Below are 57,544 nucleotides of genomic sequence, written 5' to 3' on the forward strand. Positions count from 1 at the left end.
GGTTCTGATGCCAGGGTCGTATTACCAACTACCAAAGGAAGTAATAAAGATCGGATGAAGAAGGAAGTTGAAGATCTGAAAGCTTCGGGGTTTACGGCAGGTGGTAAAGGAATTAAGCTGGGGTATAGCCTTGTGAAAAAAGGATTTATCCAAAATGGAAACAACCAGGTGTTTGTAATAACGGATGGAGCATTTAACAGGGATTCTGAAGATTATGAGCGATACGTAAAAAGATATACGAAAGAGGGCTATAAGTTATCAGTTGTCGGAATCAAGAATGCTCCGAAAGATGAATCAAAAATGCGTGAAGTTGCCGAACTTGGAAATGGTAGATACGTTCCTGTCTTTAAACTTTCAGATGCACAATGGAATCTGATACATGAAATCAGAGAAGCATCTTTTAAAGGGCAATGATAATTCAGTAGATTGAACTATTTTACGAACTTTTGCGTTAACTTTACTACCATGAAGAAGTTCCTGATCATCGTATTTTTAGCTCTTTTCGCTCAACAAACGTATGCGTCGCAAATTCTGATTCCGATGGATAACCGGCAGACGAATCATCTGAAAGCGTATGGAGTCGCGTTCTGGGTACTGGAGCATGATGTAGTGATTGAGTGGTTATTGAATTATCGGGGAGGAGCATTTTTAATGCCATATCTGAATTCGATTGAAGAACAATTGATCATCAAAGGAGTCTCATACGAGGTGGTTGCTGATTCCCGTGTAAATGCTATTAAAACAGAAATAGCGAATCCGGAGGTGAATATGGAGGTGGTCCAATTGGAAGTAGCACCGAAAATTGCTGTATACACTCCTCAGGGCAAACAACCCTGGGATGATGCAGTGACACTTGTCCTGACGTATGCAGAAATACCTTATACGGAAATCTACGATACAGAGGTGATAAAAGGACAGCTACCCGAGTTTGACTGGCTGCATCTACACCACGAAGATTTCACAGGACAATACGGGAAATTTTACAATGCATACAAAAGTTACCCCTGGTATAAACAGCAGGTTGCTGAACTGGAGGCGCTGGCTTCAGAACTGGGGTATAATAAAGTATCGGAAATGAAACTGGGCGTGGCACAGAACATACGTAACTTTGTAGTGGCAGGAGGTTTTCTTTTTACCATGTGTTCGGGTACGGATAGCTTTGATATAGCCCTTGCTGCTCATGGGACAGATATTTGTGAAGTGATGTACGACGGAGATCCTATGGATCCGAAATGTCAGGAGAAACTGGATTACCAGATGACATTTGCTTTTGAAGATTTTACATTGGTCAAGAATCCACTGGAATATGAGTATTCAAATATTGACGCAACCAATGATCATAATAAGCTTACGGAGAATACAGACAAGTTCATGTTGTTTGAATTTTCAGCAAAATGGGATGTGGTCCCTACCATGTTGACCCAAAACCATACGAATGTTATCAACGGATTTATGGGGCAAACTACCGATTTCAGAACACAGTTTATAAAGCCGAATGTTCTGGTGATGGGGGAAAATAAAACGTTGGGGACAGCTCGCTATATCCATGGAGAACTAGGAAACGGAACCTGGACATTTTACGGTGGTCACGATCCCGAAGATTACCGTCACCTGGTAGGAGACCCTCCGACAGATCTGAACTTGTATCCTAATAGTCCGGGGTATCGACTTATTCTGAATAATATTCTGTTCCCCGCGGCTAAAAAGAAGAAGCAGAAGACCTGATCTTGACTGGAAAGAAAACAAGATCTGAAGTAAAATCAAGAAAATCAGAGAACATTGGATTTTAAAATTGAATCGGAGTTCAAACCGACGGGAGATCAGCCCGAAGCGATTAAACAACTGGTACACGGAATAAAAGAAGGGCAGTTTGCCCAGACGTTATTGGGAGTAACAGGAAGTGGAAAAACATTTACGGTAGCCAATGTTATTCAGGAAATCAATCGTCCTACCTTGATTTTGTCGCATAACAAAACGCTGGCAGCTCAGTTATACGGAGAGTTTAAGCAGTTTTTTCCGAATAATGCAGTAGAGTATTTTGTTTCTTACTACGACTACTATCAGCCGGAGGCTTATTTGCCTGTGACGGATACGTATATAGAAAAAGATCTTGCTATCAATCAGGAAATTGAGAAGCTCAGACTTTCTGCTACATCAGCTTTGCTGTCAGGAAGAAAAGATGTCATTGTAGTTTCATCCGTGTCCTGTATTTATGGTATCGGAAATCCGGATGCTTTTTCTGAGTCCATTATTGAAATAAAAAAGGGAGATCGGATTTCCCGGAATAAGTTTTTGTTACGTCTCGTGGAAAATTTGTATTCCCGGTCGAATGAAACCTTTGAAAGAGGAATGTTTAGGGTAAAGGGCGATATTGTAGATATCTTCCTCGCCTATGCCGATTATGCAATTCGTATTGAATTTTGGGGAGACGATGTAGATCGGATAGCTATGTTGGATCCGGAGGACAATACCGTATTTGAAACACTGGATGAAATTAAAATATATCCGGCGAATATCTTCGTAACAAGTCCGGCGACGATCAATGTTGCATTGAAAGAGATTCAGGACGACATGACAGTTCAGGTGGAGTCGTTTAAACGGGAAAAGAAAGTACTGGAAGCAAAACGCTTGCAGGAACGGGTGGAGTACGACATGGAAATGATCCGGGAATTAGGATATTGCTCAGGTATTGAGAATTATTCCCGTTATTTTGACCGTAGGGAACCGGGAACACGACCGTTCTGCTTGCTGGATTATTTTCCGGATGATTTTCTGATGGTAATTGATGAAAGTCACGTAACGGTTCCCCAGATTCGAGCGATGTACGGAGGAGATCGGGCTCGAAAGATTAACCTGGTAGACTATGGATTTCGTTTGCAAAGTGCAATGGATAATCGACCGTTGAAGTTTGAGGAATTTGAAACCCTTCTGCATCAGGTGGTGTACGTATCGGCTACCCCCGCCAATTATGAATTGGAACAGTCGGAAGGAGTTGTAGTTGAACAAATTATTCGTCCGACAGGACTTTTGGACCCTAGAATTGAAGTGCGCCCAAGTAAAAATCAGATTGACGATTTGATTGAAGAAATTCACTTGCGTATTGAGCGGGAGGAAAGAGTACTGGTAACGACATTGACCAAGCGAATGGCTGAGGAATTGCAGCGTTATCTGGATAAGATAGGGATTAAGTGTCGCTATATCCATTCGGAAGTGGATACATTGGAACGGGTTGAAATTCTTCGTCAGCTGCGTTTGGGTATTTTTGATGTACTGATCGGAGTAAACCTATTACGAGAAGGGTTGGACTTGCCTGAAGTTTCATTAGTGGCGATTATTGACGCAGACAAAGAAGGATTCTTACGTTCCGAAAGATCTTTGGTGCAGACGGTTGGACGTGCTGCAAGAAATGTAAACGGAATGGTGATTATGTATGCCGATACGATAACCGAATCCATGCAAAAAACAATTGATGAGACCAATCGAAGAAGAAGTATCCAGGAAGCCTATAACAAAGAGCATGGTTTGGTACCAACGCCATTGAAAAAGTCAAAAGATGCAATCATGAAGTCAACAGCTGTTGCTGACAGAGAGGAAGCGACCGAGAAGAAGTATGAAATTTCGGGAGAAATTGCTCTGGCTGCTGATCCTGTATTGAATTATATGAGTGAAAAAGACATTCGTACAGCAATAGAAGGGTTGAAGAAGCAAATGGAAAAAGCGGCGAAGGATCTTGATTTTATGGAAGCTGCCCGACTGCGTGATGAAATGTATGCCTATCAGGCAAGGTTGGATACTAGTGGAAAATAGGAGCCGGAGTTGTGTATACAAAACTGTCTTTTATCTCGCTGCAATGATTCGAAATCAATATATTTGTAAGGAATTTGAATAACGAAGAAAAAACATGAGTTTATTGACTGTGGGCAGTGTTGCCTTTGACGCGATTGAAACCCCTTTTGGGAAAACAGATAAAATTGTTGGTGGAGCAGGAACGTATATTGCGATTGCCGCTTCTTATTTTCAGGAAAATCAGAAAATTGTTTCAGTAGTTGGGGAAGATTTCCCGGAAACTACTCTTGATGATCTGCGGGAACGTGGTGTGGACCTGAAAGGTCTTCAGGTAAAAGCAGGAGAAAAAACATTTTTCTGGGCAGGAAGATACCACAATGACATGAACTCCAGAGATACATTGATTACAGAACTTAATGTACTGGAAAATTTTGACCCGGTTATTCCAGAGTCTTATCAGGGAGTAGAATACCTGATGTTGGGGAACTTAAGCCCTCAGGTACAGCGTTCGGTAATTGAACGATTGAATACCCGTCCGAAACTAATTGCAATGGACACGATGAATTTCTGGATGGATATTGCCATGGAAGAATTGGAGAAAACGTTGAAAATGGTGGATGTACTTATCATTAATGATGAAGAAGCACGTCAGCTTTCAAAAGAATATTCATTGGTGAAGGCAGCGAAAATTATTCGCGGTATGGGACCGAAAATTCTGATTATTAAAAAAGGAGAACACGGAGCATTATTGTTCTTTGAAGATAAAGTATTTTTTGCACCGGCATTACCATTAGAAGATGTTTTTGATCCTACCGGAGCGGGAGATACTTTTGCAGGAGGGTTTATGGGATATTTATCCAGTTCGGACGAAATTACATTCGATAACCTGAAAAGAGCAATCATTGTTGGTTCAGCAATGGCTTCTTTCTGCGTTGAAAAATTCGGAACAGAACGTCTGGAAACACTTACGGAACGCGAAATTGAAGACCGTGTTCAGAAGTTCGTTGATTTGGTTAATTTTGATATGGTACAAACAGTAAGCTGATAGATAGCTTAAACTCTGCAATATGGAAAAGAAAGAATTTATTGAAAAATTACGGGAGCTAACTTCCGGTGAGGATGCATTGGCGGTAAGTCAGGAAGTAAACGAGCTAAAAACCAAGTTTAACGACCTGATTCTTGAAGAAGAACGCCAGCACCAGGTAAAGCACCTGGAAGAAAACGGAGCTGATGTTCCAATGGAACCGTATTTCGATAAGTTGAACGACGAATTCTTTGAAATATATGCGGCATACCGGGAGAAGCGAAAAAAGCAACTGGATGCTATTCGTGAAGAAGAAACGGAAAACCTGCGCCAGAAACGGACGTTAATTGATCGTTTGCGCTCACTGATTAGTGAAGAGGAAAACATTGGGGCCGCTTTTGCTGTACAGAAAGAAATCCAGGAGAAATGGAAAGCAATAGGGGATATTGCCCGTGAAAAACGTCAGGATATTCAGAATGAATACAGTCGTTTGATGGAAGAGTTCTTTTATAATATGAAAATTTATAAAGAACTCAAAGAGCATGACCTGAGACGAAACCAACAGTTGAAGCAGGAAATTATTGATAAATTGAAAAGCCTGTCTGAGAACGAAGTGATCAAGGAAGTTGAAACGGAATTGAAAGCGCTTCAACATGATTGGGAAGAAATCGGACCTACATTTCAATCAGAATGGGAAGCTATAAAAGAAGAGTACTGGGCAATTGTCAAGTCTCTTTACGAACGAATAAAAGAGTTCTATGATGAGAAACGCCAGGAAATGGCTAAAAACATAGAGCAGAAACAAGAGTTAGTCGAAAAGACAAAAGCTGTATTTGCAAAAACTGCCGAAGCTGATTCGCACAAAGTATGGGAAGATTTGACTGGAGAGCTACTTGCGATCCAGGAAGAATGGAAGACAATTGGTTTTGGACCAAGAAAAGAGAACGAGGAAATCTGGAAAGAATTCCGTGGAATTTGTGACCAGTTTTTTGCAAATAAAAAGGAGTTTTACAAAGGTCGTCAGTCCGGATTTGATGGAATTAAAGAGAAGAAAGAAGCACTGATAGAAAAAGTGAATGCCCTTAAAACCAGTACGGACTGGAAGGAAACGACACGTAAGATAGTAGCCATTCAGAAGGAGTGGAAACAAATCGGAGGAGCCGGTCCTCGTTACGAACAACGCCTTTGGAAAACATTTCGTGCTGCTTGTGACGAATTCTTCAATGCAAAACAGGCCTATTTTGATGAGTTAGATAAAGCAAATGAGGCAAACCTTTCTAAGAAAGAAGAGCTGATTAGACGAATTGAAGCGTATCAGCCGGGAGATGATAAAGAGGTTGTATTGAATGATTTGAAAGCGTTTGCTCAGGAGTTTAATGAAATAGGAAACGTTCCTTTCAAAGAGAAGGATCGGATTTACAAAGAATTCAAGACCGCTTTGGATAAGCATTATGCGGATATGAATCTGAAGGGAGCTGAGAAAGAAAAAGTACTGTTTAGTGCGAAGCTGGACACAATAGTTTCCAGCCCGGATGCAGAAAGACTTCTGAATGATGAGCGAAGAGCGATCATGCAACAAATTCAGAAAGCAGAACAGGAAATCCGACAATTGGAGAATAACCTTGGATTCTTTGCGAACTCAAAAGGAGCTGACGCGTTGAAGAAAGAGGTTGAAAAGAAAATAGCATCTGCAGAACAGAAAATAGAAGAATTACAGACGAAACTGGAGATGATTCCTAATGAATAAAGGCGTAAACATTCTGGTGATTTTTCTTATTATTCCTCTCTTTATTCTAGGGATAATTGCAGGTTTTGATCTGAATGCGATAGGAATCTTTGAAGGAGTAGAAACACCTTACCTGAAAGAAATTTATCTTGTTGCTGCGGGAATCATAGGAATTCTACTTGCAATCAGAGGTGTACAACGTTGGTTTGGTCTGCGCATTTTTAATCATCAGGAAAAATTTGTTTGGTCCGGATCGGTATCACGAGAGCGATTAGGAAGAATACGTTTGTACCTTGTTCTTGAAAACAGCTATTTGTTGTTTGTGGGATTGTATTTCCTCTGGATCAGTGAATTTTCAGAAGTGTTAGGTTGGGTTTGCCTGGCAGGGTTTACTGAATCGATTGTGTTTTTGATCCTCAGAACCAATCGTAGATATATAAGAACCGGAGTAACTAAGCAGGCTCTGATAGTAGGGGGGAGAGAAGTTCGCTTTTATTATTTTTCGGGATTGCGAAAAGTGACCGTTTTACAGCAGAGTGTCTATTTGGAATATAAAGACGAACTGACGCTTTCCTTTCCCATTAATGCGATAGATACAGCTGATCTGAATCAGTTTAAGAAACACTTTCTGGAAGAAATTGATGGAGACAGAGTGTTTGTCTCTGAAAAGTTCAAAGATTTGTAATGAACGCTACGCGCTGGTATGTTTCATTAGTGTTACTGCTGGTCACCTTCCTGTTTATCCAGAGAGATTTTGATGATGCATATAATCGTCCCATAATAGGAGACGCTAAAGCGTATTATGCTTACTTACCTGCGTTGTTTATTTATCAGGATTTTACGTATTCATTTGTTGATGAGATAGAGGATACATACTATCTAAAGGATGGTTCTTTATCTAAAGACTTTAAAGTGCGACAGCCTAATGGTACGTATGTTAACAAAACTTTTCCGGGAGCAGCACTCTTTTATCTTCCGTTTTTTCTTGTAGCTATGGTATTGTCCTGGCTAACAGGCTTACCGGTAGACGGGTACTCAGTACTATTTCAATGGAGTATTGTTGCCGCACATTTGTTTTATTTTCTTGCTGCATTAGTCATACTGGATAAGTTTATGGCATTGCGGGGAATTGCCGCGAAAAACCGGATTGCATCACTACTAATGGTTACCTTGACGACAAATGTGTTTTTTTACATGGTATACGACCATTCCGTTGTACATATTTTTGGTTTTTTCGGTTGTTCTTTATTACTTTTTCTTACTCAGAAAGGCAAAGAGCAAAATAGTTGGAAGTATGTAGGATATGTTGGTATAGTCATGGCTGTTATGCTATTGACCAGACCTACTAATGCCATGATGCTTTTTTTTGTTCCTCTTGTTTATCCCTTAAGAGAATTAGTGCCGGACTTAAAACGGGAATTCGGATGGAGAGAATTTCCGTTTCATTTATTCGCAGTAGCTGCAATTGTATTGTTCCTGGCTCCGTTACTTTGGAAAATTCAGACGGGAAACTGGATCGTTTATTCATATGGTGATGAAAAATTGAATTTGTTACAACCGAATCTGATGAACTTCTTGTTTTCCTATAAAAAAGGTTGGTTGCTTTGGTCTCCGGCACTCATTCTGATGCTCGTGGGAAGTCTTCTTTGGTTTATGAGGCGGTCCCGGGTTTCTGGGTTTCTGTTTACGGGTGTACTGTTTAGTATAACCTATGTCTTTTCATCCTGGTGGATCTGGACATATGGTATGGGGATGGGGCAGCGTACCATGATTGATTATTACCCTGTGCTTGTTTGGGGGATGGCAGGATTTTTGGCGCTGTTATCAAAAAAGGCTAAAATTGGTGTGTTTGCCATGATGGCTTTTTTAGCGGTTATAAATATGGTGCAGGCCTTTCAGATTCATCGCTTTATTCTGGTTGGAGGAGAGACAACAAAAGAAACATATTGGGAGCATTTTTTGCAACTAAAAACGGATCCTCCAAAAACGATAATACCTCCTGACTGGTCTTTCGTAGAAGAGTTTTGGGAGAAAGAAAGAGTACTGCTAAATGATGAAAACCATTTTTCCAAAAGTATTGAGCTTAATTCTTTACCGGAAAATCCGGCTTTTGAAGTACAGGTAAACCTTGGCGGACAGAATCGAAAAAGTAGTGCGATGATTGTTATGTCAGATCAAAACGGAGGATGGTATCACGCTGAATATCCGGCGAACTTTATTTATAAAACGCCAAGAGCTGTTTCTTACCTGTTTATACCGGATAAAAAGCTAAAGTTACCTGTGAAGTGCTATATTTGGAATGGAGATACTTCAGATGAAGTACTGGTTGAAGAACTAAAAGTAAGCGTTTACTCGATGAGTGCCAAATGAAAAAACTTAGCATAATTATACCCGTTTTTAATGAAGAGAACACAATTTTTGAAGTGTTAAAAATAGTTCAGGAGTTAACGCTTATCAATGAAGTTGAAAAGGAGATTGTAGTCGTAAATGATTGTTCTACAGATGGCAGTAAGTCAGAAATTGAACGTTTTCAGAGAGAGTATTCCAATCTTGTTTTTGTTGACCAGTTGCTAAATGAAGGTAAAGGGGGAGCGATCCATAATGGTGTCAGGTATGCGACGGGAGATTATGTCATTATTCAGGATGCTGATCTGGAGTTAAATCCGGAAGAGATAAACAGACTGATAGAGCCTGTTATTAAAGGAAATGCAGATGTTGTTTACGGTTCCCGGTTTTTGAAGAGTAGTAAAATAGAGGGACAGGGATATTTGAGTAAATTGGCAAATTCATTCCTTACAACATTATCCAATCTCGTTTTCAGGATTGAGATAACAGATATGGAAACTTGCTATAAGTTGATTCCGACTTCTGTTTTTAAAACATTGATTTTGCAAGAGAAAAGATTTGGGTTTGAACCGGAAGTAACAGCAAAGTTGGCAAAGATTAGAGGATTAAAGTGGAAGGAAGTTCCGATTTCCTATTTTCCGAGAAATACAGTTCAGGGAAAGAAAATTGGTTGGAAAGACGGTGTAAGGGCAGCGCACTGTATTATAAAGTATGGATGGCTAACGCCTAAAAAGAGGAGTGTCAAACAAGGGTAAATCACTTTGAGTGGTATAGAGGATTGATAGTTGATAATCAGATAGGTTTTGTATATTTATAGTTAAAACCTGTTCACCTGCAAAAATAGAACACATGATGTTGGAGAAAATTAACCTTGAAAAAGTTTTATTTCTGGATATAGAAACCGTTCCGGAAGTATACCGGTTTGAAGACCTGGATCCAGTAACTGCAGAATTATATAATCAAAAGACAAGGTTCCTTCAAAAGGATGAGCAGACGGCTGCTGATGTATACGAGAGAGCAGGAATCTATGCTGAGTTTGGTAAAATAGTTTGTATTTCCTGTGGTTTTGTCCATGAGACAAGAACAGGGAAATCAATCCGGATGAAGTCGTTTTATGGTGATGATGAAGAAAAATTATTAGTGGATTTTAAACGACTTTTGGATGATAATTTTAACTCTCCTTATCATGTACTCTGTGGACACAATGCAAAAGAGTTTGATTTTCCTTTTATAGCCAGAAGAATGCTTATTAATGGCATTAGTTTGCCAAACGCTCTCGATATTGCCGGGAAAAAGCCCTGGGAGATAGCACATTTGGATACAATGGATTTATGGAAGTTTGGAGATTACAAGCACTATACTTCATTGAGTTTGTTATGCCATATATTCAAAATTCCGACTCCCAAGGATGACATTTCAGGAGCTGATGTTGCCCGTGTGTATTTCGAAGAGAATGATGTAGAGCGGATCAAAGTCTATTGTGAAAAAGATGTTGTCGCATTAATTCAGTTATTTTTGCGTTTTCGCGGAAATGATTTGATAGATGAAGCAGATATTGTTTTTACTTCTAATAGTTAATGTTGCCTGTTCGGAACAGCTTGTAGAAGATAGAGGTCGTAAAGAAAAAGAAATTCCCTCTCTGGAAGAAACACTGACCCTATGGATTCATGGTCAGTTGAATGAAACTGAACTGGTCCTTCAACTGCCGGAAACTATTTTACTACAAACAAAATCAAATCAACCTGTTTTCAGCGTAAGTAAAGTTGATTTTGACCGTATTTATTTCTGGGCAAACGATTATTTTGAATGTAAAAAAGTTAATAATTACTCGGTTTGCAGACAAACGAATGATACATCGGAGTATACTGAATTCAGTAGGGTGGAGTTTATCCTGCACCCCTGGGATGAAAGAGAAATCATTTTTGTTCGGTAAGCAGTTCTCTATAGGGTTCATTATTGACAAGGGGAAACTTTGCAGGAGGGGGAAGGAGTTACAATGAATTTGTATTATATTTGTCCGTTAGTCTAAAAACAGAAAGAGAATGGCGACGAAGACAAGTTCGAAAACTGCGGCAAATAAGCGGAAATCAGCAGCTTCAAAAACAACAAAGTTTCCTAAAGAAACATATGTTAAGTGGTACAAGGATATGTTGTTGATGCGTAAGTTTGAAGAAAAAGCAGGACAACTTTATATACAGCAGAAATTTGGAGGCTTCTGTCACCTTTATATAGGTCAGGAAGCAGTTGTGGCAGGTACTGTTAGTGCTTCACGTCCGGATGATAAACACATGACAGCTTACCGTGATCATGCTCACCCGATCGGTTTGGGTACAGATCCCCGTGTTCTTATGGCAGAATTGTACGGAAAAAGTACAGGTTGTTCCAAAGGAAAGGGAGGATCCATGCACTTCTTTGATAAAAGTAAAAATTTTATGGGAGGACATGGTATTGTTGGTGCTCAGATTGCAATGGGAGCGGGTGTTGCTTTTGCAGAAAAATACAATAATACAGATAACGTTGCATTTGTTTCAATGGGTGACGGAGCTGTTCGGCAGGGAGCTTTGCATGAGACGTTCAATATGGCAATGAACTGGAAATTACCGGTTATTTTTATCATTGAGAACAATAACTATGCAATGGGAACTTCCGTTGAAAGAACAACTAACGTAACCGATTTATCGAAAATAGGACTTTCATACGAAATGCCTTCGTTTGCGGTAAATGGAATGTCACCGGAAGCAGTTCATGAAGCAATTGCTGAAGCAACAGATCGTGCACGTCGTGGAGACGGACCAACGTTATTGGATATTCGTACCTATCGTTATAAAGGACACTCGATGTCGGATCCTCAGAAATACAGAACAAAAGAAGAAGTTGCCGAATGGCAGGAGCAGGATCCAATCGAGCATTGTTTGAATGTGATCAAGGAGAACAACTTCCTTTCCGAGAGTGAAATCAAAGAGATTCAGGATTGGGTGAAAAATGAAGTAGAAGAATCTGTGAAGTTTGCTGAGGAATCACCTTTCCCCGAAGCAGAAGAATTGTATAAGGATGTCTATCAGCAGGAAGACTATCCGTTTATTCGTGAGTATTAATAGCATTTCATAAGAATAAAAATATGGCTGAAATAGTACGTATGCCCAAGTTGAGCGACACAATGACAGAAGGAGTTGTCGCTGAATGGCATAAAAAAGTTGGAGATAAAGTTTCATCAGGAGATTTGTTGGCAGATATCGAGACGGATAAGGCAACAATGGAATTCGAATCATTTTATGATGGTGTGCTTTTGCATATCGGAGTAGAGAAAGGTAGTGGAGCCCCTGTAAATTCTATTTTAGCCATTATTGGTGAAGAAGGGGAAGATATACAGCCTTTACTTGATGCTGATCAATCAGCCCCGGCTGCTGAAGAGACTAAAGAGGAGCCGAAAAGTACTGCTCCGGTTCCTTCTCCGGAACCTGTAGCTGAGAAAAAAGTTGCGGAACCGGTTCGTCAGGCAGCTCCTGCTCCTGAGACTGTTTCAGGAGATGGAAGATTATTTGTTTCTCCGTTGGCAAGAAAAATGGCAGAAGAGAAAGGGTTTAACCTTGCTCAGATTCCGGGATCCGGAGAAAACGGCCGGATTGTGAAGCGTGATGTAGAGAATTTTGTTCCTTCAGCTACTGCTTCTTATGTGGCAGCACCTGTTGGACAAGAGTCGTATACAGATGAGAATGTTTCTCAAATGCGTAAGACTATTGCGCGTCGTTTGTCCGAAAGTAAATTTACAGCTCCGCATTTTTACCTTACGCTGGATATCGATATGGATAATGCGATTGCAGCCCGTAAGCAAATTAACGCTTCCGGTGAAGTGAAAGTATCGTTCAACGATATGGTCATTAAAGCGGTGTCTATGGCATTGCGTAAGCATCCTGCGATAAACAGTGCCTGGATGGGTGATTTTATTCGTCGTAATGATCACGTACACATTGGTGTGGCAGTTGCTGTGGATGAGGGACTATTGGTTCCTGTGGTACGATTTGCAGACACAAAAGGATTGGCTCAGATCGGTGCGGAAGTGAAAGAATATGCTAAAAAAGCAAAAGATAAGAAGTTACAACCATCCGACTGGGAAGGAAATACCTTTACAATTTCTAATCTGGGAATGTTCGGAATAGAACAATTTACAGCGATTGTTAATCCTCCTGACAGTTGTATTATGGCTGTTGGTGGTATTAAAGAAGTGCCTGTTGTGAAAAACGGACAAGTTGTTCCCGGTAATGTAATGAAAATAACGCTTTCGTGTGATCACCGTGTAGTAGACGGAGCAACGGGAGCTGCATTCCTGCAAACCTTTAAAGATTATATGGAGAATCCGGTGAAGATGCTGGTATAACTCTGAAAAGTATAGTACAATAGAAAAGCTGTCTCTTGAGACAGCTTTTTTTATTGCAATGTTATAAAAAAAGCAGGGTGGTATCCCTGCTTCAATAATTGTTTTTGATTGGAATTAATTGTTTACAAAAAGCTTCTTGCTAAATACTTTATTTCCTATGAAAATCTGTACAATCAGGATTTCATCATTGTTTGATCGTAGTGAGAATGATCTCTGATTTTCTCCGGGATAAGTAGATCCTAATTTTTCAGCATACATCTCCTGACCGTTTACTGAGTGAACTGAAGCGTATACCTCTTCTTGTTCTTCTGCGGTAAATTGAATTTCTATTTGTGCTTTTGCAGCATTATAGTTAATGGCTAAAGAAGATGCGATTTTTTCATATTCAGGAATGAATGCACTTGATCCGGGGCTGTTGAATGTAAATTGTGATAAATAGATAGCATCTCCGCTGTTTTGCCCATTTGCATTGGTCTTGTTGGTGGCCACATAAAACGTAACAGGGCCTTCATCTGTAGCTGGAGCTGTCCACTCAAAAGACCACTCATTAACACCAGTTCCGGCAGACTTGTGCGAAAGATATTGACGCCCTGAAAAACTACTCAGGGTTTTGGTCTTCGTATCATCTGTAACAATAATGTCTCCGGCTTTTGTATTATCAGAATTTTTAAGAGCCGTAAGTTGGAAACCATTCTTTGAACTTCCTTCGTTAAAAGTTAATGTTACTGAATAGGTATTTCCTGGGGTATAAACAGCATCGGTTCCCCAGTCCAGATTATTTGCCGTTCCACCATCCATAATCGGATTAGAAACTCCTGCGTGACAAGCTGCGCAATTACTCTCTCCCGGAGCTCCGGTATTGCCAGCACTTGCTCCTGCAGCATTTAGTTTGTGATAGCCAGTACTGTTAAAATTGGAGACTTGTTCGAGCGACCATTCATTTGCGACAATCATGACAGATCCACCCAGAAACAGGCTGAATAAAATCAAGGGTATTCTTCTTTTCATATACATTGGTTTGTGGTTATTGTTTTTAATTATTCGGGCTTCCCTGTGCTATCCAGCATCGAAATAGATCGATTTGCTGAGTGCTTAACATAGGAGCGCCTTGTGGCATTGGAGTTACTCCATCTGCATGGCTGATAGTCTTGAGAATAATATCTTTATTTCCCTCGATACTTGCGTATCCGTTGAAGATGTATCCTCCTGCTCCGCTGTTATTATGACATCCGGTAGCTGTACAGTTTTGCATAATCAGAGGTTCTATATCTGTACTATAGAACACTGTATCTGTGCAATCCGAAGGAGGTAAAATAGGTTCGGGAGTTTTATCTTTTGAACAGGAGGAGGTGGCTACAAGTAACACCGTCAAAAGGATTCCGGTTATTTTATATGTCTTTTTCATTTGTTGTTTGTGTTTTCGTTTATAAATCGGTTAGAATTGAAACGAACGTGTGATAGCAAAACCTAATCTGAATTCACCTTTTAACCAATCTGCAGTTGTGTAAGGGATGAATTGTTGTTCGGTAAAACCTCTCGCATTAGCCAGGTAAATACTGAATACGTGACCAAAAGTGTTCCATTCAAAAGCAACAGCAAGACTATTCTTATAAATATCACGTAAGTTTTTTTGATGAAAATTATGGTAGTATTCAACCACTATACCGAATTTCTTGGCAAACTTAATATTAGCAGCTCCTCCCAGTGAGAAAATTCCGTTTTGATCATCAAAAGCAACATAATTACGATGGGTATAAGTTGGCATTAAAGCAATCGAAAGCCAGTTGCCGAACTTTCGGGAGGCAATTAGCTGAGCTGCATACGCCATTCTATGTGCAAAATTAGGGTAGTGTGTTATAGATGTTACGTCTGGAGAGGCTTTTCCGTAGGTGATCGTTGCGCTTCCCACGGCAGCAAGAGACAACGGAATCTTATTATCAGTTGTTTGTCCGAGTATACGTCCTTTAACAAAGCCATCAACTAATCCCCGGTAAGGACCCGAGCCTTTATCTCTACCCAAACCCACCATTAAATAATCAGTGATTCCGTACTCAAAAGCAATTCGTATATCAGCTGAGTTGTCAAGTCCGAAAAACTGATGGACGCCTCCATTGGCTCCAAACATATCACCGAACTTGTGCTCTACACGAAATTCCATCTCATTTTTTTCGAGAGTTTCCGTCGAATGACCGTTGATGATCCGAGTGGAATAAAATGTTTCTTTAACCCGTTCCGATTGTACCGGGGTGTCCTCATTAGCCGTTTCTTCGGTGTCCTGTCCGAAAAGAGAAAAAGAGAAAAAACACAGAGCAGTCAGTGGAACATAAATATGTTTCATAGTGTAATGATTTGTTTTGTTTATAAACGTAAATTCTATAGAATTGGTTTTCTTTTCGATGAAAAAAAGAACAGTTTACAGTGTTTCTTTCAGCCAGTTAAAAAACTCTCGCTGCCAGATTAAAGCGTTCTGAGGTTGTAATACCCAATGGTTTTCATCCGGAAGATAAAGGAATTTACTTTTTATTCCCTGTAACTGAGCTGCCTGAAAAGCTTCCTGACCTTGCCCGATTGGTACACGGTAGTCTTTACCTCCCTGAATGATCAGAATAGGAGTATTCCACTTCCCTACCAAATTCTTTGGGTTGAATTTCTGATACGTTTTTTGAGCAATAGGATTATCTTTTTCCCAGTAAGCACCTCCCATATCCCAGTTAGTGAAGAAAACCTCTTCGGTTGTCCCGTACATACTTTCCAGATTGAAAACACCACAGTGTGAAATGAATGTCTTGAAACGATTTTCATGGATTCCGGCAAGATAAAAAACGGAATATCCTCCATAGCTTGCCCCGATAGCTCCCAGACGATCTTTGTCTACAAACGATTTTTTGGACATTTCATCAATAGCAGTCAGATAATCATCCATAACCTGTCCTCCCCAGTCCTGGCTGATCTGCTCGTTCCATTTTACTCCGTGTCCGGGCATTCCCCGACGGTTAGGGGCTACTATAATGTACCCCTGAGCTGCCATTACCTGAAAATTCCAACGGAATGAATAGAATTGAGAAAGAGCAGACTGAGGACCTCCCTGACAATACAGAAGAGTCGGATATTTTTTTGAAGGGTCAAAGTTGGGAGGATAAATTACCCAGGTCAACATCTTTTGTCCATCAGTTGTTGTAAAGTACTCTCTTTTAACAGTGCTTAATGTAATTTCATTGTACTTTTTGTCGTTTACTGTAGTGAGTTGTAACCACTTGTTCTTTTTTGAGTTGAAACTGAAAATCTCGGAAGCGTGATTCATGTCTGTACGGGTAACATAAAACTGATCTCCGTCAATAGCAATAATACTTGTGACATCGAAATCACCATCTGATAATTGTTTTACTTCAGCTGCCCGGTTTGAGTTGTATGGGATAGTTACTTCAAAAAGTTGACGGGTTCCATTGACGGCAGCGATGAAATAAATAGTGTTACCATCCTCGCTCCACGTAAATGTATCTACAGTTCCGTCCCAAAAGGCCGTTACATTCATAATCAGTTTACCTCTTTTGACAATGATATCATTCTTGTCTGCTTCATATCCGTCCCGTTGCATCTGTAACCAGGCAAGTGCGCCGTTTGTTGCAAAAGCGGGATGTGTATCATATCCCGTGTTGTTTTCTGTAAGATTTTCTGTTTTTCCTGATTCCAGGTGATACATAAAAAGATCGGTATTGGTGCTGGTAGCATATGCTGTTCCACTGCTTTTTTTAGCTACGTACACAATCGCACTTCCTCCGGGAGCCCAGCAATAGTCCTCAGATCCCCCAAAGGGCTGTTGAGGCGAATGAAAAGGTTCACCTTTCATAATATCCATTCCAATTTCATCACTATTTCGCTTTTTGTAGAACACATGATTGTAAGTGCCATCATTCCATGTATCCCAGTGTCGGTAATCAAGAGCATCATATATTAAAGCCGAGCTTTTAGGAAGATCAGGATACACTTCAGATGCCTTCGTTTTTTGTACAGGTACTGCTTTGTGATACAGTTCGAATTTACCATCCGGAGATACAAAAGGATCATCAAGTAGTTCTGAGTAGTCTTTTATTTCCGTAGCTTTTCCTCCTGTAACAGGCACAATATGGTAGGAGCCGGAAAATGAATTTTGTTCGACAGAAGGCACTGAAACCCTGTAAACAATATTCTTTTTGTCTGTAGTAAGTCCCACCGGGCTCACTCTGCCAAGTTGCCACAGCAATTCGGGGGTCATGACCTGTTGTCCTGACAATTGTAGTGTAGTTAGAAGAAGAACAAGTGTGTAGACTACTTTTTTCATGATGTGCTTTTCTCGTTTTTAATTAAAAGACTAAAGTATAAAAAACGTAGCAGATTACTATACAGAGGGTTTTAAATAGCATCATTGAAGGTAATAACTGATATATGACAGGAAGTTGAGAAAATGTTTCTGATATTTCTCATGTATGTAACTGATATTCTTCAGAGCTCACTTGTCGGAAAGGAAGCATCTTTGTCTCAGGAAAAGAAAAGAACATGAAAAAGAGAGAGCCTGTTTCCAATATAATGACCGAAGCTGTCATAACAGTTGATAAAACGACGCATGACCTAAGAGATATACGTGAGATCTTTCGTCAGAAGAAAATACGGCATATCCCGGTAACAGAAGGAGATGAGTTGGCAGGGATAATTAGTTCCACCGATTTGAACCGTCTCTCTTTTGGAACGATTTTTGAGAATCAGGAAAATGCAGATGAAGCAGTTTTGGATATGTTGAGTATTGATCAGGTGATGACAAGTAAATTAAAAGTAGTTTCACCTGATACACTAATCAAAGAAGTAGCAGAGATTTTTGCCAATGAACCTTTTCATTCGCTGCCTGTTGTTGAAGCAGGAACTATAAAAGGAATTGTAACCAGTACTGATGTAATAAAGTATTTACTGGATCAATATTAACCACCATTCACTAATAAACAACACACACACCCACACCCAAATCAAAAAATCCATGTCGCGACATGGATTTTTTTGTTTTATATTAACTCATTAAGTTATGAGCGCATAATTTTGATTCCTGTGGACAATTCTTGAAAACTTTCTGATTATTTTTAGCACAAATTGTTACTTTTGTGGTTGTAGTATAAAGACAATTACATTTATTTTATAAACCCCGATAAGAATGAAAATACTAGTTTGTATTAGTAAATCTCCGGACACTACATCGAAAATTTCCTTTACAGATGGGAATACAAAGTTTGATGAAAACGGAGTTCAGTACATTGTAAACCCGTATGACGAATGGTATGCTTTAGTTCGTGCTCTTGAGTTGAAAGAAGCGGGAAAAGCAGAAAAAGTTACTATTGTTACAGTTGGAACAGCTACTGATGAGCCGGTTATGAGAAAAGCCTTGGCTATTGGTGCAGATGATGCAGTTCGTATTAATGCAGAAGCCAAAGACGCATTTTATGTAGCTTCTCAGATTGCTGATTACGCAAAAGCCAATGGGTACGAATTGGTACTGACAGGAAAAGAGACCATTGATTTTAACGGAAGTCAGGTTGGAGGAATGATCGCTGAGTTGATGGATATGCCTTTTGTTTCGTTGGCAACCAAGTTGGAGTTGGATGGAACTACTGCAGCAGTAGAAAAAGAAATTGTTGGAGGAGTAGAAGAAGTGGAAGTAAACCTTCCGTTTGTAGCAAGTTGTGCGAAAGGGATGGCAGAACAACGTATCCCGAATATGCGTGGAATTATGGCTGCAAGAACTAAGCCATTGCAGGTTGTGGAGCCATCTGCTGCTGAAGAGTTAACCTCGTTTGTGGCATTTGAATTGCCGCCAGCCAAGTCGGCATGCAAGATGATTGATCCAGAGAACATGGATGAGTTGGTAGATTTGTTGCACAACGAAGCTAAAGTTATTTAATTTAAAATATTGATTATGTCAGTTATAGTATATGTAGACTCATTCAGCGGTTCCATTGCAAAAAACGGATTTGAAGCGGTTAATTATGCTTCGAAACTGGGAGATGTAATTGCTGTGACAGCAGGAAATGCATCGGATGATGTGTTGGCAGCATTGGGTAAATATGGAGCAAAGAAAGTCCTTAAAGATACCTCAGTTACTTCTAATGACCCTCAGCAATTGACCCGTCTTATTGCAAAAGCTGTTGAGGCAAACGGAGCAACAACAGTTGTGGTTTCTCACGATTTGAACGGAAAAGCAATTGCACCTCGTCTTTCGGCTCGTTTAAAAGCCGGGTTGGTAGCAGGAGCTATTTCTCTTCCTGATGGAGACAAAGTAAAAGTAAACGTATTTAGTGGTAAAGCTTTCGGTTTCGTAACTGTTAAGTCGGATAAGAAAATTATTTCTCTTCTTCCGAACTCAATGAAACCAGTAGCAGAAGGTTCTGATTGCGCTGTTGAAGCATTTGATGGAGAAGCCGGAAATACTGGATACATAATTAAAGCAACGAAGAAGCCGGAAGGTGCAATTCCTCTTCCTGAAGCTGAGTTAGTAGTTTCGGGTGGTCGTGGATTAAAAGGACCTGAGAACTGGGGGATTATTGAAGATCTTGCCAATGTATTAGGTGCTGCGACTGCTTGTTCAAGACCGGTTGCTGATATCGGGTGGAGACCTCATCATGAGCACGTTGGACAAACAGGGGTGGCAATTCGCCCGAATCTGTATATTGCAGCAGGTATTTCAGGAGCAATTCAGCACCTTGCAGGAGTGAACGGAAGTAAAGTGATTGTAGTTATAAACACAGATCCTGAAGCACCGTTCTTTAAAGCTGCGGATTATGGAATCGTTGGTGATGCATTTGAAGTTTTGCCACGTTTGACAGAAGCTGTAAAAAAGTTTAAAGCCTCGAACTAGGGTTTTACTCAAATATATTCTTATTTTTATCGCAGAAATGACATTGGGAAGCTTTTTGGGCTTCCCAAGTCGTTCTGTAGAATGAAGATTGTAGTTCGCAAAAAAGCATGGAAAAAGTAAAATTGGAAATTGTCGGCTTGTCGTACAGCCAAACTCAATCCGGAGCTTATGCACTTGTGCTTTCTGAAGTCGGAGGAAAAAGACGCTTACCGATTATAATAGGAGGGTTTGAAGCACAGGCAATAGCTATCGAACTGGAAAAAATGACCCCGACACGACCGCTTACACACGATTTATTCAAAAATTTTGCTTCTGATTTTGGTATTGTAGTCAAAGAAGTAATAATTTACAACCTTGTCGAAGGTATTTTCTACTCAAAACTTATTTGCGAACAAAACGGAGAGATAAAAGAAATAGATGCCCGTACATCGGATGCGATCGCAATTGGTGTACGTTTTAATTGCCCTGTTTATACTTTTGAGTCAATTCTATCGTCAGCGGGAATTTTGCTGGATGAATCAGATGACTTCTCTGAACCTACGGTTACAAATCCATCTGAAGAACAAAGTGAGCAAGGTTCATCCATGTCTACTATGAGTATTGCTGAACTGGAAGCTATGCTGGAAGATGCACTGGAGAAGGAAGAGTATGAATTGGCTTCAAAAATCCGAGATGAAATTAACAAACGCCAGGCTTCCTGAGTTTCTGCTAGTACTGTTCTGTTTTCTGACGTTTTTTTCGGTTTCATCTGAATTAACGGCACAGAATCAACGTGATTTTTCCGGTGAGTGGTTTCGACGACGTGCCGAAGTGACATTCGATTACAAATTCTGACACTTTGTTTTCAAAAATCCGAAAAGGAAAATGGGAACTGCATAACTCAACACACCTTATTTTGTCAGGAGCTTCTGAATCTGATACTTTTTTAATTAAAAAGAATGAAGAAAAGAAGTTGTCTTTTGTTTCTTCTTCAGGACGTAATTTTACGTTTCAAACGGAAGATATGCTTAACAATACAGGGTTTTCTTTTGAGTCTGTATTAAGAGGTTTATTAGGTTTATTGTCCCTGTTAGCAATTGGTTATCTTTTCAGTTCCGATAGAAGAAATATTAACTGGGGACAGGTTGCCAAAGGAATAGGATTACAAATTGTATTGGCTGTACTTATTCTCAAAGTTCCTTTTGTGGAGAGTGGTTTCGAGTTTCTTTCGAGAGGTTTTACGAAAGTTGTCAATATGGCGCATGAAGGAGCCGAATTTGTTTTCGGAAGTGTAGTTACGGGAGATCTGAATCCTATTGTGAAGAACTTCGTAACCTGGATCCTTCCTTCTGTGATCTTTTTCTCAGCACTTTCAGCATTATTGTACTACTGGGGAATTCTTCAGAAGTTTGTTTATCTTATGGCAGTTGTCATGAAACGACTGATGGGCTTGTCAGGAGCTGAAAGCGTAGCCGCTGCTGGAAATATATTCTTGGGACAAACAGAAGCACCCTTACTGGTGAAACCCTATTTGGGGAGAATGACCAAATCTGAACTCATGTCACTCATGGTCGGGGGGATGGCAACAATTGCCGGTGGAGTTTTGGCGGCTTATATTGCGTTTCTGGGGGAAGGGGATAAGGTAAAAGAGTTATTTTTTGCCAAACACCTTTTAGCAGCTTCGATTATGTCTGCACCGGCAGCCATTGTGTTTGCCAAAATTATACTTCCGGAAAAGGAGAAGTTTGACAAAAATTTGGAAGTATCGAAAGAAAAGTTAGGATCGAATGCTCTTGAAGCAATTGCTAATGGGACTTCCGACGGAATACGACTTGCGGCAAATGTCGCAGCGATGCTTATCGTTTTTATTAGTTTGATAGCCTTGTGTAATTATATCCTTGGGCTTACGGGACATTATACAGGACTAAATGCTGTTATAGCAAACGGGGGACAATATGATTCCCTGAGTTTTGAGTTTATTACCGGTTACCTGTTTTCCCCTCTCGCCTGGTTGATGGGCGTCCCATGGCAGGATGCAATGATCATAGGTCAGTTGATGGGAGAAAAGACCATTCTAAACGAGTTTGTAGCATATCCTCATTTGGGTAAATTGCAAGATGAACTAACAGGGAAATCCGTTATAATGGCAACTTATGTGTTGTGCGGATTTGCAAACTTTGCTTCCATTGGTATTCAGGTTGGAGGAATCGGCGCACTGGCTCCGGAACGAAAATCAGAACTGGCACGATTTGGTATTAAATCTTTAATCGCCGGTACACTGGCTTGTATGATGACGGCTGTGCTGGTAGGAATGATTTACTAAACAGCCGCTTTATTGCACGAGGATGGTGTTTTCAAAGCCATCACAAACCCATTCGAGTTTCTTCCCTTTTTTAGCAATTCGTATGGAAGCTTTTCCCAGGGGATCTTCTAGTTCTAAGGTGTATGTACTATACTCTTTCGTAACTGCTTTGAGAACCGGAATAGTAGAGAATGTTTTGCCATCCAGGTCAACTGAAACATTGTTTTTGTCAATGGTTACCCGAAGAACAGCTCCCGCAATCTGTATGGCTTGTTCCTTTTCGGAAATTGTGTAGGGAGTTACTGTTCCCTGATAAACGCCTCTGTATTTCCGGGGTACTTTGTCGGACGTAGTACTTAAGAATAAGAAAGAAAGTAATATGATCAGGAAAATGCGCATACGCCAATTTAAAAAGAATTACTTGTTATGCAAAACAGAACTCTGTCTTTCAATGGATTCGGAGTGAATCGTGTTGAATATTTTTCGGATAAATTCTCTGTTTAAGCCTTTGGATGCGCCATAACCTAAATGTTCTTCCAGTAGTTGATTCCATCTGTTCTCCTGAAAAATGGACATGTTATGCTCCTTTTTAAACCGGGCAATATCATTGACAATATTCATCCGTTGACTGAGAAGTCCTATGAGTTGATTATCAATATCGTTAATTGTATTTCGAAGATCTTCGAATCCTGATAATTCAATTCCATGTGGGAATTCATCCCGAACGATAAGTTCTTTCAGTAGTTCTTTCAGGGTCTCAGGTGTAATTTGCTGTCTGGCGTCACTCCACGCTTCTTCGGGAGTGATATGGGTTTCAATCATCAAACCATCAAACATCAGGTCAAGTGCAATTTGAGAGACTAACGGAACCAACTCCCTTTTTCCCGTTATATGGCTCGGATCGCAAATCAGAAGTAAGTCGGGACGTTGTTTTTTTAATTCAATTGCCATTTCCCATTCCGGTCTGTTTCGGTAAACGGATTTGTTGAACTGAGAAACACCTCTGTGAACTGCTCCTATTCTTGTTATTCCGGCATTTTCAAGACGTTCGATCGCTCCGATCCAGAGATCAACATCAGGATTGACAGGGTTTTTAACAAGAACAGGAATATCAGTGCCCTTTATTGTTTCTGCTATTTCCTGTACAGCAAAAGGGTTCACAGTAGTTCGCGCACCAATCCAAAGTATATCAATACCAGCTTCCAAAGCATCCAGTACGTGCTGACGATTAGCAACTTCAACAGTAGATTTTAAACCAAAATCGCGAGTAGCTTTTTTGATCCAGGGAAGAGCTTCTTTTCCGACTCCCTCAAAACTTCCTGGTCGTGTTCTCGGCTTCCATACTCCTGCCCGGAAAATTTTAACACCTGTTTCAGCAATCTTTCTGGCAATTTCGTATACCTGATCTTCTGTCTCAGCACTACAGGGACCGGCAATGGTGAGCAGTTTCTTTTCATTAAAGAATGGCCAGGTCGTATATTTATTTTTTATTACAGACATGTTCTTTTTTCCTTTCAACAAAATAATTCTCAAAAGGGTTCTACAAAGATAGTGACTAAATTATCGTTTATTTCGGGGATGGTATAACAAAATTGCATCGCGTTGAGCTGTTTGACTGATGTGGGTATAAATTTCGGTTGTAATAATTGATTCATGCCCTAACATGTCTTGTATTGCTCTGAGGTTTGCACCTCCTTCAATAAGGTGAGTGGCAAAAGAGTGCCGGAAGGTGTGCGGACTGATGTTTTTCCGTAAACCAATACTTTCAGCAAGATTTTTAATAATGGTAAAGATCATAACCCGTGTGAGTTGTTTTCCTCTTCGATTCAGAAAGACAAAATCTTCATATCCCAGGGCAATCGAAATATGGTTTCGCATACTGTCGTAGTATAGGTTTATCTCTTTTTCCACACTAGGACTTACAGGAACGAGCCGCTCTTTATTTCCTTTCCCGATTACCCGGACAAAACCTTCTTCAAAATAGAGATTTGAGAGCTTGAGGTCACAAAGTTCACTTACACGTAATCCGCAACTGTATAAGGTTTCCAGTATAGCTTTGTTTCGATGCCCTTCCTGTTTGGAGAGGTCGATTGCAGCCTGAAGTTGGTCAATTTCTTCGATTGTTAAAACTTCGGGGAGTTTTCTCCCGATACGTGGAGCTTCCAGAAGTTCTGCAGGACTGGTTTCAATTGTATTTTCCAGTACAAGAAAATCAAAGAATTGTTTGATCCCGCTGATTATACGGGCTTGTGACCGTGCCGCCAGTCCAAGGTCAAATAACTCTCCGGCAAAAAGCTTAAGGTCACTTAATTGGAGTTGTTCAGGAGATTTTTCCAAAGGTTCAGCGTACTCCCATAGCTTTTTAACGTCCTCTCTGTAAGCGGAAATTGAATTTTCACTTAATCCTTTTTCAATTTTTAAGTAACTTTCGAAATTCTTTAAATATGTATTCCAGTTAGACAATGAAAAAAATTTTAATTATTAACGGACCAAATCTTAATTTACTGGGAACCCGTGAACCACAAATATACGGTGAAAAAGGATTTGAAGCGATTTTGGAAGACCTGAGACGGGAGTTTTCTGATTGTACGCTGGAGTACACCCAATCGAATCACGAAGGGGAAATAATAGATGCGCTTCAACAAAGTGAGCACGATGGGATCGTTTTAAACGCCGGAGGATATACGCATACATCAGTAGCTATTCGTGATGCTGTTTCATCGGTTACTGTTCCCGTAATTGAGGTACATATCTCAAACATTAGTGCGCGGGAAAGCTTCCGACACGACTCTCTGATATCACCTGTAGTTGAGGGATGTGTTTTCGGTTTCGGTACAGATGGGTACGCATTGGGTATTATAGCTGTTCTTCGGATAAAGAAATAGAGTGTTTGAATAAAAAAAGGGTGTTCAATTAGCTGTTTTTCAGTGTTTTTTAATTTTTTTCGTGTTTTTTGAAATCCATAACCGGATGGCTTGCGTAAGTAGGGTAAATCAAAAAACAAGAAATTATGAATTACAAGAGAATTAACCAGTTAATGATTATACCAGCCCTGGTATTTTCGATTGCTTCCGGATTTTCATCCTGTAAAAAAGAGGAGGAAGAACCTATGCCGACCCCTGTTCAGATGAAATCCAGTACGTATGATTATGAGTTTAACAATGGTCAGGTAGTAGAGTCTGCAGCGTATGCCGGTATGCACAATGATAATTTGACAGCTGCATTAACTGTTGAAGAAGTGTCAGGTGGTCAGTCAAAAATCACAGTGGAATTGACAAATACGGTAGATGGAGCAATGTATATGATTCATGCTCATGATGCTGCCGACCCGGGATCTACGCCCAATGGAACTCCGTATAATGAAACCCCGAACAGTGAGGTTTTTTCTAAAATGGTAACCGGTAATGGTGGGACGGTTTCTGTTTCTCAAACAGTAAATAGTTCGTATATTGAGATTACCACAAATTACAATGGTTTTTTTGTAGTCCATGATCCATTACAAAATGTTAGTACTTCAGATGTTAGTACCTTCCTTGTAGTAGGAACGTTTGCCCGGGAACAACAAGCTTCTAATCTGGCATCAATGACCTATGATTATGCATTCAACACGGGACAGTTGGTTGCTGAGTATGCATACTCCGGCTCGCATAGTTCAACTATTTCGGCACGTCTTCGTCTTCAGGAGCTGACTAATGGAATGACACGTGTCTCAGTGATGTTGATGAACTCTGTAAGTGGCGAAATGTATATGGTTCATGCACATGATACCGCTGATCCGGCAACAACTCCTAATGGTACGCCTTACAATGAAACACCAAATGGAGATGTATTAACGCTGATGATCAACGGAAATGGTTCTACAGCAATGAACAGTCAGTTTTCACCTATGAGTATTACCGAGTTATCAGGAACTTATTCAGGATTTTTTGTAGTTCACGATCCACTTCAACCAATAAGCACCACGGATCCAACAACGTATGTTGTGTTAGGAGTGTTTGCTAACTAATCAGTTTAGTAAACCTTTAGAGAAGAATCCCTTAGCAATAAGGGATTTTTTTATTTTTTCCAACCTTCCAGATCAGAGAAGTGAGCGACTCCTTTTATGAACTTTTGCCAGAGAATACTCTTCGGATATACACAGGTTAACGCTTTAGGAGTAGCTATCGAAGAACGAATTTCTTTTCGCTTTTTCAAGAGCTTTCCAAGGGCCTTGTAGTAATGCATGTGTGCCATAAACAACGAGCCGATATGAGTAAGGTTTCCAGATAACAAAAAACGTATGCCTGCTAATCCATCAAGACAAAGCCGTCTGAATATTTTAGGGAAGAGCCAACCTTCATAGTTTTTTGTAATCATATACAAACTATTCCGGAAGTTCAGATACGTTTTTTTGGGATTCATATAATCCAGTGTTCCTCCGCCAACATGATACACTTCACTGTTTCCTACAGCGTAAAATGAATAGCCAAGTCGTTTTAACCTCCAACAGAGATCAATCTCTTCCATGTGAGCGAAAAAATCGTTGTCTAACCCTCCGGATGAATGATATAAATCAGCACGTATCATAAGACAAGCTCCCGTTGCCCAGAAGATTTCAATCGTATCATTGTATTGTCCCTTATCTTCTTCAATTGCTTCAAAAATCCGACCGCGGCAAAAAGGAAAGTAATCTTTGTCCAGAAATCCGCCGGCTGCACCCGCATGCTCAAAATATCCCTTTCGGTGAAAAGATCTGATTTTTGGTTGGCATCCGGCAATAGAGTTGTCGGATTGCATTACTTCCAATAATGGAGTGATCCAGTTTTCCGTGACTTCCACATCACTATTGAGAAGTATATAGTATTCGGCTTCTACTTTTGAGAGAGCGTCATTGTAGCCTTTCGCAAAACCACCGTTTTCAGTATTTACAATAATTTGTACGTCAGGAAAGTTGGTTCGGACATAAGTAACAGACTCATCGGTAGAATTATTGTCAGCAAGAACAACCTGATGAGGTGAAGAATAGCGAACGACTTTGTCCAGAAATTGTTCGAGATATTTTTTACCGTTCCAATTCAGAATAACAACGGCGACAAGCGGTTTTTCCTCTTTCATAAGCATCGAAAAATACGAATTATTGCTGAGTTACCAGCGTTGCCCGCCTTCCATTATATCTTCATCGTTTGTTCGTGAGCGGGTGTTTACGGTATTCCCTCTCGTGCGCAATTCCTGTTGCCAACGGCTGTTGTATAATTCTCCCGGCATATCAGAGTGCAGGAGAACATATTCATTCCCGACGCGCGTCGGGTTGTAGAATACAAAACGCTTGTTTGAGAATTGTTGCAGCTTATAGTACTGCCAGATCTCATAAGGATACTCATTCGATTCATTGGGTCTGCTGACCACTGCATTTGGAGGACCGTATTTCAGGAATACTCTTCCTCTGTCTGTTCTGAATCCGGGCATTAGTGAGGTACCGTACTCTTTTTCAACAGTGTTGATCAGTGATTTATATTTTAACCACTCTTCAGTTGGTTTTAACTGGGCTGTTTTTTTCCAATACGACTGGAAATATTTTTGTGCAACCGTTGTGTCCTGTTTTTTGAGAACTTCAATTATATTTTGTTCTTCAATACGTGTTGAAATAGGAATAAGACTTTCCAAGTAATAAAATAAAGAGTCTCCGGGAACTTCTTTCATAAATATCGGATCCAGAATAGTTTCGTTTACATCACCATATATGTCCGTGATAATCGGATTAAAGCGATCGAAGAATAATTGCTTCTGACGGATAACAATTCCTTCGTCATCAAGTAATTCCAATCCAAGGTAGTACTCTCCACTTTCCAGTTTATCAATGTTAAAAGAATAGAGAAGAGGGATAACTGATGCGGGGGATAAACGCTTTATTCCCATGTACTGATCCACTACTTTTCGTGTGTTTTTATCTGCAATGAAATAGCGAAGAACAAACCGGGCAGAATCTCCCAATAAGTTGGTGTTGTATAACTCACAATAGAAAATTAATTTTTCCGATTCCACCGGAAAGTAGGTCGATAACCGGGGGATAATTTCCATCCCGTTTTTAGTAAACTCTGTATTTCCATTTGATTTAGAGAGCGTTTCTATAAGTCCTATGTCGGAGAATCCCAGGTTTTCGGATTGATCCTCCACAACAATGTCTTGCATAAATGTTAGGGTGTCATCCGTATTATTTTTATCGACGACAGACAATTCCAGTTGATATGCTCCGGGAAGCACACTAAACCTTCTGATGGAATAAAAGTCTTCAAATAAGGTATCTCCCAAAGGAGTGGTTTTCAAACTGTATTTATCAAAATCAAAGATTTTATCTTCTTGAGATAGTATTAGGCTTATAGCAACTTCGCCCTGCTTTTTACCTTCCACATCAGCATAATGAACCGAAGAGGCCAGAAATTGCATGTATACTTCCAGGTAATGCCCGTTTTCCGGACTGTAAAAAGAATTGTGATCCAGAATCAGGCGGAGGTTTCTTCCGGAAACCTGAAATGATAACAGGGCTATAGTCAGAAATAGTATTATTCGCATAAACAGAATTTTCGCCCATAAAGATACAAAAAGGCGATGAGTATATTCTTAAAGCTTGTTAAAGTTGCCGTTATAGCTTTTGGACAGAAAGGTCTGTTCTGTCATCTTTCTGAAAAGGAAATGAGATGACAAGAATCCTAATGTCATTATCAGGTTGATTTGCTATTTTATGTGTTATACACAGTGGGATAAGCAGGTGTCTTTAACATGTTGTAAGGGATAACTCTTGTTCTTTTATGAGAAATGGCGCTTTACTTTCGACACATTTATATCGAATGTGTTTTTACAGGTCGTCTGTGAAATGCCTTTTCTCTTTTTCTTGTGAAAACTTTCGGGAGTTGTATTCACTTGATTGATTTCTGGGGATTGAAAGTGTTTGCCAGTCTTCGTTTTTTAAGACCTTGGCGATAAAGACAATTTGTCCTATATGATAGGGGTAATGAGCGAGTTGACGGTTGAGAGCTTCTGTTACAGTATGTCCATCATTTCGGATATAAACAGTCTTTTCTAAATCAGATTCGGTTAACTCTTCTAAAGTGTTGAAGAGACAGTTCCAGCCTTTATCCCAGTGTTCTAGTAATTCCTTCTTGCTCTGGAATGGGTTGGTGAATTCCGCGTCCCGGTTTCGCCAGGACTTTTCTCCGTCTGTGGTTAGAAAGTCCGTAAATCGGGATAACATATTTCCTGCTAGATGATGGACGAGTATTGCAATACTGTTACTTTCAGGGTTGAATTGCAGGTAAAGCTGTTCTTCCTCTAGTTGATTAATTGCTTTTTCACCAAGTGATTTATAATACAAAAATTGTTTTTGCAGACTGGTAAGATAACTATTCATGATTTTTCGGATTGTATTTGATGTAGAACAAATTCTTTTCTTGTTGCGACTGAACCGACAGGTACGTCAATGACGATATAACCGTATTTCAGGTAGGTGTCTTTCATTACCTGATATGTGAAAAGAGCTTCTTCCCAGGATTGTTTACGTTCACTGTCGGTAACATAAATTTCTTTCCAGGGAGGGAGTATAAACACCTTTTTATTGTAGTTACAGGAAAGTATTTCCCTTACAATTAAGGGATCAGGCGAGTAATCAATAATAGAAGCGTAACAAAGCGCATCAATTCCGCTCCGGTCAAAAAAAATGTTGTTGTCAGGGTAATTTTCACGAGCTGTGTAGTATTCCTGGAGTGAACGACTAAGAAGCAAATCGGTATATTTTGTTTTATCTCCCCAGGGAAGAGCATTCCCCTTCATTTCAATTTGTTCTCTGATTACTGTTCGCGCTGTCTCATGAACTACCTGAAAATTTTCTTTTTCTAGAGCTTCCAGAAGTGTTGTTTTGCCTACGCCCGGTCCCCCGGTCAGAATATAGTATTCCAAAGTTTGTTTCATTCTTTAGTTTGTGTTTTGGAGATGAGCTGAAGCCAATCATGGCGGTCAAAAAACACTTCATTCCGTGAAATTTTCCCGTCTTCAAATTCAAGAATGTCCAAACCTGTAGTTTCTATTATTTCTCTACCGACAGGAATCCGGACCACCCATTTGAGGGAACATCCTCCCGGAGTTGGGAAAACTTCAAGTCGTCTCCATTCCCATTCGGGATTATAACGCAACAATTTTCGAAAATATTCTCTCAGGTTAATTTTACCACGGATACCATTTCTGATAGCCGGATCTGCATAAAAACAGTTCTCTGAATAGAAGGATAATAGTGGTTCTACTTGTTCGGGACATCCTTTACTTGTCCAGCTTTTTAACCAGGTATCAAGGAAAGTTGTTAGATCCGGGAAAGATTTGTAGTGGGCACTAACCCGACTTATTTTCCCATGGGAATTCAACTCCATATATTCTGCGGAAAGTGAATGATTTACACTTTTGTAGAAAAGGACAAGAGAATTAACGCCTTTTATCTCATGGTACAGTTCAAAATGAAGATCCGGATAGTTATCTAACGCCTTGGAAAAATAAGCTTTTAAGTCTGTTTTGTTTGTTATTTCTCCTTTCGAATCAACTTCCATCTGTTGTATAATAGGAGATGAAAAACGGATTGTATCACTATAGTGTTCAAGAATAGCATCTAAATTATGCGTATTCCAGGCGTGTAACCAATCTGTTGTAAATTTCGATGTCATTGTTCATTTTTAGTTAGTGGAACTCTTTGAGATTATTTCTTCGGAACTTAATCCAAACATTGGAGGTGTCGAAATGTCAAGGATATTCAGGTAAAGATATACTTGTGCTCTATGATGGATTTCGTGTTCTGTCATCGCCCGAAGCCATTTCCAAGTTGTAATGGGAGTACCTGCCGGAGTGAGGCATTTTTGTTTTAAATCGTGTGGAGTCAGTGTAGAGAAAATCTTAAGCGACTCAGTATGTTTTTCATTGAAATAGCTGATTACCTGGTCATATCCATCTGCTAATTCTTTTCCACATCCGTTGTAGATACAAGGATTTCCTTGAATGGTTTCAGCAAACATATTTCGCTCAATAGCGGCTATGTGCCGGATTTGATCTGCAATAGTAAATTTACCGGGTTTATATGACCAGTCCATATATTGGGGAGGAATAACAGCTATCAGACGATTAGTGCGTTGCCGTATTTTTTTGTAGTATTCCAGGAAAGAGGGGATGTCATTGAATTCCATATTTGTGTTTATAAAGTTGTCTTGTCTCTCAAATTTCGTGAATGAAAGTGGATTATAACAGGTTCAGTTTTTGTGATTTTAACGAGTACAGTTAGGGGATTTACATGCAAGTGCTCCTTAATTAAGGAAGGTGTTAAGTTCTGCTAGTTGATCAGGATGATAATTGTCCAGAAAAAAATCTGCGAGTGGATGTTTCGGGTTTTGTAGATCATTTGTATGCTGAATTACCTTCATGCCTGCTCTCTTGGCAGCAGTAATACCGGAATCAGAGTCTTCAATGACAATACATTTTTCTGGTGCTACCTCTAATCTCTTTGCTGTGTTGAGATAAATGTCAGGATGAGGTTTCCCTTTAGGTTCGAATTCTGCAGAGGAAATGGTATCAAAAAGAGTACTGAGTCCTGATTTTTGCAAAACTACCGGAATAATAGATGCAGGAGAATTTGTTGCCAGTCCGGTGAGTATATTTTTATTTTTCAGGGATTGCACAAAGTGTTGTATACCGGGAAAGACACAATTCTGTTGTTCAATTAACTCTACAACACGCGTGATGACCATCTGTTCTACTTCTTCGTGTGTTTTTCCTTTCCAGGGAAATTGTTCGAACCAGAAACGGGTAACTTCCTGCGTAGTCATTTTCTGAGTAAACTGAGTAAGTTCTTCATTGACTTCTACTCCTAACGCAGTAAATGTATCCTTCTCTGCCAATTTCCAGAAAGGTTCAGAATCGACAATAACCCCATCCATATCAAAAATAACAGCTTCCAGCATTTTGAAATAAAATAGAGAGCAAGTTACTAAATATTCCCGGGGAGCAAAGGGATAACAAGAAGAAAAGCCCCGGGGAATAAGAACCGGGGCTTGATTACATTATTTCAAATCTTCGATAGCGGCACCGAAATTGATATGCAAAACGTTACCATTTGGCATTACTAACGCAGGAACCGATTGTACACCCTGATCTTCGGCATACTGTACTTTTGTTGTGTCAATTCCTAAATGAACTACTTCAACGCGATCTTTGGGAATAATGTTCAGAATGTCCTGTTCGGCACTCACACATACCGGACATCCGGCGTGGTAAAAAACTGCTTTTTTCATGTTTATTTGTTTTTAATAGATTCAAGAATTGTTTTCAGTTGGCTGACCTCACTTTCGGAAAGAGGAAGAAGTGGTTTTCGCAATTGTCCTCCGTCTGTTCCTAATAGAGAAAGCCCTGCTTTGATGGCTCTGGGGAGTCCTTTAGCTACTATAAATTGTAATAATTCTACTTGTTCATAGAATAATTTACGTGCCAGATTGAGATCATTGTTTTGAATAGCCTCATACAGATTGATATTATGCGCTGGAATCAGATTTGTCGCAGCAGTGCACCACCCAGTTGCTCCTGCTGAAAAGGCTGCCAGAGCTAATGGGTTAGAGCCGTTGTAAAATGCGACTTCTTCTCCCAGTTCTTTTTTTAGTGTATGCATACGCTGAATATCTCCTGAACTTTCTTTAATCATGGTCACATTAGGGATTTCAAGAAGACGTTTCAGTAACGCCGGAGACATATCCACACCACTTGTTGCCGGATTATTGTATGCCATAATCGGAATGGATATTTTTGACGCTACTGTATCATAGTGTTTGACAATTTCCTCATCCGAAAGACGCCAGTAACTCATCGGGATAATCATGACAGCAGTTGCTCCTGCTTTTTCGGCAAACTGTGCATGGTATACTGTTTTTTCGGTGGTAAGATTGGAGACACCTACAAGAGTCGGGACTCTGTTGTTTACCTGCTGTATTGTGGCTTCCGTAACCGCTTCTTTTTCTTCGTCCGAGAGGTAGGGAAGTACACCAGTACTTCCCAGTGGAGCAATTCCATGTGAACCGGATTGAACCAAATGTTCTACGTGTTGTTGAAACAAAGGAATATCAACTTTGTCATGGTGATCAAAAGGCGTAATTGGGTAAGCGATAACTCCTTTAAACGGGATGTTTTTCATGATGTATTAGATTTGACGTGAATAATTTTCTTAAAGATCTCGACCTTCTTCTTCCCGGAGAGCAACTCCCAGGTTTTGAAGTTGAGGAGCATTTTCGCAAGCGATGTATTTTGCCGGAGTGTCGTTGCTTGTGTTCTGATGTCGGTGCCATGCCCAGGAAGGAATATAAACAGCATCTCCTGCTTTCCATTCAACGCGTTCTCCTTCAACTTCTGTCCATCCGTTTCCCTCAATCACATACAAAACAGTTTCATACGTGTGTCTGTGGCGGTTTGTTAGTTGTCCTGGGAGTAATCCACCAATCGTCATGCTGATGTTCTTACTGGGGAGGTCAACAAAGAAGACAGGGTGTTTTCGCTCCGTTGAAAACTGATTGTGCTCTCCCTCATTTTCAACATTTCTATGAATAATATGAGAGGGTCTTACGTACTGTGGACGTGCATAGGTTTCATGAAAGTCTTTTGAACTGAATTGTTTTTGTTCAACATGAATGCTTTTTTTAATTTCTGTTTTAGACATACTAAATTGTTTTTGTTTTTTGCAGTATTGCAAATCAAAAGTATTGTACATTTGGACTATTGAAATGATACAGTTTTTATAATTTTAAATAGTCCAGATGTTGCGGCCTTGGAAAATAGAAATTCAGTGGGATAAAAAATCAGGTAAGGCAGTTTACCTGCAAATTGCGGACGCTATTGTTTCCGACATTCAGTCGGGAAGACTTAAACCCGGGGATGCTCTTCCGGGGAGTAGAAGTCTGGCGGAAATTATTGGTGTAAACAGAAATACGATTGTTGAAGCATTACAAGTTTTGTTGATAGAGGGCTGGCTGATTTCAAAAGAACGAAAAGGGACTTTTGTGTCAGATACACTTCCTTTAACTTCCCAACGTAACAAACAACGATCAAAAGGCACAGATCAACCCATTATCGATAAAAGAGTACTGATAGCTATTGATGATGGTCATCCTGACAGCAGCTTTGCGCCCGTCGCAGAGTTAGCCAGAGCCTATCGTCAATTGTTCGGGCGAAAAGCCAAATGGCAAATGATGGGCTATAACGATGAGCGGGGAGACCCTGAGTTTCGTCAGGCTATTGTCCGGATGCTCAATCATAACAGGGGAATGCATGTTGATGAAGGTGGTGTTTGTATTACGCGGGGTAGCCAGATGGCTATGTACCTTATTGCGCAATGTCTTTTTGAAAAAGGGGATTTGGTAATAATCGAAAATCCGGGATATAAACCTGCATGGGAAGTGTTTGAACGGGCAGGAGCTGAGTTGTTACCTGCTACTGTAGATGATGATGGAATAGTTGTTGAGGAAGTTGAGCGTTATCTTAAAACAAAAAAAAGGATAAAGGCTATTTATTTGACCCCGCATCGACAATACCCGACAACGGCAACACTTAGTTTACAGCGCAGATTGGAGCTGATTCGTTTATCAAATCAGTACGGTTTTACAATTATTGAAGATGATTATGACAATGAGTTTCATTTTGGCTATCGACCGGTGTTACCCATGTCTAGTTTTTTCGAATTGGAAAATTATGTGTATATCGGTACCATGAGTAAAGTTGTTGCTCCGGCGTTGCGTATTGGTTTTTTAGCCAGTGGTAATCATGTGTTGGTTTCCCAAACAGCTGCTCTGCGGAAATTGATAGATGTGCAGGGAGATACGATCATGGAGCAGGCTGTATTGGAATTAATTCGGGACGGAGCGATTAAACGGCATATCCGAAAAGCGTCGGCATATTATGAAGCAAAGAGAGATTGTGCAGCTATATTGGTAGAGAAACATCTGAAGGGAAAAGTGAAATATCAGCTTCCTGACGGGGGGCTTGCTTTTTGGCTTACTCCGCTTCAGGAAACTGATTGGACTGAACTTTCGGGTCAACTAGAAGCGAAAGGGATTCATCTTATACATCCTGAAAAATATAGTTACGGCAAACCGGTTAATGGTTTGCGTCTTGGGTACGGTTCTCTTTCGGAGGTACAAATGGAAGAAGTGATACGAGCACTATCAATACTCTTGTAGTGTTATTCTAAATGAAATGATTCCATTTGTGCGTATCAGGAATATTTCCTTTTCTGATTTTTTCTAATTGTTGTTTCAGTTGGAACATAATCGCATCTTTTTCTATATAAGGAAAATAGTCTTCTGCTTCAATGCTGATACGAGATATGGGGGAAATAACAGCGGCTGTTCCGACACCAAATAATTCGACTTTATTTCCGTTTTTCATTTCACTTCTAAGCTCTTCGTAGGGAATACGTCTTATTTCAGTTTCTATTTTGAGATCCTTCGCGATTTGCAGGATAGAGTCTCTGGTGACACCATCCAGAATAGTATTGCTTAGAGGTGGTGTGACTAGTTTATTGTTTATGACAGCCATTATATTCATTGTCCCTGCTTCTTCAAGGTATTTTTTGGTTGTGGCATCTGTCCATATAATCTGATCGAAACCTTCGTCTTTTGCTTTTTGCGTCGGGTAAAATGAGGCACCGTAGTTCCCTCCACATTTTGTATAACCTACGCCTCCTTCAGCGGCTCGTATAAATCGGGTCTCAATTTTTACTTGTACAGGCTTTGGATAATAGAGTCCCATAGGAGAACAGGTTATACAAAAGAGGTACTCATCGGCTATTTTTACACCAAGTCTAGGTTCTGTCGCTATAACAAACGGGCGTATGTAAAGACTGATGTCCTTATTGCGAGGAATCCATTGTTGGTCCAAGCGAACCAGTTCCTCTATTGCAGCCATAAATAAGTCTTTGGGGATTTGAGGCATGGACATTCTGTCCAAAGACTTATTCAGTCGGGAATGATGTCTGTCGGGTCTGAATATATGGATCGCTCCATTTTCCTGTCGGAATGCTTTCATTCCTTCAAAGACGGTCTGTCCATAATGTAAACAAAGAGTGTTGGGACTTAAGGAAAGATTGCGAAAAGGTTCGATTCTGTGATTTTGCCATTTCTTGTTTTTGAATGCAGAAAGAAATAGGTGATCGGTAGGTTGTACGCCAAAAACAAAATCATCGTAGTTGAAATCTTTCAGGCTGCTTTTCGTGGTCTCTAGGATAGAAATGTTTCTTCTTATCATGTTCTAAAGTGTTAGTTCCATTTTTTTAGTAAAAACAAAGGAAATTGAAACTTTACGATGATAACAGATACAATTTTGTTAATTTCACTGAGTACAGTTTGAACATGAAAGAATTACTTTATCAACGTATAGCCCGGGTTATTACCGGGCAGATAAAAAACGGAGTGTATGTAACAGGGGATAAATTACCATCTCTGAGAACTGTGTGTGATGAGTTCGGAGTTAGTATGAATACCTCTGTTCAGGCTTACCTTGAATTAGAAAAAAACGGATTGATTATTTCGCGTCCTCAATCTGGGTTTTACGTTACGTTTAAGCCGGGGCGCCTGAAATCCCCGAAGGTAAGTCGTCCTGTAATTAGCCCGGGAAGTGAGAGTGTAGGAGGTTTGATAGCAAAAGTGTATCAGTCTCTTAATGACAAAGAAGTTACCCGGTTCTCTTTAGGTGTACCTGAAAATGAATTGCTTCCTATTGCAAAGCTAAATAAATCTCTTGTTGAGGCTATGCGGTCATTGTCCGGAGGAGGAACTGCTTATGACGAGATCCAGGGAAATTATAAACTCAGAAGAGATGTTGCAAAGTATGCTTATAACTGGGGAGGTACTTTGACTGCTGATGACATTGTTACAACTTTTGGAGCGATGAATTCCATAGCGCTTGCCTTGATGTCATTAACAGAACGTGGAGATGTCATTGCTGTTGAAAGTCCTGTTTATTTTGGTATTTTACAATTAGCGGAGAGTTTGGGATTACAAGTATTGGAATTGCCCACTCATCCTCGTACAGGAGTTGATCCTGATGCTCTAAAAGCAGTTGTTCAAAAGATAAAAGTGTGTTTGTTGGTAAGTAATTTTAATAATCCTTTGGGGAGTTGTATGCCGGATGAACATAAACGGGAGGTGGTACTGTTGTTATCCGAGAACGGAGTTCCGTTGATTGAAGACGACCTGTATGGTGATGTTTACTTTGGAAATACCCGTCCCAAACCTTGTAAAGCATTTGATGAAGCGGGAACTGTGCTTTGGTGTGGATCTGTTTCTAAAACACTGGCACCGGGGTATCGCGTAGGGTGGATAGCTCCCGGAAAGTTTAAAGAAAAAATAGTTCATCAGAAATTAATACATACCGTGTCGACTACTTCTCTGACACAAGAGGCAATCGCTAATTTTTTAGAGGTAGGGAAGTATGAGCAGCATTTGCGTTATCTACGCAATCATCTTCATGGAAACAGTTTGCAGTTTATCCGGGCTATTGGTGACTATTTTCCGGAAGAAATTCGAGTAACCGATCCACAAGGAGGTTTTATGTTGTGGTTGGAACTGAATAAGAAGATCAATACCAATGAACTCTATGAAAGAGCTATGCGTCAAAACATTAGTATCGCTCCCGGACGTATGTTTTCCTTACAGGAACAGTTTACCAATTGTTTACGGTTGAGCTATGGACAAATCTGGAATGAAAGAATTGAGGATAAACTTAGCGTGTTAGGTAAAATAATCAAAGGAATGATGTAAGATGATTTTTGTAGTAAAAAGGTAAGTAAAAAAAGGTGCGGAGAGTGAGGGATTCGAACCCCCGGTACCTCTCGGTACAACAGTTTTCAAGACTGCCGCAATCGACCACTCTGCCAACTCTCCGCGGCAAAAGTAGTAATACTTTAGATACCTGCAAGCGTTTTTTTTTATTTTTTTTTCTAAGTAGGAATTAACCTTCTGAAAATTAGTTGAATCAATGCGTATAATTTGTGTCAGTAGGTACGTGAAATCAATGCTGTCATGTCTTTTTACTATTCTTTACAGGTTGAGAATTCAGAGAGAATACCTATTTTTGAGACAAATCAGGATCAGGATTTATGGTATTAACAATTGAGAATATTTTACTGATTGGCTCTTTATTACTCCTGGTCAGTATAATTGCAGGAAAAACATCTTATCGTTTTGGTGTACCTACGCTGTTACTCTTTTTAACGGTTGGTATGCTTGCAGGCTCGGAGGGCATCGGAGGAATTAGCTTTAATGACCCCAAACTGGCACAGTTTATCGGAATAGTATCTCTTAACTTCATTTTGTTTTCCGGAGGTCTTGATACGAGCTGGAAAGCCATCAAGCCAATTTTGTGGCAAGGAGTTGCTTTGTCTACATTAGGGGTGTTCCTTACAGCTGTTTCCCTGGGGGTGTTTGTTCACCTTGTAACTGATTTTACTTTGTATGAAGGACTTTTATTAGGAGCAATTGTTTCGTCTACAGATGCAGCAGCCGTATTTTCTATTCTTCGGGCAAAGAGTTTGGGGTTGAAAAAGAATCTAAGACCCACACTGGAACTAGAAAGTGGAAGTAATGATCCAATGGCTTATGTATTGACTATTGCCTTTCTGGGGCTTGTGTTAAATCCGGAAAAGAGTGTTTTATCTGTCATTCCACTGTTTTTGCAGCAAATGATATTGGGGGCATTGTTTGGATATTTATTTGGAAGGCTGAGCAAATACATTATCAATCGTATCCGGCTCGATTTTGAAGGATTGTACCCTGTACTGGTTATTGCTTTAATGTTTATCACCTTTTCAACAACTGATTTTCTGGGAGGAAACGGGTTTTTAGCTAACTACATTTGTGCTGTATTTTTAGGTAATCACAAGATCATTCATAAACGAACCATTATGAAAGTCTTTGACGGATTAGCCTGGTTAATGCAGATTGTTTTATTCCTGACATTAGGGTTGTTGGTGTTCCCCTCTCAAATTGTACCCTATATCGGAATAGGTTTGGTTATTTCTTTGTTTCTTATCCTTATTGCCAGACCATTGGGAGTATTTTTAAGTCTTATTCCGTTTCGGATGAAACTCAGAAGAAGATTTTATATCTCATGGGTAGGATTAAGAGGAGCCGTACCCATTGTTTTTGCTACTTATCCTTTACTTGCAGGAATCGATAAAGCTGATATAATATTCAATATTGTATTCTTTATTTCCGTAACATCTGTAATGATTCAGGGAACAACATTGTCCTATTTTGCGAAACTGCTGCATGTAGCTGTTCCTGAAAAAGTAAAACATCGTAACCCGGTTGATATCTTTCTTTCAGATAAGGAAAAGACAGTTATGTTGGAAGTTGATATTCTTGATCACAGCCCGGTAATAGGAAAAGAAATAGTTGATTTGGATATTCCGGACTCTTGTGTTATTGTTATGATTCAACGTGAAGGAAAATACCTGACACCTTCGGGAAGCACACTATTAGAAGGCGGAGATAAACTCATTATTCTTACAGACAACACAGACGGTGTTGAGAAAGTGCAAAAATGTCTGGCTTAAAATGATGAGATGGGTAAAAACCCGGAAGGAAATCGTATATTTGTGATAACCTAACTTTACATTTTTACGAGATGAAAAACCAACCTATCAAGCACTGGTCAGTAGATGACCGTCCCAGAGAGAAAATGGCATTAAAAGGCCGACGTAGTCTTTCAAATGCCGAATTATTAGCTATATTACTAAGAACTGGTACATCCAGAAAGTCGGCCGTAGAGCTAGCTCAGGATATTTTGCATTCCTGTTCAGGTAACTTACATTTACTCGGAAGAAAGGATTTACATGAATTTATTCAAACAAAGGGTATTGGAGAAGCAAAAGCAATTACGATAATGGCTGCTATGGAACTAGCCAGAAGACGAGGTGAAGAAAATGAAATTTCTACCTCCAAAGTTAATTCTTCAGGAGATGTTTACCGCTATATGAAGCCAGTCTTAAGTGACCTGCATCATGAAGAGTTTCATATTCTTTTACTGACGCGATCCAATTCCATTATCGGTAAAGAATTTATTTCTCAGGGCGGCTTCAGTGGCACTGTAGTAGATGGGAAGCTGATCTTTAAAAAAGCATTGGATCGCAAAGCATCAGGAGTCATTCTGATCCATAATCATCCTTCCGGAACCCTGGAGCCAAGTATAGAAGACCTGAGGATAACACGAAAACTTGTTGATTTTGGGAAGTTGATCGACTTACCTGTTCTGGATCATGTAATTTTCACTGATAATGGTTACTTTAGCTTTTCAGATAACGGCAAGATGTAAGCATGCCGTTATCGTTTGTTTATAGAAGATGAAGAAAATAATTACCATAGTCGGTGCCCGGCCTCAGATTATAAAAGCAGCTGCTATAAGCAGGGCTATCCGAAATTCTTTTTCAAGTGACTTGGAAGAAGTCATTTTGCATACCGGACAGCATTATGACGAAAAAATGTCGGGCGATTTTTTTAGTGAATTAGAAATACCAAAGCCTTTGTATAATCTTCAGGTGCGTTCTTCTTTACAAGGGGGGCAGACCGGAAAAATGCTTGAAGGAATAGAAGAAATTTTACTGAAAGAAAAACCTGATGCATTACTTGTATATGGGGATACGAATTCTACTATAGCGGGGGCACTTGCTGCTGTAAAATTGCATGTCCCCGTTATTCATATTGAAGCAGGGCTTAGAAGTTATAAGAAATTCATGCCGGAAGAAATCAATCGTATTGTTACCGATCATTCTTCTACGCTTTTGTTTTCACCTACTCAGGCCGGAATTGATAATTTATCAAATGAAGGTTTCGATGTTAATTACCGGGGGGAATTTTCTGCAGACAAACCGGGTGTTTTTCATTGTGGTGATATTATGCTGGATAATAGCCTCTATTTTTCAAGTAAAACTGATGGAGTAGCATTAGAGAAATTTGATCTTGAGAAGAATAAATACTTTCTAGTTACGATTCATCGCCCTCAAAATACGGATAATACAGAGCGCCTGGCATCTATCCTGAATACTTTGATGTCGATTGCTGATGAAGAGGACTGTATGATGGTTTTACCATTGCACCCCAGAACAAATAAGGTGCTGACAGAACATTATCCTGAACTGTGGAGCGATTTATTGGAAAGTCCTTCTGTACGAGTAATCCCTCCTGCTTCCTATCTGGAAATGATGGATATGGAGCGTAATGCGTGGTTTATTGCTACGGACTCAGGCGGGGTGCAGAAAGAGGCTTATTTTTTTAATAAACCTTCTCTGATTCTTCGATCGGAGACAGAGTGGGTAGAAATCTGTAATGATAATAATGCGTTACTCGTGGATGCTGATCCGGATAAGATATACAATGGGGTGAACTGGATGAAAAATGAAATGAATACAACTTTTGCACCTTATTTCGGAGATGGGAAAGCGGGTGAATTTATTGTCGGAAAGATTATTGAATTTCTGAAAGGAGTATAATGGTTTGGATCTTTTCTGATAGTATTACTCAGCGATTAAGCTATACGCTTGATTTTATCTTTGCAGCAAGAGGAGTAGCCTATACGTTGACAAATGATCCGGAATTGTTTATTCGTGAGCTGGAAAGAGGAGTAGGCTTTGTCTATAGTGATTACCCTTTTGCAATGGAGTACCCGACAATATCTCCGGCAGAACTTTTGTTTGAAGAAGAAATATTTGACCAGAAAATTTCTACGGGATCATGGCAGGGTTGCGAATGTTTACTTTTTACAAGAAAAACAGATCCGGTTGCTTCTGTTTTTTACGTTCTTTCAAGATATGAAGAATACCTTGAATTTACACCTGACGAACATGGAAGGTTTAAAGCAAAAGATTCAGTACAGGCAAAAAATGGGTGGTTGCAATCACCGATCTGTGATTACTGGAGTGAAGCAATTCTAAAGTGGTTGGAGGAGTTGTATCACTGTAAGTTGAATCCGGTTAATTCATCAGAGTTACTGGTTACTTTCGATATTGATAATACTTATGCTTTCAGGTATAAGAACCCTGTTCAATTACTGGGAGGGCGAATAAAAGATTTTTTGACGGGAAATCATCAACGGATGGATTTACGACGAAATGTTCTTAACGATGAAGAAAAGGATCCGTTTGATACTTTTGATACAATTATTCGATTGTCGGAAAGTACTATTCCGGTACGGGTATTCTGGTTACTCGGAGATTTACACAAATATGATAGGAATGTCCCATGGACACAGCCTTTTCATCAGCGATTGATTCGGAATGTGAATCAGGTGGTTCCGGTTGGGATTCACCCAAGTTATTATTCCAATACGCAGATAAGAAAGATCTCGGAGGAAAGAGGTCGTCTTGAATTTATATTGAATCAGCCTGTGTATGATTCACGACAACACTTTTTGAAGATAGAGTTTCCGGGGACTTTTCGGAGATTAGCTTCGTTAGGTATGAAAAGGGATTATTCAATAGGGTTTGCCGATGACACAGGATTCCGTTTGGGTACTGCCCGTCCGGTTGCTTTTTACGACCTTGAAAAAGATGAGGTTACGGATCTCACACTGATTCCTTTTGTGTATATGGATGGAACCTTGAATCAGTATTTGGGGAAAACACCTGATGAGGCAAAACGCTCGATAGAGAATTTAGTAGGGGAGGTAAAGAGATACGGTGGTATTTTTTGTTGTATCTGGCATAACGAGACGATTGGTGAAACCGGAATTTGGAAAGGGTGGAAGGAAGTGCTAGACTATACCATTTCGGTATTTAACAGCTAAGAGAAGAATGAAGTTTAGAACAGAAGTATTGGTTGATGATTTTGCGACTAAGCTATCACACGGGGATAGGATACTGAGTCTGGGAAGTTGCTTTTCTGAGAATGTAGGAAACAAGCTTCAGTATTTTGGTTTTAAAGTGTTAAATAACCCTTTTGGGACACTTTTTCACCCACTGGCCATGGCTGAAATTCTTAACCGGGTTGTTACTAATCCGAAAGGTGAATTTAGGATGTGCCAAAGAGATGGGCGTGTATTTAGTTACGATGTACATGGTAAACTATCAGGTGCTTCTGAAAATGAATTGACTGAAATACTGGAAACCCGGTTTGCTGAATCACGGGAGTTTTTAAAAAGAGCAAAAATGTTGATTCTAACGTTTGGTACTGCCTGGGGCTATTATCTGGATGAACGGATTGTAGCGAATTGTCATAAGCAACCAGCCTCCCTTTTTTCTAAGCGACTGACAGAAGTAGAGGAAATGCAAAGTGTCTGGAGGAACCTGATTAAACAAATCAAAATACTGAATCCTGAAATTACGATCATAACGACGGTTAGTCCGGTCCGGCATATCCGGGATGGAATTATTGAGAACAATAGAAGTAAATCCCGTTTGATAGAGCTTGTGCACGCATTGGGAGAGAACTATTTTCCTTCTTACGAATTATTTGTGGACGATTTGCGGGACTATCGATTTTGCAAAGATGACCTTGTTCACCCTTCAGAATTTGCTATACAGTACATTTTTGATAAATTTTCGACAGCATCGGTAGCTTCGGAAACATTGCAGTTATTTGGTAGGATCGACAAGCTTCGGAAAGCAGAGATGCATCGGGTAATGAGTGATGGTAATTCGGCGGAGCACTTTTATCAGGAGCAAACAAAAAAAAGAGAGGGCTTTCTTAAAGAAAACCCTCTGATCGTTTGGTAACGCGTTATTTTACTATAACAATATTTCCTGAATATTTCTCTGGGAGTCCTTCTTCATTAATGAGGGTTACTACCCAAACAAAGTTATTTCCAAGCTTAGCCCGTTCTCCATTAAGTGTTGTGCCGTCCCATGAACTATATTTATCTGTTGTTTGATATAGAAGTCCTCCGGATCGGTCAAAAATACTCATTTTGAATTCCACTTCCCTTGTTAACAGAGCCTTAGGGATAAATCGGTCGTTAAGTCCATCTCCATTAGGAGAGAATCCGCTAGGAGCGAGTAAATTATAGTCTTCTCGTACCTCAATTTCACCTTCGTGTTTCACGGGGCAGTTATTCATATCACGACCTTCAATCGTGTAAATATACCTACCTTTCTCAGTTATGTATAGCTCTAAAATATTTCCGGATGCATGTGAATACTCCATGGTCCAACTTATATCTTTTATCTCATGATTTTGATTTTCAAGTATGAAATACGGTTTGGTGTTTTTGATCTCTTCTGTTATACGAACAACAGGTTTTTTTGACTCTTTCACGATAACTTGTGTACTCTGGAGTACTTTTTTATCGGTATTGTCTTTATTTGTTAATAGCACTTCAATCAGGACGGACTCTTCGGGAGTCAATGTTATCTTAGAAGTATTTGTGGCAAGTAGTTGACCGGCTTTCCACTCGATTAGCGTATTCTCCGGTACATTTTTCACAATGGCTATTATTTCAGATCCTTTACAGATCGTTTTTTCACTGAGTTGAATGTATGCATTCTCAGCGAGAGGAGTCCAGGTATCCACTGAATTTAAAGAAGTACCAGTTGTATGATCGGAACCGGTTCCTGAATTAACAGGGTCGTTTTGCGTTTCCTGATCGATTGATTTTCCTCTGATAGGACTTAGCTGGGTTCTTCTGCTTTCTGTTTGCTCGGATAGTGGAGAGTCTGTTTCACTTGAGGAGTCAACCTGCACAACAGTAACAGCTTCTTCTGTTGGTTTTAAATTCGGTTTTTGGGTATTCTCTGTTACTTTTTCAATTGTTTCAGCTGGGGTTGCCTGAGAAGGTTGTTGCACAGTTTGTTTATCGGAATGTTGATCCGGTAAAGCAAAAAATGTAATCAGCGATACAATAGCAATAATACCGGCAGCAATTCCTGTTTTGGTTAAAGCGGATAGCTTACTTCCTGGTAGTTGATTTTTTACATTTTCCCAGGCTCCGGCATCATAAGGCATCTCATGATTCTCAAGAGATGCTTTGAATATTTTTTCCAGATTCTGTTTCATTTTTTTCTAGTTTCACCAAATTTTGATGGATTCAGTGGTGTATTTTGTCAAATTCTTTTTCCAATATTTTTTTTAGGTTGGCTTTTGCTTTGGCAAGATTCGATTTTGAGGTTCCTTCTGAAATACCAAGTATTTCAGCAATCTCTTTGTGCGTTTGGTTTTCAAAGACGTACAGGTTGAAAACGGCCTGGTAAGCAGGTGAAAGGCTTTGAATTGCCTTCATTGCCATTTCAGCTTTCATACCCGTTAGTTCAATCTCTTCTTCATGGATCATAGGCTCAGGACTGTTGTCCTGAAAAGTCCGGGCTTCGTCTTCCGCCAAAAACGGATCTTTTTTAGATTTACGAATAGCATCTATAGCTGTATTCGCCATGATTCGTCGTAACCACCCTTCGAATGAACCGTTAAAATCGTAACTCCCCAATTTATCAAAGACCTTAATGAAACCCACTTGAACTATCTCCTGCGCTGAGTCCTGATCGGGCATATAACGCATACAAACAGATAGCATTTTTCCGTAATACATCTTAAAGAGACGCTCCTGATACTTTCGTTTTCCCCGAACGCATCCTTCTATGATCTCTTTGAGTTGTTTGTTACGGTCTTCTTTTTCCACAAGTTTGTTTCGGATTATTAACGTCATTTTTTACGGACGGTTGCCTGAAAGTATAAAATATTCCAGAAACAGTAGCCTTTCCAGGTGTAAATAAATGTTGTGTTTTTTGGGAAAAGTTGAATGATCTATCCTACTTTTGTATCGGCAAGCTACTTCATCGCTGTTTCGGTTGATAAAACCGGAAGAGAGGAAAGTCCGGGCAGCATAGAGCAGTGTACTTCCTAACGGGAAGGCTTCGTTTGCTGAAGCAGACGGGGACAGAAAGTGCCGCAGAAAATAAACTACCTTGCAGAGTTTGCTTTGTAGGGAAAAGGTGAAAAGGTGGGGTAAGAGCCTACCGCTTTGGTGGTGACATCAAAGGCAGGGTAAACCTTACGCGCTGAAAGACCATGTAAACCGGGGATTGAGGGTTGCTCGCCCGATCCCGGAGGGTAGGTCGATTGATCCCGGTTGTGAAACCGGGGCTAGATAAATGATGAAGATGTGTTGTTAACACATTACAGAACCCGGCTTATTGGCTTGCCGTTTTTTAATCTTCCAGAAGCCAAAGTGCTTCTCTGATTTCGTTAATGGCCTTCGGGTCATTTTCTTTTTCAGCAATTCGAAGGGCTTTTGTCAACCAGTTTACTGCTTCTTCAATATTGTCGTTTTCAGAGTACCACTGTCCGAGTTTAAAGTGAACAGGACAATAGGAGGGATGTTCTGAAGCAAGCATTTTCATGTGTTGAATGGCAGAAGCAAAATCTTCTGTTTTATATAATTCCAGACCGATTGCGTATCGGACAAAAATGTCGTTCGGTGTTTCTTCCAGCATTTGACGAAGTTGTTCCAGTCTTTCGTTTTTCATTTTGCAATCGTTTGCTACAAAAATACGGAAGTTCATTAACTTTGCACTAAAATTATAAAGATGGCTGATAATACGAAGAGTAAAAAAGAACTGAAGATTGATACTTTGCTGGCGGATGTCCGATCTGGAAATAGTACAAAAGCAAAGGGAGCTATTCAAAGTTTGAAAGTGCACGGAGACAGTACTGTTATAGAGCCTCTTTTACGTGTGTACACAGATCCGAAATTCGAAGATCTGAAAGGTGAGATTCATGCCTTTCTTTCGGATATCCACGACGAAACAGCGCGTCCTGAATTTGTACGTGTAGCAGAAGAAATTACTGAGTTGAGAAATGATGTGCTAAATATCGTATGGAATTCTAAGATGGATTTTAGCGGATATGTTGACTCTATAGTTGCTCTTGCTGTTGAAGGTGATTTTATGACAACAGTAGAATGTCTGACTATTATTGAGAATATGCAGGGGCCTTTCGAGGAAATGGATCTGATAGAATGTCAAATGGCATTGGCAAAATACCCTGAACACCCGAGTAAAAGCGAACAGAAAGATCAATTAATCAGTGAAATTGCTTTGTTAATTCAAGATATTGAAAGAAATATAGAAGGGTAATCAGAATAACCCGTTGATTTCCGCATCGATTGAATTAATGATCCTTCCTAAATCCTCAGCATCTTCATTAAAGTTGTTATTATCGACATCTACGATTAGAAGTTTTCCTTTATCGTAGGTCGAAATCCATGCCTCATAACGCTCATTAAGGCGTTTCAGGTAATCAAGACGTATACTTTCCTCGTATTCTCTCCCTCTTTTTTGAATTTGGTTGACAAGTGTCGGGACGCTTGCTCTCAGGTAAATCAAAAGATCAGGAGCAGAGATAAAACTTTCCATTAGGTTGAAGAGCGAGAAATAATTCTCAAAATCACGTGTGGTCATTAGACCCATCGAATGCAGGTTAGGGGCAAAGATATAGGCATCTTCATAAATTGTTCTGTCCTGAATTACATTCTTCTGACTTTCTTTTATCTCCTGAATTTGGGTGAAACGACCGTTCAGATAGTATATCTGAAGATTAAATGACCAGCGCTGCATATCCTCGTAGAAGTCATTAAGATAAGGGTTTTGTTCAACATCTTCAAAGTGAGTATCCCAATTATAATGCTTTGCCAATAAGCTGGTAAGCGTTGTTTTTCCTGATCCTATATTCCCTGCGACTGCGATATGCATAAGTATAATTTTAGCGAACTAAATTACAAAATCTAACGGATATGTGTCTATTTTTTTGATTTGATTATTTCACAAATTCGTATTGTTTTATCCTGAATAAGATAAAACCGGTTTTTACTGTATTGAAAGTAAGGTGATGTTACAGGAACTTCATCTGTTGAAAAAAACTGGGCTGTTTTACGATTAAATGACCAAAGTTTTTTGTCCTTTACAAAATACAGATTGTTTTCACCTGCCTGAATCCATTGTACTTCAGGTAGGTCAATAAAGTCGACAAAGGTTCCGTACATATCAAAAATGAAGATTCCATGAAATTCATCAACCAGATAGAGAAGATTGTTTTTCTCCAAAAGCTGGACGGGAGATTGAATATCCAGTAATCCCATCAGGTTTTCTGTTTCCAGATGCTTGCGACCGTCATTTTTAAAGAGTAATAACCGGGAATTATCCTGATCATATACCCAAAAACGATCCGGTTGATTGGAATAGCAAATTTCAGTTCCATAAGATACACCAAGTGAGGATAATTGCTGTGAAGCCTGATACGGAGTAAGCGTATTGTCCAGAAATAAGACGGATTGCTGTGCTTCAAAAAAGACAAGCGGTTTCATCGGGTTACTTACGTCTATATTTTCTATCCGACCGGTAGACTTTAGGCTTTGCCGAAACAAGAGCACATTACTGGTGTCGTATTTTTCAATCATATCCTGATCAAAAAAAGTAAAGTAGCCGAGTTCATCCACTCTGAAAGCATCCTTTACAAGAGGAATTTCCTGAATGGTACGGAGAGAAAACTGGCTCCATCCGACCACAGGGAGTAAACATGCGATTATGATTATACTTCTAATTGACAAAATAGTTTAATTTCTTCGATTATTTTCCGATCGTTTGAAAGGCGGGGAACTTTATGTTGACCACCTAGTTTACCTTTCTGTTTGAGCCAATGGTCAAAATCTCCGGGATTCAAAATATGTACTTTGGGGCGCTTTAGAGCAATATCAGCTGTCCGTTTAGCTTCGTAGTCACTATTCAATTGTTGCAGCGTTTGATCCAATGTATCGATAAAACGATCTAAATTTTCCGGTTTATGAATAAATTCAATCAACCATTCGTGGGCTCCACCATCCGAATTTTCCATAAAGAAGGGAGCAGCGGTATAATCTCTGATTTGAGCACCATGATTTTCGCAGGCTATGCCGATGGCTTTATCCGTATTTTCGACAATTAGTTCTTCTCCGAAGGCATTAATAAATTGAGTTGTTCTGCCGGTAATTTTAAACCGATAAGGAGAAGTACTCGTAAAACGAATTGTATCCCCAAGTATATAACGCCAAAGTCCTCCGTTTGTAGAGATGACCAGGGCATAATTTTTGCCGGGTTCTACGTCTTTCAGACTAATCACTTCTGTTGAATGCACACCATCGAATTTATCCATAGGAATAAACTCAAAAAATATGCCATAATCCAGCATAAGGAGTAGTTCGTCCGAATCTTTCTGATCCTGAATTCCAAAAAAACCTTCAGAGGCATTGTAGCTCTCAACATACTTCATGTTTCCGGAGATAATCTTTTTGTATTCATTTCTGTAGGGGTCAAATTTTACCCCTCCATGCATGAATAACTCCAGATTAGGCCATACTTCTTTAATGTCCTTTTTTCCGGTTATTTCCAGAATTCTGTTCAACAAGACAAGTGTCCAGCTAGGAACTCCGGCAAGAATGACAACATCTTCCTGGATTGTACTTCGAGCCATTTTTTCGATCTTCTCTTCCCAGTTACTCATCAGAGCAATTTCACGGGAGGGAGTACGCTTGATTTCTGCCCACCAGGGTAAGTTTTTAACAATAATAGCCGAAAGGTCACCAAAGTATCCATCCTGACCAATTTGATAAGGTTGAGAACTTCCTCCGACCACCAGATGTTTTCCTTTATATAGTTTTGTGTCCGGGTAGTTATTGTAATGAATACTCAAAAGATCTTTACCGCCTTTATAATGGCAATCCTCCAGTGATTCTTTTGTTACAGGGATGAATTTACTTTTGTCGGAAGTGGTTCCAGATGATTTTGCGAACCATTTTACATCCGTGGGCCATAACAACCCCTGCTCTCCATCAAACATCCGGTTTACCCAAGGTTTGAGGTCGTTGTAATCCTGTAAAGGAACTGCTTTTCTGAACGTTTCATAAGAATCAATAGCTGTGTATCCGTGTTTCTCTCCCCATTCAGTGGTTTCTGCCGTAGTAATGAGTTTGGTCAGAAGTTCGTCCTGAACTTCAATTGGGTATTTTTTAAACAAATCAATTTGATGTATTCGTTTCTTTATTATCCACCCAAATATTGAATTTAACGGCATTTGTACATATTTTGTGAGCCTAATTTAATAAAAAAAGAGCGTCTGAACACTTTGAATAAAAACAAAAGAGAGGTTGTACAACAACCTCTCTTCTGTATACCACAAAAATTAATTAGTACAATGACATTACTTTAACTTACAGGAAACATTGCTATGATCTGCTTCAGCTTCCAATAGAGTTTTATGACTGTCACATACTTTTTCAGCATCTTTCTTTTTAGCATCCGCGATGGAGTAGTTAGCGCTTTCATCGTGTGTATGATCTTCATGTGCTGCTTCAAAAGTACAGGCGCATGAATAATCTTTTTTACATGAAGCAAATGCTGCTGTCATTCCAAGTAGACTGAAAATAATAAATGTCTTTTTCATATTTTCCTTATTTAAGAATTAGAATTATCTCTGCAATAGTAGTATATAAAATTCATTTATGCAACATTGTTGCATAAATAGTTTGTGAATTCTTAGGATAAAAAAAAATCAGCCCGGACAATTGCCAGACTGATTTCAAAAACAAAAAGCACACTTATCCTAGTAGGTAAGTACATCGTATTTGTCAATTACCCTGCTGAATTTTAGTGTGTTGCTACTGTCAGTTAACTCAATCAGATAAGTATGTTTTCCTTTTTTTAATTCTTTGATCTTCCTGTTGTCAGCTATTGAAAAGAAGGGAACGTGCTGATTAGGTGTGATTTCAACAATAGAGTCATGAATAACGTGATTTTTTTTCGTATCCTGTTTTACGATTCGCAGTGTCAATTTTTGTGTTTTGTTCAGGTCATTAACACCTACAAATTGCAACTCTCCGTTTTCAACCTTTGGAATTACAGCTACGGGAGCATAAATCCATTGTAATTGTTTGTGGGATTCTTTCCATCTGCCAAAAACATCACGCGTCGACCAACTGGGACCAGGCCAGCAATCATTTAGCTGCCAGTAGAGTGTTCCTCCGTTGTATTCGGCAAGACGGTGAGCATCAATAGCAACGCGCATTGCCAACGCCTGTGTATGTTGACTAAACCGGACAAATTCTTCAAAATCTTTCGGTTTATCAAAATACTGAAGTCCTTGTTTTTCAATTAATCCGTTACCGGGAGGACTTTTCTGATGCCATTTCATTACTTCACTATCCAGTGCCCAGTCTTTTTCGGAACTAAATGTTTTTATCGTTTCCATATCAGGAAATGACTGAAAGCCCCATTCGGCCATAAAACGTCCTAGGTATTGTCTGTATTTTTCAAATGGGTGGCCGGCATGCCAGACTCCCCAGTAGTGAACCGTTCCTGATTTTATTTTCTTTAGTTTGGTATAACTCCTTTCAGGAGAGGTAGGAGTATAACTTCTTTGCGGATCATATTGAGAAATGACAGAGGGGATGAGTGTGTCGAACAATTTGAGGTAATTGTGGTAGAGGAAAGTAGAATCGGATTTTGAATAATTAAATTTGCGTTGCCATCCCCATTGGTGCCAGGCTACTTCTATTTCATTGTTTCCATTCCAGTGCGCAATGCTTGGATGATTTCGTAATCTCAAAACGTTCTCTTTGACTTCTTCTTTAACATTGGAAAGGAAAGCAGAATCACCGGGATACATGGTTCCGGCAAACATAAAATCCTGCCAGACAAGTATTCCGTTTTCGTCACAGAGTTCATAGAAGTAGTCGTTCTCATAGATTCCGCCACCCCAAATCCGGATCATGTTAATATTCACCGCTTTTGCATCAGCAATCAGTGAATCATACTGTGTGGATCTGACGGAAGGTAGAAAGTTACTCTGAGGAATATAGTTTGCTCCGCGGACAAAAAATTTCTGACCATTTACCTTGAAGTAAAAACTTCTCCCCAAATCATCTTCCTCCTGAACAAGCTCTATCGTGCGTAAGCCTATTTTTCTTGTTTTTTCATCCAGCAGAAAATGATCTTGTTTTAGTCGTACAGGCACCGAATACATATATTGATCTCCCCATTCATGTGGCCACCATAATTTGGGATTTTCAATAGAGATGGTATACCGTATGGTTGTATCGCCAATAAAGTTGGGCAGTAGAATACTTTTGGCTCCGGTAACGACCGAATACTCTTTTTTCTCAAAAGAGCGGACTGAAACAGCAATCTCCAGTTCGGCCAGTGAATCCGATAATGTTTTCTGGTGAACCTGAACATCATTTAACACCGCCGTATTATAAAACTTCAGATAGACCGGACGCCAAATCCCCATAGTAACATATCTTGGTCCCCAATCCCAGCCAAAGTGATACGGAGCTTTACGTACATAAGGACTAACCCTGATATCAACCATTTCTGATGAAGCAGGAAGTTCTATAGGAGCATTTTTTACATATTCCTGCCATTTGGTTACCGGAGATTCAAAGAGAACGGTAAGTTTATTCTCTCCTACTTTTACTAGTTTTCTTACGGCAAATTCCCAGGATCTGAACATATTGTTTGAGATACCGATGGTATCGCCATTAAGAATGACAGTTGCATAAGTGTCCAAACCTTCAAATATCAGCGATACATTGGAATTTTGTAATTCCTCTTCACTAATTTCGAAATCCAGTTGATATTGCCAGTTTTTTTCTTCTACCCACTGTATTTCTTTCTCATTTAGTCCGTACCAGGGATCAGGAATCTTATTGTGATTAAGTAAATCTGTATGCACAACACCCGGAACTGTAGCTTTTAACCAATTCGTTTTTTGCGCTTCCGAAAATACCCATCCCTCGTGTAATTTTCGGATTACGGGTTGTTGATCAACTTGTCCGTGCGACGAACAACCGGTTAGGAGGATCAGGAATACAAGACTTAAAAAGAAGAACCGCATGTATACAGATTTACGTTTACCACAAAGGTAGAATTAATCCTACGATCCGTTTTATATTTTATTGTGTTGATCTGAGAGTAAAAATATAGAAAGATAAAAAAACCGGAAAATGAATTCATTCTCCGGTTTTTGTACGTACAGATTAGATTGAGCTTATTGTTTTATAAAACGTTTTCTGATAACAGTATTGTCTTCACTTTCAATAAAAAGGGTGTACGATCCGGAAGCAAAATCAGTTGTATTTACCTGTTTGATCCAGGAACCTTTTTGGCAAATGAAGGATTCATTCCATACGATTCGTCCTGTAGCATCAATGACTTTCATGCCTATTTTTCCAGTTGTCATATTGGAAAACTGAATATTCAGCAAAGTAGAAACAGGATTCGGGTATAACCCCATTACGATAACATCCTGATCATTCTCCAATGCATTTGTAGGTTCTTCTTCCGGCTCCTCTTCCGGTTCTTCGACTACAATTCTCGGACAGTATTGAGGGACATCACCGAAAATATCTTCTCGGGCAAAAGAAACTGTATTCGTTTCATGTAGTTGATTGGCATTCGTGTTTTTGTAATATGATTTTGCCCATGAATATGATGTATTGGGCTCATCAATGGTTGACATGAAATACCAGTCAGACTGAATCCGGTTTTGATTGACATCGACGATTATATACCCTTTTTTGTCAAGATTTGTCCACTTAATATGGCTATTGGCAGCGAGAATAGCTCCCGCTCCGATATCTGCTGCGAATTCTACTCCCGGAGACGTAACACTTGGGGTAACAAACTCAACTCCCACATTTGTAGAATTAACCCGTATTTCCGAAGCCCAGGAAGTATGTATATCTCCTGTCAGTACAACAAAATTTTGAATACCCTGATATAAGATGTGGTTGAGAAGCATGGACCTTTCCAACGGATATCCATCCCATTGGTCCATGTTTAAAGCAATACCAAAAGCGGTTAGTGGTGCAATCATAACCTGTTGAGCAACGATTTTGTAGGTTGCACTACTATTCGATAATTCATTGAGTAACCAATCTCTTTGGGGAATTCCCATCAAAGTTCTTGTTGGGCTGTTAAGTTGAGAACTACCAAAACTGACTTGTTCACTTCTCCCTTCAAGCCGGGTGTCAAGAAATAAAAAGTCGACCAACGTTCCGTAAGATATGGAGCGATAAATCTGATATTGTCCCTGTTCATTATTATCGCGAATTGGCATCCATTCAAAATAGGCTTTTTTAGATGCATTTTTTCGTTCGATCCAGTCTCCCTCATCCGAAGTGTGATTCTCAGCTCCGTTTAACCAGGAATCATTTGCCGATTCGTGATCATCCCAAATACAAAACCAGGGAAATAGCTGATGCAATCTGCGTAAATCAGGATCTAGTTTATAAATGGAATGCCGCATACGGTAATCACTTAGTGTGACAATCTCGTGCATAGGGTCAACAACCCTTCCCGCTTGAGGGTTAGGTGAGTATCCGCCTGTCTCGTATTCATAATAATAATCACCGAGACAAAGTACGGCATCAAAATCCTTGCGTTCTGCTAAAGAGGCATAGACATTGAAAAATCCAGCTTCAAAATTAGCACAGGATACAACTGCATAACGCAAACTATCCTTAAACGTCATTTCGGAAGGTGTTGTTCGGGTTCTTCCTTGAATACTGCGTTGTCCGAAAGCGTAAAATTCATAATAATACCAGGTGTCCGGAGCAAGATTTGTGACATCAATCTTAACGGTGTAATCCCGTTCATGAGTTGTGATAAGACTACCGGATTGTACAACATTGGTCATTGCAGTATCCGTAGCCACTTTCCAGCTTACAATAACGGGTTCCTGATCCGTTGAGATAGGAGTGACACGGGTCCAGATTATTACCTTGTCCTGTAAAGGATCTCCGGAAGCTACACCATGATAAAAAGGTTCCATACAGGGTTCCGGAGTTATGCTTTTCGGAGTAAGAAGATCCGACTGAGCAAATAAGAAATTCCCTGCGGATAAGATTAAAATGAATAGTAGAAGACGATTCATAATTACTTAGTTTTTGAGAATCTTGGTCGTAACGTAAGCATTCTGTCTTTTAATCGTAACAAAATATAAACCGGAGCTCAGTCCTGCCATACTTATTGTAACAGAAGAAGGAATATTTTCCTGTGATACGACAGTTACTCCTTTTGTATCAGTAATTGTTACCGATGATGAACCAGCTTCTCCATTCAGAAGATCTACAGTTAAAATATCGTTTACAGGGTTCGGATAGATTGAAAAACGAATAGTTTCTTCATGATCCAATCCGGCATAAGCTTCACAGACATACGCATACGTTCCTTCTGAGGCAGTTACCCCTCCTGCTATATTTATTTCCGGGGTAATCTGGTTTGTACTACAGTATCCCGTGAAAATCTTAATTCGACCTCCACCGCCTGATCCTCCGTCTCCACCATTTTGACCATTTCCAGTGGTAATAGATTCCGAGTCACAGAACAAGTTTCCACCGTAGCTGCAGGAGCCTCCGATACCACCGTTTCCGCCATTTCCACCATTTCCACCGGCTGCGGATAGAGTTCCCGAAACAGAGGCTGTTTCAGATTGAATAAGAATTCCTCCACCCGATCCGGCGCCTGCACCAGAACCGGCACCTGCACCAGAAGAAACTGTTGCTTCACCGCAATCATCACAAGCGTCAGAACAGCATCTTGGAGTTTCTCCTCCATTTCCCGCATGTCCTCCGTTCAGACCGTCTTCTCCGTTTACATGAATGTAGCCGGTTATTTCAACTGATTCAGTTGCGGAGAGAATGACAAGTCCTCCGCCAGTTCCTCCTCGGTTACCGGGGCTTCCGGATGTGAAAGAACGTCCTCCGCCTCCACTTCCGGCACCACCTGATCCCATATCTATATCTTCTTCTGATTCAGTTCCGTAGATTTCTCCGTATTGCCCTCCTGTTCCACCAACTCCGGCAGATATAGGGTAGGCAGAAGACGCAGAAGGTCCGTTAGATCCATGTGTAGAAGAACCGTTACCGCCAGAAGAACCATTGGTTCCATGTCCTCCATAACTGGCACCGCCACCTCCGCCGGCACCACCACCACCGGGAATCATTCCGTATACGTCACCATTGTTTTCACAACGTTGCTTGGGACCTGAACCATTAGATCCTGAATTCCCTGGTAAACCAGCTCCTGAGCCATTTCCTGTTGCTCCGGCATCTCCTCCGGAAACTGAAACAACACCGTGATCGTCTTTACTACTGCATCCGGTAAGTGCATTAGCATGTCCTGTCTGACTGTTCACTGCCATTCCTCCGGCTCCGGCAGTACCACCGGGATATCCGGCATAATCACCGTTAATTTCTCCTTCGATAGTAATGTTTTCAGCGTGTATTTCCAGTTTCCCACATCCTCCTGAAGTAAAGGGTTTTACATAGATAGCAACATCTGAAGCAATTGTAAAGTCCCCGTCAACGTAATAAACTCCTGACATAAAATCACTCATTGTGATATCCATGTCACCTGTTACATACGTGGTGTCGCATTGCGCCTGGGCTGAATGCCCTAGCAAAAGTGCAGTGATCGTTGATAGGATTAAGGCTCCTGTAGATCTACTCTTTTTCATAATGAGGATTACTTAATAATTAGTTTTTTCGAAGAACGTCCTGATTCTGAAATGATCTCAACGAAGTAAACACCTGATCGAATACCGGAAAGGTCAACATTTGTTTTTCCGGAAACCGGAGCTATATCAGCTTTAACTTCTTTCCCGGATAAATCTTTAATAGAGATGGAAGAAGGAGTTAACGTATTGTATTCGATTGTGATCATATTTTCGGCAGGATTTGGAAATACATTCCAGGAATTGTTCATTTCCTCTTCATATAATCCGACACTTCCTACAGCTACGCAATCAGAACTTACTGTACAACCATTTTCTGTAACCTGAACAGAGTATAATGAGTTGTGAGTAGCTGTGAAAGATTCGTAGATCGCGCCTGATACGGGAGAATTCCCTGAAACACAGTCTATCCATTGGAACGAAGCATTTCCAATCGCTCCTGAATATTGTGCGGTAAGAGTAACTCCTTGTTGATTAATCGATACCGTATTGTTTGATACCTGAAGTTGCTCCAAAGATTGAGCACTACCATTTGCCCCATAAACGATAATCGATCCTGAAGTAGCATTATCTAGTTCGGAAAGAGTAATTTCCGTGTCATTAACAACTGAAAAAGGTACAGTAATA

Annotated in this window: 56 protein-coding genes, 1 tRNA gene and 1 other RNA gene (2 of these 58 cut by a window edge); 28 read left to right on the forward strand and 30 right to left on the reverse strand. The window is 39.9% G+C overall.

The genetic code is table 11. The features are described from left to right. The 12 genes from ABDZ97_RS05610 to ABDZ97_RS05665 all read left to right on the forward strand — a co-directional run. Positions 1–414, forward strand: the final stretch of a protein-coding gene (locus ABDZ97_RS05610; protein ID WP_343785592.1) for a VWA domain-containing protein. Its footprint begins 1,044 nt before the window's first position; only the last 414 of its 1,458 coding nucleotides appear in the window; its start codon lies beyond the left edge, outside the window; its stop codon occupies positions 412–414. A gap of 51 nt (positions 415–465) precedes the next feature. After that, the gene (locus ABDZ97_RS05615) at positions 466–1,725 is read left to right on the forward strand and encodes an asparagine synthetase B (RefSeq protein WP_343785593.1); all 1,260 of its coding nucleotides are present in this window, start codon (positions 466–468) and stop codon (positions 1,723–1,725) included. A 54-nt stretch (positions 1,726–1,779) separates the two neighbouring features. Next, positions 1,780–3,807 carry an excinuclease ABC subunit UvrB gene (uvrB, locus tag ABDZ97_RS05620; RefSeq protein ID WP_343785594.1) on the forward strand — a complete coding sequence of 676 codons (2,028 nt, stop codon included), beginning with the start codon at positions 1,780–1,782 and terminating at the stop codon, positions 3,805–3,807. Between the two features lie 94 nt (positions 3,808–3,901). After that, positions 3,902–4,831 (forward strand): PfkB family carbohydrate kinase, encoded by a 930-nt coding sequence (locus ABDZ97_RS05625; protein WP_343785595.1) that lies wholly within the window; start codon positions 3,902–3,904, stop codon positions 4,829–4,831. A gap of 22 nt (positions 4,832–4,853) precedes the next feature. Continuing rightward, positions 4,854–6,557, forward strand: a complete 1,704-nt coding sequence (locus tag ABDZ97_RS05630; RefSeq protein WP_343785596.1) for a DUF349 domain-containing protein — start codon at positions 4,854–4,856, stop codon at positions 6,555–6,557. Beyond that, positions 6,550–7,221, forward strand: a complete 672-nt coding sequence (locus tag ABDZ97_RS05635) for a hypothetical protein (RefSeq protein WP_343785597.1) — start codon at positions 6,550–6,552, stop codon at positions 7,219–7,221. The genes ABDZ97_RS05630 and ABDZ97_RS05635 overlap by 8 nt, the downstream gene beginning before the upstream one ends. Beyond that, the gene (locus tag ABDZ97_RS05640; protein WP_343785598.1) at positions 7,221–8,906 is read left to right on the forward strand and encodes a hypothetical protein; all 1,686 of its coding nucleotides are present in this window, start codon (positions 7,221–7,223) and stop codon (positions 8,904–8,906) included. The genes ABDZ97_RS05635 and ABDZ97_RS05640 overlap by 1 nt, the downstream gene beginning before the upstream one ends. After that, entirely contained in the window at positions 8,903–9,637 is a 735-nt protein-coding gene (locus tag ABDZ97_RS05645; RefSeq protein WP_343785599.1) for a glycosyltransferase family 2 protein, read from the forward strand. The genes ABDZ97_RS05640 and ABDZ97_RS05645 overlap by 4 nt, the downstream gene beginning before the upstream one ends. Positions 9,638–9,731: 94 nt before the next feature. After that, positions 9,732–10,460, forward strand: coding sequence for a 3'-5' exonuclease (locus ABDZ97_RS05650; protein ID WP_343785600.1), 729 nt, complete (start codon positions 9,732–9,734; stop codon positions 10,458–10,460). Continuing rightward, on the forward strand, positions 10,426–10,815 hold the full coding sequence (locus ABDZ97_RS05655) for a hypothetical protein (RefSeq protein ID WP_343785601.1): 390 nt from the start codon (positions 10,426–10,428) through the stop codon (positions 10,813–10,815). Before ABDZ97_RS05650 ends, ABDZ97_RS05655 begins: the two co-directional genes overlap by 35 nt. A 109-nt stretch (positions 10,816–10,924) precedes the next feature. Beyond that, complete coding sequence (gene pdhA, locus ABDZ97_RS05660; protein ID WP_343785602.1) at positions 10,925–11,977, forward strand: pyruvate dehydrogenase (acetyl-transferring) E1 component subunit alpha; 1,053 nt, start codon at positions 10,925–10,927, stop codon at positions 11,975–11,977. A 23-nt stretch (positions 11,978–12,000) separates the two neighbouring features. After that, positions 12,001–13,257: a pyruvate dehydrogenase complex dihydrolipoamide acetyltransferase gene (locus ABDZ97_RS05665; RefSeq protein WP_343785603.1), complete on the forward strand. Its 1,257-nt coding sequence runs from the start codon at positions 12,001–12,003 to the stop codon at positions 13,255–13,257. A gap of 114 nt (positions 13,258–13,371) precedes the next feature. Here the strand turns inward: ABDZ97_RS05665 and ABDZ97_RS05670 are convergent, their stop codons facing one another. The 4 genes from ABDZ97_RS05670 to ABDZ97_RS05685 all read right to left on the reverse strand — a co-directional run bounded on the left by ABDZ97_RS05670 (position 13,372) and on the right by ABDZ97_RS05685 (position 17,575). Further along, positions 13,372–14,265, reverse strand: coding sequence for a reeler domain-containing protein (locus ABDZ97_RS05670; protein WP_343785604.1), 894 nt, complete (start codon positions 14,263–14,265; stop codon positions 13,372–13,374). Between the two features lie 25 nt (positions 14,266–14,290). Beyond that, positions 14,291–14,662, reverse strand: a complete 372-nt coding sequence (locus ABDZ97_RS05675; protein WP_343785605.1) for a c-type cytochrome — start codon at positions 14,660–14,662, stop codon at positions 14,291–14,293. Between the two features lie 30 nt (positions 14,663–14,692). Then, on the reverse strand, positions 14,693–15,595 hold the full coding sequence (locus ABDZ97_RS05680) for a DUF5777 family beta-barrel protein (protein ID WP_343785606.1): 903 nt from the start codon (positions 15,593–15,595) through the stop codon (positions 14,693–14,695). 75 nt (positions 15,596–15,670) lie between these two features. Continuing rightward, positions 15,671–17,575 carry a S9 family peptidase gene (locus tag ABDZ97_RS05685; RefSeq protein ID WP_343785607.1) on the reverse strand — a complete coding sequence of 635 codons (1,905 nt, stop codon included), beginning with the start codon at positions 17,573–17,575 and terminating at the stop codon, positions 15,671–15,673. 215 nt (positions 17,576–17,790) lie between these two features. Here ABDZ97_RS05685 and ABDZ97_RS05690 point away from each other — a divergent pair, with 215 nt between their 5' ends. The 5 genes from ABDZ97_RS05690 (at position 17,791) to ABDZ97_RS05710 (ending at position 22,433) form a co-directional block, all read left to right on the forward strand. Then, positions 17,791–18,210: a CBS domain-containing protein gene (locus tag ABDZ97_RS05690; RefSeq protein WP_343785608.1), complete on the forward strand. Its 420-nt coding sequence runs from the start codon at positions 17,791–17,793 to the stop codon at positions 18,208–18,210. A 223-nt stretch (positions 18,211–18,433) separates the two neighbouring features. After that, positions 18,434–19,177: an electron transfer flavoprotein subunit beta/FixA family protein gene (locus ABDZ97_RS05695; RefSeq protein WP_343785609.1), complete on the forward strand. Its 744-nt coding sequence runs from the start codon at positions 18,434–18,436 to the stop codon at positions 19,175–19,177. 15 nt (positions 19,178–19,192) lie between these two features. Continuing rightward, entirely contained in the window at positions 19,193–20,131 is a 939-nt protein-coding gene (locus ABDZ97_RS05700) for an electron transfer flavoprotein subunit alpha/FixB family protein (RefSeq protein ID WP_343785610.1), read from the forward strand. A 107-nt stretch (positions 20,132–20,238) separates the two neighbouring features. Continuing rightward, the gene (locus ABDZ97_RS05705) at positions 20,239–20,832 is read left to right on the forward strand and encodes a bifunctional nuclease family protein (protein WP_343785611.1); all 594 of its coding nucleotides are present in this window, start codon (positions 20,239–20,241) and stop codon (positions 20,830–20,832) included. 137 nt (positions 20,833–20,969) lie between these two features. Next, on the forward strand, positions 20,970–22,433 hold the full coding sequence (locus tag ABDZ97_RS05710) for a NupC/NupG family nucleoside CNT transporter (protein ID WP_343785612.1): 1,464 nt from the start codon (positions 20,970–20,972) through the stop codon (positions 22,431–22,433). Between the two features lie 9 nt (positions 22,434–22,442). On the opposite strand, the gene ABDZ97_RS05715 is transcribed toward ABDZ97_RS05710, so the two are convergent. The 3 genes from ABDZ97_RS05715 to ABDZ97_RS05725 are packed head-to-tail and all read right to left on the reverse strand — an operon-like array spanning position 22,443 to position 24,875. Continuing rightward, positions 22,443–22,811, reverse strand: coding sequence for a hypothetical protein (locus ABDZ97_RS05715; RefSeq protein ID WP_343785613.1), 369 nt, complete (start codon positions 22,809–22,811; stop codon positions 22,443–22,445). Positions 22,812–22,829: 18 nt separating this feature from the next. After that, positions 22,830–23,912, reverse strand: coding sequence for a bifunctional 3-deoxy-7-phosphoheptulonate synthase/chorismate mutase type II (locus ABDZ97_RS05720; RefSeq protein WP_343785614.1), 1,083 nt, complete (start codon positions 23,910–23,912; stop codon positions 22,830–22,832). A gap of 60 nt (positions 23,913–23,972) precedes the next feature. Continuing rightward, positions 23,973–24,875 (reverse strand): site-specific tyrosine recombinase, encoded by a 903-nt coding sequence (locus ABDZ97_RS05725; protein WP_343785615.1) that lies wholly within the window; start codon positions 24,873–24,875, stop codon positions 23,973–23,975. Here ABDZ97_RS05725 and aroQ point away from each other — a divergent pair. Both aroQ and ABDZ97_RS05735 read left to right on the forward strand, forming a co-directional pair. Continuing rightward, positions 24,875–25,297, forward strand: coding sequence for a type II 3-dehydroquinate dehydratase (gene aroQ, locus ABDZ97_RS05730; protein WP_343785616.1), 423 nt, complete (start codon positions 24,875–24,877; stop codon positions 25,295–25,297). The genes ABDZ97_RS05725 and aroQ overlap by 1 nt on opposite strands. A gap of 125 nt (positions 25,298–25,422) precedes the next feature. Further along, a complete protein-coding gene (locus tag ABDZ97_RS05735; RefSeq protein ID WP_343785617.1) occupies positions 25,423–26,418 on the forward strand; it encodes a hypothetical protein in 996 nt (331 codons plus the stop codon). A gap of 50 nt (positions 26,419–26,468) precedes the next feature. Here ABDZ97_RS05735 and ABDZ97_RS05740 read toward each other — a convergent pair whose 3' ends face one another. The 10 genes from ABDZ97_RS05740 to ABDZ97_RS05785 form a co-directional block, all read right to left on the reverse strand. Further along, positions 26,469–27,506 carry a glycosyltransferase family 2 protein gene (locus ABDZ97_RS05740; protein ID WP_343785618.1) on the reverse strand — a complete coding sequence of 346 codons (1,038 nt, stop codon included), beginning with the start codon at positions 27,504–27,506 and terminating at the stop codon, positions 26,469–26,471. 30 nt (positions 27,507–27,536) lie between these two features. After that, positions 27,537–28,961 carry a GWxTD domain-containing protein gene (locus tag ABDZ97_RS05745; RefSeq protein WP_343785619.1) on the reverse strand — a complete coding sequence of 475 codons (1,425 nt, stop codon included), beginning with the start codon at positions 28,959–28,961 and terminating at the stop codon, positions 27,537–27,539. Positions 28,962–29,244: 283 nt separating this feature from the next. Continuing rightward, positions 29,245–29,796: a DUF1572 domain-containing protein gene (locus tag ABDZ97_RS05750; protein ID WP_343785620.1), complete on the reverse strand. Its 552-nt coding sequence runs from the start codon at positions 29,794–29,796 to the stop codon at positions 29,245–29,247. After that, positions 29,793–30,353: an AAA family ATPase gene (locus ABDZ97_RS05755; RefSeq protein ID WP_343785621.1), complete on the reverse strand. Its 561-nt coding sequence runs from the start codon at positions 30,351–30,353 to the stop codon at positions 29,793–29,795. Before ABDZ97_RS05755 ends, ABDZ97_RS05750 begins: the two co-directional genes overlap by 4 nt. Next, complete coding sequence (locus ABDZ97_RS05760; RefSeq protein ID WP_343785622.1) at positions 30,350–31,093, reverse strand: nuclear transport factor 2 family protein; 744 nt, start codon at positions 31,091–31,093, stop codon at positions 30,350–30,352. Before ABDZ97_RS05760 ends, ABDZ97_RS05755 begins: the two co-directional genes overlap by 4 nt. Before the next feature lie 9 nt (positions 31,094–31,102). Continuing rightward, positions 31,103–31,606 carry a DinB family protein gene (locus ABDZ97_RS05765; RefSeq protein ID WP_343785623.1) on the reverse strand — a complete coding sequence of 168 codons (504 nt, stop codon included), beginning with the start codon at positions 31,604–31,606 and terminating at the stop codon, positions 31,103–31,105. Positions 31,607–31,723: 117 nt separating this feature from the next. Beyond that, complete coding sequence (hxpB, locus tag ABDZ97_RS05770; RefSeq protein WP_343785624.1) at positions 31,724–32,377, reverse strand: hexitol phosphatase HxpB; 654 nt, start codon at positions 32,375–32,377, stop codon at positions 31,724–31,726. Positions 32,378–32,476: 99 nt separating this feature from the next. After that, positions 32,477–32,707 carry a thioredoxin domain-containing protein gene (locus ABDZ97_RS05775; protein WP_343785625.1) on the reverse strand — a complete coding sequence of 77 codons (231 nt, stop codon included), beginning with the start codon at positions 32,705–32,707 and terminating at the stop codon, positions 32,477–32,479. 2 nt (positions 32,708–32,709) lie between these two features. Further along, a complete protein-coding gene (locus tag ABDZ97_RS05780) occupies positions 32,710–33,597 on the reverse strand; it encodes a dihydrodipicolinate synthase family protein (RefSeq protein WP_343785626.1) in 888 nt (295 codons plus the stop codon). Positions 33,598–33,627: 30 nt separating this feature from the next. Beyond that, positions 33,628–34,116, reverse strand: coding sequence for a cupin domain-containing protein (locus ABDZ97_RS05785; protein WP_343785627.1), 489 nt, complete (start codon positions 34,114–34,116; stop codon positions 33,628–33,630). A gap of 97 nt (positions 34,117–34,213) precedes the next feature. Here ABDZ97_RS05785 and pdxR point away from each other — a divergent pair, with 97 nt between their 5' ends. Next, complete coding sequence (gene pdxR / locus ABDZ97_RS05790) at positions 34,214–35,632, forward strand: MocR-like pyridoxine biosynthesis transcription factor PdxR (protein ID WP_343785628.1); 1,419 nt, start codon at positions 34,214–34,216, stop codon at positions 35,630–35,632. 7 nt (positions 35,633–35,639) lie between these two features. Here pdxR and ABDZ97_RS05795 read toward each other — a convergent pair whose 3' ends face one another. Next, positions 35,640–36,698, reverse strand: a complete 1,059-nt coding sequence (locus ABDZ97_RS05795; protein ID WP_343785629.1) for a branched-chain amino acid aminotransferase — start codon at positions 36,696–36,698, stop codon at positions 35,640–35,642. A 104-nt stretch (positions 36,699–36,802) separates the two neighbouring features. Here ABDZ97_RS05795 and ABDZ97_RS05800 point away from each other — a divergent pair, with 104 nt between their 5' ends. Further along, the gene (locus tag ABDZ97_RS05800; protein ID WP_343785630.1) at positions 36,803–38,212 is read left to right on the forward strand and encodes an aminotransferase-like domain-containing protein; all 1,410 of its coding nucleotides are present in this window, start codon (positions 36,803–36,805) and stop codon (positions 38,210–38,212) included. Positions 38,213–38,250: 38 nt separating this feature from the next. On the opposite strand, the gene ABDZ97_RS05805 is transcribed toward ABDZ97_RS05800, so the two are convergent. Continuing rightward, a tRNA-Ser gene (locus tag ABDZ97_RS05805) sits at positions 38,251–38,335 on the reverse strand. A 215-nt stretch (positions 38,336–38,550) separates the two neighbouring features. Between ABDZ97_RS05805 and ABDZ97_RS05810 the strand changes: the two genes are divergently transcribed. The 5 genes from ABDZ97_RS05810 (at position 38,551) to ABDZ97_RS05830 (ending at position 44,160) form a co-directional block, all read left to right on the forward strand. Beyond that, entirely contained in the window at positions 38,551–40,008 is a 1,458-nt protein-coding gene (locus tag ABDZ97_RS05810) for a potassium/proton antiporter (RefSeq protein WP_343785631.1), read from the forward strand. Positions 40,009–40,079: 71 nt separating this feature from the next. Continuing rightward, positions 40,080–40,766 (forward strand): RadC family protein, encoded by a 687-nt coding sequence (gene radC, locus ABDZ97_RS05815; RefSeq protein ID WP_343785632.1) that lies wholly within the window; start codon positions 40,080–40,082, stop codon positions 40,764–40,766. 28 nt (positions 40,767–40,794) lie between these two features. Further along, positions 40,795–41,940, forward strand: a complete 1,146-nt coding sequence (gene wecB, locus ABDZ97_RS05820; protein WP_343785633.1) for a non-hydrolyzing UDP-N-acetylglucosamine 2-epimerase — start codon at positions 40,795–40,797, stop codon at positions 41,938–41,940. After that, positions 41,940–43,232, forward strand: a complete 1,293-nt coding sequence (locus tag ABDZ97_RS05825) for a polysaccharide deacetylase family protein (protein WP_343785634.1) — start codon at positions 41,940–41,942, stop codon at positions 43,230–43,232. Before wecB ends, ABDZ97_RS05825 begins: the two co-directional genes overlap by 1 nt. Positions 43,233–43,239: 7 nt before the next feature. Beyond that, positions 43,240–44,160, forward strand: a complete 921-nt coding sequence (locus ABDZ97_RS05830; RefSeq protein ID WP_343785635.1) for a GSCFA domain-containing protein — start codon at positions 43,240–43,242, stop codon at positions 44,158–44,160. Between the two features lie 4 nt (positions 44,161–44,164). On the opposite strand, the gene ABDZ97_RS05835 is transcribed toward ABDZ97_RS05830, so the two are convergent. Then, positions 44,165–45,436, reverse strand: a complete 1,272-nt coding sequence (locus ABDZ97_RS05835; protein WP_343785637.1) for a T9SS type B sorting domain-containing protein — start codon at positions 45,434–45,436, stop codon at positions 44,165–44,167. A 31-nt stretch (positions 45,437–45,467) separates the two neighbouring features. Beyond that, positions 45,468–46,079, reverse strand: a complete 612-nt coding sequence (locus tag ABDZ97_RS05840) for an RNA polymerase sigma factor (protein WP_343785638.1) — start codon at positions 46,077–46,079, stop codon at positions 45,468–45,470. 114 nt (positions 46,080–46,193) lie between these two features. Between ABDZ97_RS05840 and rnpB the strand changes: the two genes are divergently transcribed. Then, an RNA gene (rnpB, locus tag ABDZ97_RS05845) (RNase P RNA component class A) lies at positions 46,194–46,582 on the forward strand. Here rnpB and ABDZ97_RS05850 read toward each other — a convergent pair. After that, the gene (locus ABDZ97_RS05850; protein ID WP_343785639.1) at positions 46,582–46,899 is read right to left on the reverse strand and encodes a tetratricopeptide repeat protein; all 318 of its coding nucleotides are present in this window, start codon (positions 46,897–46,899) and stop codon (positions 46,582–46,584) included. The genes rnpB and ABDZ97_RS05850 overlap by 1 nt on opposite strands. Positions 46,900–46,959: 60 nt before the next feature. Here ABDZ97_RS05850 and ABDZ97_RS05855 point away from each other — a divergent pair, with 60 nt between their 5' ends. Beyond that, complete coding sequence (locus ABDZ97_RS05855) at positions 46,960–47,508, forward strand: hypothetical protein (protein WP_343785640.1); 549 nt, start codon at positions 46,960–46,962, stop codon at positions 47,506–47,508. On the opposite strand, the gene ABDZ97_RS05860 is transcribed toward ABDZ97_RS05855, so the two are convergent. The 8 genes from ABDZ97_RS05860 to ABDZ97_RS05895 all read right to left on the reverse strand — a co-directional run. Next, positions 47,509–48,123 carry a deoxynucleoside kinase gene (locus tag ABDZ97_RS05860; RefSeq protein ID WP_343785641.1) on the reverse strand — a complete coding sequence of 205 codons (615 nt, stop codon included), beginning with the start codon at positions 48,121–48,123 and terminating at the stop codon, positions 47,509–47,511. Positions 48,124–48,170: 47 nt separating this feature from the next. Then, entirely contained in the window at positions 48,171–48,977 is an 807-nt protein-coding gene (locus ABDZ97_RS05865) for a hypothetical protein (protein ID WP_343785642.1), read from the reverse strand. Beyond that, positions 48,959–50,476 (reverse strand): GH3 auxin-responsive promoter family protein, encoded by a 1,518-nt coding sequence (locus tag ABDZ97_RS05870; protein WP_343785643.1) that lies wholly within the window; start codon positions 50,474–50,476, stop codon positions 48,959–48,961. The genes ABDZ97_RS05865 and ABDZ97_RS05870 overlap by 19 nt, the downstream gene beginning before the upstream one ends. A gap of 126 nt (positions 50,477–50,602) precedes the next feature. Further along, positions 50,603–50,845 (reverse strand): hypothetical protein, encoded by a 243-nt coding sequence (locus ABDZ97_RS05875; RefSeq protein WP_343785644.1) that lies wholly within the window; start codon positions 50,843–50,845, stop codon positions 50,603–50,605. A gap of 159 nt (positions 50,846–51,004) precedes the next feature. Next, positions 51,005–53,296: a glycoside hydrolase family 2 protein gene (locus ABDZ97_RS05880; RefSeq protein WP_343785645.1), complete on the reverse strand. Its 2,292-nt coding sequence runs from the start codon at positions 53,294–53,296 to the stop codon at positions 51,005–51,007. 153 nt (positions 53,297–53,449) lie between these two features. Beyond that, a complete protein-coding gene (locus ABDZ97_RS05885; protein WP_343785646.1) occupies positions 53,450–55,336 on the reverse strand; it encodes a T9SS type A sorting domain-containing protein in 1,887 nt (628 codons plus the stop codon). A 6-nt stretch (positions 55,337–55,342) separates the two neighbouring features. After that, the gene (locus tag ABDZ97_RS05890; protein WP_343785647.1) at positions 55,343–56,920 is read right to left on the reverse strand and encodes a T9SS type A sorting domain-containing protein; all 1,578 of its coding nucleotides are present in this window, start codon (positions 56,918–56,920) and stop codon (positions 55,343–55,345) included. 8 nt (positions 56,921–56,928) lie between these two features. Next, a protein-coding gene (locus ABDZ97_RS05895) for a T9SS type A sorting domain-containing protein (protein ID WP_343785648.1) crosses the window boundary here: on the reverse strand, positions 56,929–57,544 show its 3' end. 854 nt of this gene lie beyond the right edge of the window; 616 of the gene's 1,470 nt are visible here — the last part of the coding sequence; the start codon falls outside the window, past its right edge; the stop codon is at positions 56,929–56,931.

Origin of the sequence: Wandonia haliotis, assembly GCF_039523435.1 — a bacterium.
Classification (GTDB): Bacteria; Bacteroidota; Bacteroidia; order Flavobacteriales_D; family Crocinitomicaceae; genus Wandonia; species Wandonia haliotis.

What these genes read in the sequence shown, in the direction of transcription:
- ABDZ97_RS05630 (WP_343785596.1), top strand. Translation starts at nt 4,854, where the DNA reads ATGGAAAAGAAAGAATTTATTGAAAAATTACGGGAGCTAACTTCCGGT.
- ABDZ97_RS05695 (WP_343785609.1), top strand. Translation starts at nt 18,434, where the DNA reads ATGAAAATACTAGTTTGTATTAGTAAATCTCCGGACACTACATCGAAA.
- hxpB (WP_343785624.1), bottom strand. Translation starts at nt 32,377, where the DNA reads ATGCTGGAAGCTGTTATTTTTGATATGGATGGGGTTATTGTCGATTCT.
- ABDZ97_RS05615 (WP_343785593.1), top strand. Translation starts at nt 466, where the DNA reads ATGAAGAAGTTCCTGATCATCGTATTTTTAGCTCTTTTCGCTCAACAA.
- ABDZ97_RS05880 (WP_343785645.1), bottom strand. Translation starts at nt 53,296, where the DNA reads ATGCGGTTCTTCTTTTTAAGTCTTGTATTCCTGATCCTCCTAACCGGT.
- aroQ (WP_343785616.1), top strand. Translation starts at nt 24,875, where the DNA reads ATGAAAAAAATTTTAATTATTAACGGACCAAATCTTAATTTACTGGGA.
- ABDZ97_RS05765 (WP_343785623.1), bottom strand. Translation starts at nt 31,606, where the DNA reads ATGGAATTCAATGACATCCCCTCTTTCCTGGAATACTACAAAAAAATA.
- ABDZ97_RS05885 (WP_343785646.1), bottom strand. Translation starts at nt 55,336, where the DNA reads ATGAATCGTCTTCTACTATTCATTTTAATCTTATCCGCAGGGAATTTC.
- ABDZ97_RS05645 (WP_343785599.1), top strand. Translation starts at nt 8,903, where the DNA reads ATGAAAAAACTTAGCATAATTATACCCGTTTTTAATGAAGAGAACACA.
- wecB (WP_343785633.1), top strand. Translation starts at nt 40,795, where the DNA reads ATGAAGAAAATAATTACCATAGTCGGTGCCCGGCCTCAGATTATAAAA.
- ABDZ97_RS05690 (WP_343785608.1), top strand. Translation starts at nt 17,791, where the DNA reads ATGAAAAAGAGAGAGCCTGTTTCCAATATAATGACCGAAGCTGTCATA.
- ABDZ97_RS05650 (WP_343785600.1), top strand. Translation starts at nt 9,732, where the DNA reads ATGATGTTGGAGAAAATTAACCTTGAAAAAGTTTTATTTCTGGATATA.
- ABDZ97_RS05670 (WP_343785604.1), bottom strand. Translation starts at nt 14,265, where the DNA reads ATGAAAAGAAGAATACCCTTGATTTTATTCAGCCTGTTTCTGGGTGGA.
- ABDZ97_RS05785 (WP_343785627.1), bottom strand. Translation starts at nt 34,116, where the DNA reads ATGTCTAAAACAGAAATTAAAAAAAGCATTCATGTTGAACAAAAACAA.
- ABDZ97_RS05700 (WP_343785610.1), top strand. Translation starts at nt 19,193, where the DNA reads ATGTCAGTTATAGTATATGTAGACTCATTCAGCGGTTCCATTGCAAAA.
- ABDZ97_RS05810 (WP_343785631.1), top strand. Translation starts at nt 38,551, where the DNA reads ATGGTATTAACAATTGAGAATATTTTACTGATTGGCTCTTTATTACTC.
- ABDZ97_RS05635 (WP_343785597.1), top strand. Translation starts at nt 6,550, where the DNA reads ATGAATAAAGGCGTAAACATTCTGGTGATTTTTCTTATTATTCCTCTC.
- ABDZ97_RS05655 (WP_343785601.1), top strand. Translation starts at nt 10,426, where the DNA reads ATGAAGCAGATATTGTTTTTACTTCTAATAGTTAATGTTGCCTGTTCG.
- ABDZ97_RS05855 (WP_343785640.1), top strand. Translation starts at nt 46,960, where the DNA reads ATGGCTGATAATACGAAGAGTAAAAAAGAACTGAAGATTGATACTTTG.
- ABDZ97_RS05825 (WP_343785634.1), top strand. Translation starts at nt 41,940, where the DNA reads ATGGTTTGGATCTTTTCTGATAGTATTACTCAGCGATTAAGCTATACG.
- ABDZ97_RS05640 (WP_343785598.1), top strand. Translation starts at nt 7,221, where the DNA reads ATGAACGCTACGCGCTGGTATGTTTCATTAGTGTTACTGCTGGTCACC.
- ABDZ97_RS05715 (WP_343785613.1), bottom strand. Translation starts at nt 22,811, where the DNA reads ATGCGCATTTTCCTGATCATATTACTTTCTTTCTTATTCTTAAGTACT.
- ABDZ97_RS05890 (WP_343785647.1), bottom strand. Translation starts at nt 56,920, where the DNA reads ATGAAAAAGAGTAGATCTACAGGAGCCTTAATCCTATCAACGATCACT.
- ABDZ97_RS05750 (WP_343785620.1), bottom strand. Translation starts at nt 29,796, where the DNA reads ATGAATAGTTATCTTACCAGTCTGCAAAAACAATTTTTGTATTATAAA.
- ABDZ97_RS05775 (WP_343785625.1), bottom strand. Translation starts at nt 32,707, where the DNA reads ATGAAAAAAGCAGTTTTTTACCACGCCGGATGTCCGGTATGTGTGAGT.
- ABDZ97_RS05835 (WP_343785637.1), bottom strand. Translation starts at nt 45,436, where the DNA reads ATGAAACAGAATCTGGAAAAAATATTCAAAGCATCTCTTGAGAATCAT.
- ABDZ97_RS05875 (WP_343785644.1), bottom strand. Translation starts at nt 50,845, where the DNA reads ATGAAAAAGACATTTATTATTTTCAGTCTACTTGGAATGACAGCAGCA.
- ABDZ97_RS05705 (WP_343785611.1), top strand. Translation starts at nt 20,239, where the DNA reads ATGGAAAAAGTAAAATTGGAAATTGTCGGCTTGTCGTACAGCCAAACT.
- ABDZ97_RS05685 (WP_343785607.1), bottom strand. Translation starts at nt 17,575, where the DNA reads ATGAAAAAAGTAGTCTACACACTTGTTCTTCTTCTAACTACACTACAA.
- ABDZ97_RS05760 (WP_343785622.1), bottom strand. Translation starts at nt 31,093, where the DNA reads ATGACATCGAAATTTACAACAGATTGGTTACACGCCTGGAATACGCAT.
- ABDZ97_RS05680 (WP_343785606.1), bottom strand. Translation starts at nt 15,595, where the DNA reads ATGAAACATATTTATGTTCCACTGACTGCTCTGTGTTTTTTCTCTTTT.
- pdhA (WP_343785602.1), top strand. Translation starts at nt 10,925, where the DNA reads ATGGCGACGAAGACAAGTTCGAAAACTGCGGCAAATAAGCGGAAATCA.
- radC (WP_343785632.1), top strand. Translation starts at nt 40,080, where the DNA reads ATGAAAAACCAACCTATCAAGCACTGGTCAGTAGATGACCGTCCCAGA.
- ABDZ97_RS05625 (WP_343785595.1), top strand. Translation starts at nt 3,902, where the DNA reads ATGAGTTTATTGACTGTGGGCAGTGTTGCCTTTGACGCGATTGAAACC.
- pdxR (WP_343785628.1), top strand. Translation starts at nt 34,214, where the DNA reads ATGTTGCGGCCTTGGAAAATAGAAATTCAGTGGGATAAAAAATCAGGT.
- ABDZ97_RS05800 (WP_343785630.1), top strand. Translation starts at nt 36,803, where the DNA reads ATGAAAGAATTACTTTATCAACGTATAGCCCGGGTTATTACCGGGCAG.
- ABDZ97_RS05665 (WP_343785603.1), top strand. Translation starts at nt 12,001, where the DNA reads ATGGCTGAAATAGTACGTATGCCCAAGTTGAGCGACACAATGACAGAA.
- ABDZ97_RS05720 (WP_343785614.1), bottom strand. Translation starts at nt 23,912, where the DNA reads ATGTCTGTAATAAAAAATAAATATACGACCTGGCCATTCTTTAATGAA.
- ABDZ97_RS05840 (WP_343785638.1), bottom strand. Translation starts at nt 46,079, where the DNA reads ATGACGTTAATAATCCGAAACAAACTTGTGGAAAAAGAAGACCGTAAC.
- ABDZ97_RS05860 (WP_343785641.1), bottom strand. Translation starts at nt 48,123, where the DNA reads ATGCATATCGCAGTCGCAGGGAATATAGGATCAGGAAAAACAACGCTT.
- ABDZ97_RS05745 (WP_343785619.1), bottom strand. Translation starts at nt 28,961, where the DNA reads ATGCGAATAATACTATTTCTGACTATAGCCCTGTTATCATTTCAGGTT.
- ABDZ97_RS05740 (WP_343785618.1), bottom strand. Translation starts at nt 27,506, where the DNA reads ATGAAAGAGGAAAAACCGCTTGTCGCCGTTGTTATTCTGAATTGGAAC.
- ABDZ97_RS05675 (WP_343785605.1), bottom strand. Translation starts at nt 14,662, where the DNA reads ATGAAAAAGACATATAAAATAACCGGAATCCTTTTGACGGTGTTACTT.
- ABDZ97_RS05795 (WP_343785629.1), bottom strand. Translation starts at nt 36,698, where the DNA reads ATGATAAGAAGAAACATTTCTATCCTAGAGACCACGAAAAGCAGCCTG.
- ABDZ97_RS05755 (WP_343785621.1), bottom strand. Translation starts at nt 30,353, where the DNA reads ATGAAACAAACTTTGGAATACTATATTCTGACCGGGGGACCGGGCGTA.
- ABDZ97_RS05735 (WP_343785617.1), top strand. Translation starts at nt 25,423, where the DNA reads ATGAATTACAAGAGAATTAACCAGTTAATGATTATACCAGCCCTGGTA.
- ABDZ97_RS05870 (WP_343785643.1), bottom strand. Translation starts at nt 50,476, where the DNA reads ATGCCGTTAAATTCAATATTTGGGTGGATAATAAAGAAACGAATACAT.
- ABDZ97_RS05850 (WP_343785639.1), bottom strand. Translation starts at nt 46,899, where the DNA reads ATGAAAAACGAAAGACTGGAACAACTTCGTCAAATGCTGGAAGAAACA.
- ABDZ97_RS05830 (WP_343785635.1), top strand. Translation starts at nt 43,240, where the DNA reads ATGAAGTTTAGAACAGAAGTATTGGTTGATGATTTTGCGACTAAGCTA.
- ABDZ97_RS05780 (WP_343785626.1), bottom strand. Translation starts at nt 33,597, where the DNA reads ATGAAAAACATCCCGTTTAAAGGAGTTATCGCTTACCCAATTACGCCT.